This window comes from Salinimicrobium flavum, assembly GCF_042684505.1.
Lineage (GTDB): Bacteria > Bacteroidota > Bacteroidia > Flavobacteriales > Flavobacteriaceae > Salinimicrobium > Salinimicrobium flavum.
Window position 1 is genome coordinate 576,713 of sequence record NZ_JBHULT010000005.1, and the last position, 52,907, is coordinate 629,619.

Here is a 52,907-nt window from a genome sequence, read left to right on the forward strand (position 1 = left end):
CCGCACCTTTAAGCCATTCCCCTCCATCGATTGTGATCACTTCCCCATTGATGTAAGCTGAAAAATCTGAAACCAGATAAGCTGCAAGATTAGCCAGTTCCTGATGTTCTCCGACCCGCTTAAGGGGCACCTTTTTCGCCAGATCGAATTTCTCTTTCAGGTCACCCGGCAGTAGCCTGTCCCATGCTCCTTTGGTGGGGAAAGGCCCGGGGGCGATTGCGTTCATCCTTATGCCGTATTTTGCCCATTCCACGGCTAAAGATCGGGTCATGGCAAGGACCCCGGCTTTTGCCGTCGCACTGGGCACCACATAAGCAGATCCCGTCCAGGCATAAGTGGTAACAATATTTAATACTGTTTTGTTCTTTTCCCCTTTGTCGATCCAGTGCTTTCCAAAAGCGAGCGTACAGTTTTTACTGCCCTTGAGCACAATGTCGATAATAGTATCAAAAGCATTGGCGCTTAACCGTTCTGTGGGGGAAATAAAATTTCCCGCAGCGTTATTCAACAGAATATCAACTGAGCCGAATTTTTCGACGGTTTGTTGCAACATGTTTTCCACTTGATCGTAATGCCGCACGTCGCATTGGAGGGGCAGGCATGTACCACCGGTCTCACTTTCCAGTTCCTTAGCTGTATTCTCCAGTTTCTCCAGATTTCTTGAAGTAATGGCCACTTTGGCCCCAAGTTCCAGGAAATACTTTGTCATAGCTTTTCCCAGGCCGCTTCCGCCCCCGGTCACAACTATGGATTTTCCTTTTAAAGCGTCATCCCGGAGCATTTTCTGAGTATAGTCCATATAAATATGAGATATTAGATTTTAGTATTAAGATTTTGATTAAAAACTATCAAAGGTCCAGCAACCAAGATTTTTTTATTTGGATTTTGGTGCCTGGAATTTGAATTTTATTATTCAATGAGAATTTCCAGCAATTGTATGGCTGCATCACTTATTTTGGTTCCGGGGCCGAATACAGCTGCGGCACCCGCATCAAAAAGGAACTGATAATCCTGGGAAGGGATCACGCCCCCCACAATAACCATGATATCTTCCCTTCCATATTTTTTTAGTTCGTCGATCACCTGCGGCACAAGAGTTTTGTGCCCGGCCGCAAGGGACGATACCCCAAGAATATGTACGTCGTTCTCTACCGCCTGTTTTGCCGCTTCTGCCGGGGTTTGGAACAAGGGGCCTATATCTACGTCAAACCCAACATCGGCATATCCTGTTGCTACTACTTTGGCCCCACGGTCATGCCCATCCTGCCCCATCTTTGCGATCATGATACGTGGCCTGCGACCTTCTTTTTCTGCAAAAAGATCGGCCATTTCCCGGGCTTTCTTAAAGGAGGAATCGTCTTTCATTTCTTTTGAATACACACCGCTAAATGATTTTATCTGAGCTTTATATCTTCCGAAAACCTCTTCAAGAGCATCACTTATCTCACCCAAAGTGGCCCGTTCCCTGGCAGCTTCCACTGCTAAAGCTAACAAATTGTCTTTGCCCGAGCGTGCTGCCAGGGTAAGTTTTTTCAGGGCGGCAGTAACTTTCTGCCGATCCCTTTCGGCCCTAAGTTTTTCCAGCCTTTCGACCTGCTGTTTTCGAACCGTTTGGTTATCTACCTCGAGGGTCACAATTGGGTCTTCTTTATCTCTGCGATATTTGTTCACGCCCACGATAATATCCTTACCGCTGTCAATCCTAGCCTGCTTTACCGCAGCAGCTTCTTCAATTCGTAATTTAGGGATCCCTGCTTCAATAGCTTTTGTCATCCCGCCGAGTTCCTCCACCTCCTGTATAAGGTCCCAGGACTTTTGAGATATCTCGCGGGTAAGGGATTCAACGTAATAACTTCCTGCCCATGGGTCAACAGTCCTGGTGATCTGCGTTTCCTGTTGCAGGTGAAGCTGTGTGTTCCGTGCAATACGGGCAGAGAAATCTGTTGGCAGGGCTATGGCCTCATCAAGGGCATTGGTGTGCAAACTCTGAGTGCCTCCAAATGCTGCTGCCGCTGCCTCTATACAGGTGCGGGCAACATTATTAAAAGGATCCTGCTCGGTAAGGCTCCAGCCACTGGTTTGACAGTGCGTACGTAAAGCCAGCGATTTCTCATTTTTGGGATTGAATTGTTTCACCAACTTTGCCCACAGGGCCCTTGCCGCACGCATCTTGGCGATCTCGGCAAAATGATCCAGGCCAATGCCCCAGAAGAAGGAGAGACGCGGGGCAAAACTGTCAATATCCATTCCCGCTTCCAGTCCTTTGCGAATATATTCGAGTCCGTCTGCCAGGGTATAGGCGAGTTCAATTTCACTGGTGGCTCCCGCTTCCTGCATATGATATCCGGAAATACTGATGCTGTTGAATCGCGACATATTCTTCGAAGAATATTCAAAAATGTCTGATATGATCTTCATTGAAGGAGTAGGCGGGTAGATGTAGGTGTTCCTAACCATAAACTCCTTTAAAATGTCATTTTGGATGGTGCCCGAAAGTTGTTCTGGTTTCACGCCCTGCTCTTCGGCAGCAACAATATAAAAGGCCATGATGGGCAAAACCGCACCGTTCATGGTCATGGAAACAGACATCTGGTCGAGTGGGATCTGATCGAAGAGGATCTTCATATCTTCAACCGAATCTATCGCTACACCGGCTTTTCCTACGTCACCCACCACACGTTCATGGTCACTGTCGTAACCTCTGTGAGTAGGAAGGTCAAAGGCTACAGAAAGTCCTTTTTGTCCCGCAGCCAGGTTCCTGCGGTAAAAAGCATTGCTTTCTTCTGCCGTCGAGAATCCCGCGTATTGTCTTATAGTCCAGGGACGAAGTACATACATGGTGCTGTAAGGCCCCCTGAGATAAGGGGGTATACCTGCTGCAAATTTTAAATGGTGTAAGCCTTCAATGTCTTGGGAGGTATAAGTCTTTTTTTCGGCGTCCTGTCCCGGACCGTCTTCTGAAGGAATATTTTTAAGGAGTTGTATCTTTTGAAGATCTTTTCTGCTCATGATCTGGTGTGGTTCAAAGTGGTTGGTTAAATCGAGCCGGTATCTATTCTTCGTTTTCAAGGCGCTCCTGTTCCATTTTCTCCGTAAGTCGTTTTTCAAGGATAGGAGGTAACAAAGTCTTTCGCGGTTTCTGTTTGAGGAAAGGGTATAGTTCCAGTTCCTCCTTCATGCGGTCTGCGGGATTAGGGAATTTATTGGAGCCTATTAAAACGATATCTCCCGCGTCAAAAAGATCCTGTTCCTTCTGAGCACTTTGAGCGATCTTCCTTTGGATGATCCCTTCTTTTAACTGAATCAAAAATCCGCCGCCTTTTTCGATCTCCCTAAAGATATCCAGGCCTTTTTCGGCCATTTGATGGGTAAGCGTTTCAATATAATAGCTGCCTTCTGCAGGGTTTGCAACCTTTTCGAAGTAACTCTCATGTTTGAGGATCAGAAGTTGATTTCGGGCAATGCGGCTTCCAAACTTGTTGTTTTTATGATAAATGGCATCATAAGCCATATTGCAAATACTGTTGGCTCCTCCCAGTACTGCGCTCATACATTCGGTGGTGGTGCGCAACAAATTGACATTGAAATCGTACAGGGTCTTATTTCGCTTTGAGGGTTGGGCAAGAATGTGGCATTCCTGGGAGAGACCGTATTCTCCCGACAGGGTGGCAAACAACAGGCGAAGGGCTCGCAGTTTGGCGATCTCAAAAAAGTAATTAGGACCGGTCGCTGCAATAAACTGAAACCTGATATTCTTTTTTTTCTCTTCGGAAAGTTTGCTGTCCTTTATATGATTGAAATATTCATTGACATGGGCCATGGCATAGGCCAGTTGCTGCGGTATGGTAGCCCCGGCATTTTGATAGAGGCCGGTGTCTATGCTTATCACGGAAGCAAGATTTACTGAATTTTCCAGGGCTGCATCTAATGCTTCATGGTCTTTTTTAAGATCTTCATACCAGTTCCCCGTGCGGGCCAGGTTTCCAATGATATCAAGGTGGAGGTAGATCTTCGAATTACTTCCGGCGGCCTCGTTCAGTTTCTTTACAAAATCCCCCGAAAGAAACCCGGTTTTCAAATAGATAGGATACTGCTCATGGTCAATTTCTGAAAAAAGTATTTTCAGGTCAACTTCTTCCGAAGGAATAATGAACCACAGACCTTCAGCTCCTTTGAGAAGGGCTTCCCTGGCTTTTTTGTTGGCTCTTTCCGCAGAAGAAACATAGATCTGCTCCACTATATTCCAGGATGGCGGTGCTTTTAATCTGGCCGGGGCAGGGGTTTCATCTGGATGGTAAAAAGGCTTTACATCAATCCCGTCCAATGATTTCCAGACAAGGGTCTCATTATAATCGGCGCCTTTGAGGTCAACCTGTATCTTCTGTTTCCATTGTTTGGCAGATACCTCCTCAAATTCATTGAATAGATCCTTACTCATAATGTTAAGTTTTTAGCTGCAGCCAACACAGACCAAAAGGGAATCCTACTCTTCTTCCTGGAATTCTATAATAAAGATCTCTTCATTTTCCCTTTTCATGAAGTATTCGCTCCTTGCAAATTTTTCAAGTTCCAGTGAATCATTTAGGTTTTCCATGATCGCCCTGTCTTTAGCGATCTCGTGCAGGTAATATTGTTTATTCTTTTCCAGGTCATCTATTTCACTGTCAAGTTCGTGATGAATGAACCAGGAGTTACTGTCAAGGAAGAACATCCAAAATACGAAGGCTACAGTAACCAGGATATACTTGTTACTGGCAATACGGAACCACTTATTGCTGAGGAGTTCTTTCAATTTCATGGATTAAATATACAAAATTACAGTAAACGCTGCCTTATAATTGTTTGTACGATATCAATTGCTACGGTATTGTAACGGTTGGTAGGAATGATGATATCTGCAAATTCTTTTGTGGGTTCAATAAACTGCTGGTGCATGGGTTTGAGGGTGGTCTGGTAGCGGTTAAGCACCTCATCCAGGTCACGTCCTCTCTCGGCTATGTCGCGCTTTAACCTTCTAATCAGCCTTTCATCACTATCTGCATGAACATAGATCTTGATGTCAAACATTTCCCTGATATCGGGGTGGGTGAGAATAAGGATCCCTTCTACAATGATCACTTTGCGGGGTTCTATCGTGATCGTTTCCCCTGTGCGGTTGTGTTCCTTAAAAGAATATACCGGTTGCTGAATGTTTTTACCGGCCTTAAGGTCCTGCAGGTGCGAGACCAGTAGATCAAAATCTATAGATTTGGGATGGTCAAAATTGATCTTTTTTCTATCCTCAAAAGATAAATGAGTGGTATCCTGGTAATAAGAGTCCTGAGAGATGACATCAACTTCCTCGTGCTTGAGTTCTTCAATTATCTGGTTAACAACGGTGGTTTTTCCGCTACCGGTTCCCCCGGCAATTCCAATGATCAACATATTCCAAAATTTGGCGCAAAGGTAATTATTTACCTGTGGTAAAAACTACAATTATTTTTCTATAGCTGCCACTTCCTCTTTGGTAACAGGTTTTTCTACATTATTACCCCAGGAGTTATTGATGTAATTGAAAACATCTGCTATTTCTCCATTTTCAAGGCCCAGTGCAGGCATGAGGTTATCATATTTTTCCCCGTTCACTTTTATGGGGCCTTTAAGTCCATACTTAACGGCATGAATAGAGGCTTCCCTTTTTTCAGTCAACCAGTCTGAATCTTTAAGAGGCGGAAAAACCCCGGCAATCCCTTCCCCGCCTGCGAGATGGCAGGAAGCACAGAAGTTGTTGTAAATCCCGGCACCACGGGAGATACTTTCTTTAAGTTCCGGACTCTTTTCTGCGGAAATATGATCTAAAGAATTCTCTCCTTCAGAAGCATTTTTACAACCGGCAAATAAAAACAATGAAAAAATGAGGATAAGCTTATTCTGCATTCTCCTTTGGAGTTATTCTTACAATACCTTTTCCTTCTGCTGAAACGTATATATATCCATCGGGGCCTTCAACAACATCCCGTACACGGCCTACCTGCTCGAGGATCTTTTCTCTTGCCGTCACTTTCTTGCCATCAAGGCTGAGGTGTTCTACATATTGGAATTTAAGGGATCCTACAAGAAGATCACCTTTTAACTCGGGGTATTTATCTGACGTTATAAAGGCAAATCCGCTCGGCGCGATAGAAGGCACCCAGTAGAAGATTGGATCTGCAAAACCTGGTCCCGAGGTTTTGTCTGTAAAAGAAGTACCGTCGTAATTGATACCGTAGCTAACCACTGGCCACCCAAAGTTTGCACCTTTTTTGACCACATTGATCTCATCACCTCCCTGTGGGCCATGCTCATGAACCCAGATCTCACCGGTTTCAGGATTGAAAATCATTCCCTGAGGATTTCTGTGTCCGTATGAAAAAGTGGCTTCTTTTGCGTTTGCTTCTCCCACAAACGGGTTGTCCTGCGGAATGCTGCCATCAAGGTTTAGCCTGTAAACTTTTCCGCCGTCACGGGTGAGATCCTGTGGGTTCACATCTCTGTCTCCACGGTCACCAATGCTGAAATATAAATGACCTTCCCCGTCAAAATCTATACGTGATCCAAAGTGCTGCCCCCTGGTGGAATTTGGAGTGGCTTTATAAAGCACTTCTTTATTGGTGAGTTGGTTATTTTCGAGTTTTGCACGCATAAGTTCGGTATTGCCGCCTTCTCCCTCCCCTTCAGAAGAGGCATAGGTGAAATAGATCCAGCCTGTGCTGTCGTAATCAGGACTTAAAGCCACATCCAGAAATCCTCCCTGGCCGCGGTTATACACTTTTGGTGCCCCTTGCACCTGTTGTTTTTGCCCATCTCTGAAATGAATAAGTTCCCCGCTTTTTTCGGTGATCAACATACTGCCGTCTGGAAGAAAGTCCATTCCCCATGCTATCTGCAGGTCGGGTACTATCACCTCGTACTCATATTGAGCGCTGGTTAAATTTTCTTCAGGAATGGTGATGGGCTTGTTTGGTTGCTGTACAGTATCGGTAACAACAGCCTGATCTTCATCGGTGGTTTTTCCGTTTTCGCCACAGGCGATAAGACTAAGACTAAGACTAAGGCTAAGAAGAAGTAGGTTTCTCATTTTTAAATATTGAAGGTGATCATTAGATTCCGAAGGTCAAAGATAACAAGAAAATAATGAAGAATATATAAGCTGAAAAATAGGAAGCGGTACTTAGGGTTTCCTTTCTCAAATACAAAAGATAATTTCTGACTACATTAATATTTATAGAAGAATTACCTTGAATCTGGGTTGAGAATTTTAGTAATTGGAATTTTGAGCATCCCTTTTCAAAAATCAACCTTATTCCTGAAAATCCTTTGATTTACTTATTGTAGCTTCAATACTCTGCAGGAAGCTGTTAACTTCAAAGGGTTTGGCGATAAAATTATTAGCTCCGGCAGCGATACAAATTTCCCGGGCACCATCAAATCCTGACATCATGAGAATAGGTACATCTGAGACCGAGTCTGTATTCCTTATTTCTGCGCAGATCTGTGTCCCATCGATCCCACTCAGTAATTTATCCATAATTACAAGGTCAAAATTATCCTTCATTAGATTTTCGACCGTTTCACCGGGCAATCTTAAAAGGCTTACCTCATAACCATTCATTTCAAGCTGGTCTTGAAGTATAATCCCCAGGTGGTAATCGTCCTCAACTAGTAGAATTTTATTCATATTTATTTTTTATGTTGATTTGATAAATTTTGTCTTAAAAGATACTGTAAAGGATATTCGTTTATTTTACTTATCCCTTAAAAGGGGCAATAACCACTTTTTCAGGAAAAATCCTTATGGTTCAAAAACCTGATTTTCTTTTCCGTGTGCTGCTGTCACTTGCCAAAAATAGCAACCTGTCTTAATACACCAATCACTAATTATATTAAAAAAAGGTTATAATCTTCTTTTTTATTGAAAATTGATCAATAGAGGGGCATATTCCCTCACAAAGCAGGCTATTTAACACTCTGAAGGGGTCCTCACCATCGGCTTCCCATTTTTTTAATTATCCAATTTTCACATTTATTTCACACAATTTTTGGATATAAAGTTCTTTTTTTACGGTCCCGTTAAATTAAAACCCCAGAAGTTTATTTTCCATATTTACCCAGTTTAGTTGAATTAAACCCCTCAGTTAAAATGTCAAAAAAGACCAATTCCCCCAAATCAAGTAGCAAAAATCCTTCCCGGGAATTTACGCCAGCAAAACGCCCAATTGTAAAAAAGTCCAAAAGGGTAGCTGATAAGGAAATGTTTAAGGACAGCGATTACATGCATGAACAGTTGGACAGATTAATATTTGCACTGGAAGCATTTAGGGAAGGTGATATTTCTGTTCGGCTGTCAAAGGAAAGGAATGATAAGTTCGCTGATGTGGCCGAAGCATACAACACCATGGTTGAAATGATTGGGGGGGTAAGTACAGAAGTATCCCGTATATCACGTGTTGGTGGAATCGAAGGTAACCTTGATGCCAGGGCAGAATTTAGGGCCTCCACCGGGGTTTGGAAGGATATGATCGATAACATTAACATCCTTATTGAAGCAATTGCAAAACCGGTACTTGAGGTAAGCCGTATTCTTAACAGTATAGCGGCAGGAAAACTGGAAGATAAATTTAGTCTTACTGTAACCGGTGATTTCCGGGCTATGGCCGATGTAATCAACCGAACCCTGGGGAGTTTGAATATTTTTGCGGAACAGGTAACCCTGGTGGCACGTGAGGTGGGTGTAGAAGGAAAACTGGGAGGACAGGCAAGTGTACCTAACGTATCGGGAACCTGGAAGGATCTTACAGATAATGTAAACCACATGGCGAGTAACCTGACAGAGCAGGTACGGGAAATTGCCCGGGTAACCACAGCGGTGGCCGATGGGGATCTCTCCAGAAAAATTACGGAAGAAGGAAAAGGTGGGGAAGTTCTTGGGTTATCCACTACCATTAACAGAATGGTGGATTCCCTGAACATCTTTGCTGCAGAGGTAACCAACGTGGCGCGTGAAGTGGGTGTAGAAGGAAAATTGGGAGGACAGGCAGATGTGCCCGATGTTGCGGGGACCTGGAAGGATCTTACGGTGAACGTAAACACGATGGCTTCCAACCTTACAGCCCAGGTGCGGGAGATCGCCGGAGTAGCGACTTCTGTTGCAAATGGTGACCTTTCAAAGAAAATATCTATTAATGTAAAAGGAGAGATTGCAGAACTAAAGGATACCATTAACCAGATGGTGGATTCCCTGAACATTTTCTCTGACGAGGTAACCCGTGTGGCACGGGAAGTAGGTACAGAGGGAAAACTGGGAGGACAGGCTACAGTACCCGATGTGGCAGGAACCTGGAAAGATCTTACCGACAATGTAAACACAATGGCAAGCAACCTGACCAATCAGGTGCGGGAGATCGCCTCTGTAACCACAGCGGTTGCGCAGGGAGACCTTTCACAAAAAATTACAGAACAAGGAAAAGGGGGAGAGGTATTGATCCTTTCCAATACGATCAACAGCATGGTTGACTCGTTAACCTTGTTTGCTGCGGAAGTAACACGTGTTGCACGGGAAGTGGGTACCGAAGGAAAACTGGGAGGACAGGCAACTGTACCAACTGCAGCCGGAACCTGGAAAGATCTTACCGACAACGTGAATATCATGGTAAGCAACGTGACAACCCAGGTAAGGGAAATTGCGAATGTGGCAACCGCGGTAGCCGATGGGGATCTTTCACAAAAAATTACTATTGATGTGAAAGGAGAGATTGCGGAACTTAAAGACACCATCAACCAGATGGTGGACTCACTGAACATCTTCTCTGATGAGGTAACCCGGGTTGCGCGAGAGGTAGGGACAGAAGGAATTCTTGGAGGACAGGCTGAGGTACCCGACGTGGCCGGAACCTGGAAAGATCTTACAGATAATGTAAATTATATGGCCTCGAACCTTACCACACAGGTAAGGGAAATTGCGAATGTGGCAACGGCGGTGGCAAAAGGAGATCTTGCTCAAAAAATTGCCATTGAAGCGAAAGGCGAAATTGCAGAACTAAAAGAAACCATCAACACGATGGTGGATTCCCTGAATATATTTTCAGATGAGGTAACGCGTGTGGCACGCGAGGTAGGTACCGAAGGTATTCTTGGAGGTCAGGCGCAGGTTCCAAACGTTGGGGGTGCATGGTGGGAATTAACAGAGAATGTGAATACCATGGCATCTAACCTTACCACCCAGGTAAGGGAAATTGCATCGGTAACCAAGGCTGTTGCGAACGGAGATTTATCTAAAAAGATTTCCGAAGAAGAGAAAGGGGGAGAAGTACTGGAACTTTCCACGATCATCAATACGATGGTGGATTCCCTGAACATCCTTTCCAACGAGGTAACACGGGTGGCCCGTGAGGTAGGTACCGAAGGAATGCTGGGAGGTCAGGCAGAAGTGCCCAATGTTGCGGGTGCGTGGCTGGATCTTACCGGAAATGTGAATACCATGGCGAGTAACCTTACCAGTCAGGTAAGGGAGATCGCCAACGTAGCAACTGCGGTAGCAAACGGGGATCTTTCTCAAAAGATTTCCATTGATGTAAAAGGAGAAATTGCTGAACTAAAAGATACGATCAACCAGATGGTGGACTCGCTGAACGTTTTTGCTGCGGAAGTAACCCGTGTGGCACGTGAGGTGGGAACCGAAGGTATGCTGGGAGGACAGGCAAAAGTACCAAACGTTGCGGGCACCTGGAAAGGTTTGACCGATAATGTGAACACCATGGCGAGTAACCTTACCACACAGGTACGGGAGATCGCATCGGTTACAACTGCAGTTGCAAACGGGGATCTTTCACAGAAAATTTCTGAACAAGGAAAAGGAGGGGAGGTATTGGAACTTTCTACCACCATTAACATCATGGTCGACGCCCTGAACATATTTGCAGATGAGGTTACCAATGTGGCCCGTGAAGTGGGAACAGAAGGAATCCTGGGAGGACAGGCCGAAGTACCAAACGTTGCAGGATCCTGGAAAGACCTTACCGATAATGTGAACCAGATGGCGAGTAACTTAACTTCGCAGGTACGGGATATCGCAGGTGTATCTACCGCATTGGCCCGTGGAGATTTCTCCAGGAAAATTGATGTGGAAGTTAAGGGTGAGGTTCAGGAACTTAAGAATAACATCAATGCGATGGTTGACAGTTTCACCACCATTGTAAAAGCGGCAAATACTATTGCCGAAGGTAACTTTGCCATTGAGATGCCACTTCGTAGTGAGGCAGATCAACTGGGTATCGCTTTGAACACGATGACCGAGAACCTGAAGCGAATTTCTGAAGAGAATGAGAATGAAGCATGGATTAAGACAGGTCAAGCTGGACTTAACGACAGAATGCGTGGGGAACAGGACCTTTTGACCTTATCCAAAAATATTATTTCCTATCTAACTAAATACCTGGACGGTCATGTGGGAGTAATTTATCTGGCCGAAAAGAACAACGATAAAAAACAGTTGAGAATGACTGGTTCCTATGCGTTTACCAGAAGAAAATCGCTTAAAACCACATTTGATTTTGGGGAAGGTCTTGTAGGACAGGCTGCTCTCGAAAAAGAAGTGATCGTCATTTCAGGTATACCTACAGATTATATTAGTGTTTCTTCAGGTCTGGGGGAAACAAAACCACAGAATATTTTGGTCCAGCCATTTATTATAGATGGCGAAGTAAAAGGGGTGATCGAAATTGGTTCTTTTAAATCCTTTAATGACAGTCAACTGGAATTAATGCGATCAGTTGGAGAAAACATAGCTATTACCACAAACTCTTCCCTGGACAGGGAGAAAATGAAGGACCTGCTTGAAGAGTCGCAACGACAATCTGAAGAGTTGTTGAAACAACAGGAAAAACTTCAAATCCAGAGTAAGGAATTGCAGATGGCTAATGAAGATCTTGAATCCAAGACTAAAGATTTGGAAATGCAGAAAGAAGATCTGCAATTTAGCAGGGTTGAGGTTGAACGAAAAGCCAAGGAATTGGAGCTGGCCAGTAAGTACAAATCAGAATTCCTGGCCAATATGTCTCATGAATTGAGAACTCCCTTGAACAGTCTTTTGATCCTTTCTAAGGATCTTAGTGATAACAGAAAAGGGAATTTGTTGAAAGACCAGCAAAAATCTGCCAGTATTATTTATGAAGGCGGGTTAAGCCTGCTAAACCTTATTAATGATATTCTGGACCTTTCCAAAGTAGAAGCCGGGAAACTACAGATCCATCCCGAAGAAGTGCTGGTTGAGAACCTTGCAAATAACCTGCAAAACCAATTTGAGCCCCTGGCAAAATCAAAAAAGCTAAAGTTTACTATTCAATCCAGGTCTAATGCACCTGACAGGATAATAACCGACGGGCAGCGTTTGGAACAGATCATAAAAAACCTCATTTCCAACGCAATTAAATTCACACAAAAAGGCTCGGTGAACGTTTCTATCGGTAAACCTGATGAGAGGGTTAATTTCCGCGAAATTACCTTGTCAAAGTCAGAGGTTTTGGAAATATCAGTAAAAGATACCGGAATTGGAATTCCTGAAGCAAAGCGAATGATGATCTTTGAGGCATTTCAGCAGGCAGAAGGAGGTACCAGTCGTCAATATGGAGGTACAGGACTTGGATTAACTATTTCGAGGGAACTTTCAAGACTATTAGGGGGTGAAATCCATATAGAGAGCACAGAAGGAAAAGGTAGTATCTTTACGGTTTATATCCCTCTGGATCTTACCAGTGCCCCGATAAAAGAAATAGATGATGCTATGTCTGCTTACAGCAAACCAGAGTACGCCAACTCTGGAAATAGTGACGCACTGGAGTTGGCCGACAGGAAATCTGTGGATATTCCAGAAGCCTATATTCCCGATGACAGAGAAAATTTAAAAGTTTCCGAATATTCCCTTTTGATCATTGAGAATGGCAAACTTTCAGCTCAAACGGTAAAGAGAATAGTGCAGCAATATGGCTATAAGTTCCTGTTTGCACGGGATGGAAAAGAAGGAATGAAACTGGCTGTGCAATATCAACCTAATGGTATATTGCTGGATGGACAGTTACCGGATATAAAGGGACTCATCGTTCTGGAACATTTGAAATTTAATTTGAAGACCAGACATATTCCGGTGTATTTAATGGCAGCAGCAGATCAGGGTCGGGAGGCCCTTAAAAAAGGTGCATTTGGCTTTAGTCAAATGCCTGTTTCCTACAAGGATATTGAAAATGCCATTCATAAGATGGAAAAATTGCACACTTCACTTACTAAAGAGCTCCTGATTATCGAAGATGATGAGACATCTTTAAAAGCAATTAAAAGGATTCTGAATAATAAGGAGGTAAATATTTCTACTGCTGTTACCGGGAGGGACGCATTAAAAATGCTCATGTCCCAAAGATTTGATTGTATTACTCTTGACCTCAATCTACCGGACATAACCGGATTTGAGGTGTTGAAAAAGTTAAAATCCAATCAAAAGGCCAGTAATACACCGGTAGTGGTTTATACCGGGAAGGATCTAACTAAAAAAGAACTTAAAGAACTGAACAAATTTGCAGATAGTATCTTAATTAAAGGTGCTGCTTCACCAGAACTACTTTTGGATGAGGTTTCCCTGTTTTTGCATAGTGATGAAAGCAAGTTCTCGACCCGACAAAAAAAGATAATGACAGATCTGCATGACCCCAGGCATGTTCTAAAAGACAAAAAAGTACTGTTGGTAGATGATGACGGTCGCAATTCATACGCGCTTTCCAAAACCCTGAGTGACTCGGGCATGAAGGTAATTGTTGCGGAAAACGGAAAATTGGCGATTGAGAAATTAGAGCAGGAACAAGGTATTGATATTGTATTGATGGATGTAATGATGCCCGTAATGAACGGATATGAAGCCACAACCGAAATCAGGAAAAATCCAGCCTATAAAAATTTACCTATAATTTCCTTAACTGCTAAAGCTATGCCAGAAGACCAGGCCAAGTGTCTTGAGTCAGGTGCCAATGATTACCTCACCAAACCGGTCAATATTGACAAATTATTGAACATATTGCAGTTATGGCTACACCAGTAATGTAAAGGCAGGAGAATTTATTATTAGAAAAAACTTTTATAACTTCTCCTGGTACCGGGAGTAAATTTATCTCACCTTCTCTTAGGAAGAAAAGATTTTAATAGTAGCGCAGGAATAAAAAGATGTTTATATTTGCAGCCCGTTAAACAGCGGTGTATGCTTGACCTTTGTCAGGACAAAATTCCCCGGTTCCCGGTCTGCTTGTAGAAGTAGTCCTTTTGGAATTTTGAAATTGACTATTGAAATGGTCAGCGTCAGCAGAACTCGGGGTGTAGCCCTTCGTCAAATCTCATTTGGAGATTTGCTCAGGATAAACTCCGCCCGGTTCCCGGTCTACTTGTAGAAGTTGTTCTTTTGGAATTTGGGATTTGATGATTTTTTTTTACAGCGTAAGCTGTAGTCGCGGGGTGTAGCGTAGCCCGGTTATCGCGCCTGCTTTGGGAGCAGGAGGCCGCAGGTTCGAATCCTGCCACCCCGACGAAACAAAGCCTTGCACGAAAGTGTAGGGCTTTTTTGTTGGACCAAGGCGTGAGCTTGCTCACCAGCTGCAGGGCCAACAAAAAAGACCATGCAGGCGACAGCCTGCAGGCTTTGTTTTAGTTCCACCCCCTCAGGATCACCGACCGCAGGGAGGTAATCCTGAAATTAGAATTCCGATGTTAACGGTACGAATAGGCGTGAGCTTGCTCACCAGCTGCAGGGCCAACAAAAAAGACCGTGCAGGCGACAGCCTGCTGGCTTTGTTTTAGTTCCACCCCCTCAGGATCACCGACCGCAGGGAGGTAATCCTGAAACTAGAATTCTGATGTTAACGGTACGAATAGGCGTGAGCTGGCTCACAAGCCGAAGGGTCAACAAAAAAGACCGTGCAGGCGACAGCCTGCTGGCTTTGTTTTAGTTCCACCCCCTCAGGATCACCGACCGCAGGGAGGTAATCCTGAAACTAGAATTCTGATGTTAACGGTACGAATAGGCGTGAGCTTGCTCACCAGCTGCAGGGCCAACAAAAAAGACCATGCAGACGACAGCCTGCAGGCTTAGCCGTTTATGAAGTCTTTCCCTTTTTTTTATATTTTTCCTGCAAGTATGTCTTGTCTGTAAGATCAAGGATCATAGGGGTAATACTCGTTTTTCCATTCCTTACGGCCCAGCGGTCAGATCCCTCCTCTACTTCCTCTATAGGAATAACAGTAAACCAGTAATGTTGTCTGCCCATAGGATCCTTTTGTTCGATCACCCTTCCGTCATAATGCCTTACAGACTGAGATGTCCATACAATATCACCCAACGGCTGCCGGGGAAAATTCACGTTGAGCAGTTCGCGTTGAGACAGGTGCACCACCTCCTTTAAAGTACGGGTCACAAAGGGTTCCAGGGCCTCAAAATCGGGTTCACTCCCGCCAACTGAGACACTAAAGGCAATTCCCCTTATTCCAAATAACACCGCCTGCCTTGCCGCAGATAAAGTTCCCGAGTGCCATGCCGAGTTCCCAAGGTTGGAGCCAATATTGATCCCAGATATTACCAGGTCAATACCATCAAACAGATGAGCGCCAAGGGCCACACAATCTGCCGGAGTTCCGCTTACCCTGTACGCTTCGATCCCTTCAAAATGAATTGGGGAGGTCTTATAGGTAATGGGTTTGCCCGAGGTAATGGCCTGCCCCATAGAAGACTGTTCAATATCGGGGGCCATAACGATCACCTCTCCATATGCTGCTGCAGCCCTGGCCAGGCACATTAATCCCGGGCTGTAGATTCCGTCATCATTGGTCACTAATATTTTCATAGGTAAGTTTTATAGTTCCAGAAAGAATAAAATACGAAATTCTGAAGTCACTTAGGATAGTCCGGGAGGCTAAAAGAGCAATTTTATTTTACTTTTAACAACAGGAGTAAAAAATCATTTTTTCAGGAATAAATATTTCATAAGTAATTGTTAATCAATAAATGATAGCTCTTTGGGATGAGTAAATTTATGAAATGACCTTTCGGAAAATGAAAAAAGCACAGATCATCCATAATCCCACAGCAGGAAATGAAGAACACGACAGGAAGCATATAATTTCTCTCTTAGAAAAATCATTTGAGGATATAAGATATGTCTCTACGAAAACCGATAGGTGGGAGGATTTTGAAAAATACCATCCAGATGTGATTTTCGTAGTGGGTGGGGATGGTACCGTACATAAGGTGGCAGAGGTCTTAATGAAGACCGGGGTGCCTGGGGCATTGCCTCCCGTACACGTCATACCAAAGGGAACCGCCAATAATATTGCCAGAACCCTCGGAACCACCGGGGGACTGGATAATTTTCATTATGAGCCCAACATTAGTATCCAGCCCTTTAATGTGGGAAAGATCCAGGGAATGGAGGGTGAACAATACTTCTATGAAGGAGTGGGTTTTGGGATCATTCCCCGCTTGATCAGGAAAATGCAAAATTCTGAAGTAAAAAATGAATCCCCTGAGGAGGAGCTCAGGCGCAGCGTAAAGACCCTTTTAGAGATCACAAAAAAGTACAACCCAAAGACGGCCTATCTGGAGGCTGACGGTGAGATCATCAAGGGTGGTTTCCTCCTGGTAGAGCTTTTAAATATTAACTATATAGGACCCAATCTATTCCTTGCCCCAGCGGCAGAAATGGGAGATGGGCTGCTCGATCTGGTTATGATTCCGCAGGAGAACAGGGAATTACTAATCACTGCACTTGAAAATGTCTTATCAGGTACATCTTCTCCTTCAGAATTTCAAAAAGCCTCTCGTACCATGAGAGTCAAGAAGGTCAAAATGCAATGGAATGGTACCGGGGTTCATATTGATGATGACCTTGTCAAGAATTACTCCCGATATCCTTTCTCTGCCATGGTCGCTCCTGTTTCCCTTCAATTTTTCCGAAAGGATTAGATCTCTTCCTCATTTTGCTTTTAGGGAATTCCCCCAATTTTAATTCGGGTGTCGAATAAGTCCATTTATTTCATAATTTTCTAAATAATTAATAAACAATTAGTTATGAGGGGAAATATATGTTTCGAAATTGTGAAAGAAGGTTGTAAAATTTATCTCTTCCGAAGAAGATTTCTGGAAATGAGTGCTTTTGTGATTATGAGTTCTGTACTTATCACAGGTTGCCAGGAAAAGAACTATGCCCAGGTGCCCGGGGAAGGTGCTGAAGAGGAACTTCAGGAATCAAAAGTAAGTAGAGGGGAATATTTGGTGACCACCATAGGCTGTGTAGACTGTCATTCCCCAAAAAAAATGGGGCAGAGGGGACCCGAAGAGATCCCTCATCTTAAACTTTCAGGTTATCAGCAGGATCAGGAGATACCGCCTATTGACAAAGCTAATTTAAAAAATGGCTGGATGTTAATGAACGGTGATCTTACTGCAGCCGTAGGACCCTGGGGTATATCTTTTGCTGCCAATATTACCTCAGACGAAACGGGGATAGGTAACTGGAGCGTAGAGCAGTTTAAAACCGCCATGCGCAAAGGAAAGTTCAAAGGCATGGAAAATGGAAGGGATCTTTTGCCACCCATGCCTTGGCCAAATTTTGCCCATCTTACAGATGAAGACCTGGAAGCCATGTTCGCTTACCTGAAAAGCACAGATCCTGTTGAAAATATTGTTCCTGCACCAATCCCTCCAGACAAACTTGCCAAATTAAAATAGGACCAAAAAAAGCCTTGCTCAAAAAAGCAAGGCTTAACCCTGATCTCTCAGGTCCATCCTAAACTTAACTAAAATTACTCTGCTCTTTTGTTTTGCCAATATTGCGGGGCAGTACTTTCAGAAACCTGGTTCCAGTAATCTGCGGTCATTTTATGACCGTCAAAGGTCTTTAATTTCCTCTCGTATACCCAAACCACTGGATTAAAGGTAATGTCTGTGACCCCTACAGTATAAAGCTGAGGTTCTTCCTCATTCTTTCGTTTTTCTTCCTCGATGACCACCTCGAAACCATTATGCTCCAGCAGTCGCTTTAGAAATTCTTTCCGGTCTTCGCTGATCTTTTTTTCAACAAAACTTACCCGGGTATCTCCTATACTTCCAAAAGTATGTTTACCGTCCAATGCCATAATTTCTTAATTAAAAGCTGCACTTAATTTATAAATGTAATCATATAACGGGCTGTATAACCCCAGGGCCAGTATTCCCATTACCGTGATCAAAAGTCCTGCTCTCATATAAAAGTTGCTTCTGAAATAAGGGATAGGGTCTTCACCTTTCCTCACGAACATAGCCCTTACTACCAGCAGGTAATAATACAGGGAGATTGTAACGTTCACTACGGCAATAAATACCAGCAGGTAATAACCTTCACTTGCTGCTGCCGTGAACAGGAAGAATTTTCCGAAGAAACCGGCAACGGGAGGTATTCCCGCGAGGGAGAACAAAGCCAGCATCATGATAAGGCTTAGCTTAGGATTGGTCCTGTAAAGCCCTTCATAATCATCCATATTCTCTTTTCCGGTTTGGGTAGAGATGGCCTGTACCACTCCAAAGGCTGCCAGGTTTGAAAAGATATAAATCGTGACAAAATAGACGACAGTAGCGGTTCCCAATTGTGTCCCTGTCATCAATCCCAGAAGAATGAATCCCGCCTGGGCGATAGAGGAATAAGCAAGGAACCGTTTCATGTTCTGCTGGCGAAGAGCGAACAGGTTCCCGGTGAACATGGTGATAACGGCCAGCCCGTATAACAGATTTTCCCAGATATACATCAATGGTTTTAATACCGTGAACAGAAGGATCATCAAAATAAAAACGGCTGCACCCTTTGAGATCACAGACAAATAGGAAGCGATGCTGATAGGGGCACCCTGGTAAACATCGGCAGTCCAAAAGTGGAAAGGAACCAGGGAGATCTTAAAGGCAAGGCCTGCAAAGAACAAAATGAAGCCCAGGAGGGTAAGATTAGTGTTGGTAAGTACGGTGATGATATCTTCAAAATAAATGGAACCTGTAGTAGCATATAACATTGAAATCCCGAAAAGGGACACCCCTGAGGCCAGCGCAGCAGAAAGTATGAATTTTATACCCGCTTCGCCCGATTCCCGTTTCATGATCTCGAAGGCAGCAAGTGCCGCAACCGGTAAGGTTGATAATTCAAGACCAATGTAGAACATAAGGAAGTCACCGGCAGAGATCATAAAATACATTCCCAGTAGTGATGCAAAGAGAAGAATAAAGAATTCGGTTCCCCGTTCCTGCTGCACCATATTTTTCTCAAGCCAGTCGGCCGATTGAAGTAATAAAGTGAACACTCCAATATTCAGCACATTCTTAAAGAAATGGATCATATCATTACTACGGAACATTCCGCCGAACAAGCTGCTTTCACCCAGAGGGAAAAATCCAATAACGGTGTGGATCCCGAAGAATACCAGGGCCAGGTGCATGATGCTGCTCTTTTTGCTGTTGGGGATAAAAATTTCGGCTATGATCAATAGCAGGATGATCGCTAAAAGCAAGATCTCATGCCGCATCAGTAAAAAACTGTTAAGTTCCATCTTGGTACTGTTTAAATATTATAATACGCCCTGGATAAAGGGCTGAATACTTTCTAAAATTAGATTGCTGATCCAAAGTGGTGCGACCCCAATTCCCACTATGGGAATAAGCAGCAGCATGATGCCTGTTTTTTCATACCAGGTCACGCCTGCCATTTTAATGTAAGCTTCATTCTTGACCGGGCCCATTAGCATGATGCCCACCACCCTAAGAACATATACGGCAGTGACCACGATCGCAGAGATGGATATGATAGTCGCAACCCTGTAAAACATACTGTCTTGCTGGAATGCTCCCATGAAAATGTTCATTTCAGCAACAAATCCACTGAACCCTGGAAGTCCCAGCAATGCCATTCCTGCTATCACATATACCACCGAGATGAAGGGAAGCACCTTAAGGAGCCCTCCTAGTTTTGTAATGTCCCTGGTATGCGTTCTGCCATAGATCATCCCGATAAGGGCGAAGAAAAGGGCAGTCATGAATCCGTGAGACAGGGACTGTAAAATTGCCCCGTTCCAGGCGGTCTTGTTCAGCATCAATAATGCGAAGGTGACCATCCCAAGGTGGCTTACAGAAGCGTAAGCGTTTATATATTTAAGGTCTGTTTGTCTTAAGGCTGCGAAAGCCCCGTAAATAACTCCCGTAGCAGAAAGGATGATGAAGAACCAGCTCCATTCCATTGCTCCCTCCGGAAGTAAGAACATCGCAACCCTAAAAATTCCATAGCCTCCAAGTTTCATCAATACCCCGGCATGCAGCATGGAAACTGCGGTTGGAGCAGAAGCATGACCGTCCGGAGACCAGGTATGGAAAGGAAACAAAGCCCCCAGGATCGCAAAACCGATAAAAGTCAATGGGAAAAACAGGTTTTGTGCGGCAACGGGAATATTCACTTTGGCAATCTCAAGAATATTGAAGGTAAGTGCGCCCCCGTCAGCATTTGAATTAAAATAGATACCCAATATCCCTACCATCAATACTGCAGAAGCTCCCATGAGCATCAGGGTGAGTTTCATGGCAGAGTATTCCTTTGGTCCCGACCCCCAGATACCTATCAACAAGTACATTGGGATCACCGCGATCTCGTAAAATACAAACATGGTGAACAGGTCTATGGAGATAAAAAAGCCATACACCCCTGTTGATAATACAATGAGGGAGATAAAAAATTCCTTCGGAAGTTCTTCCATGGTCCAGGAAATAAAAGTCCCTGCCAGTACTATAATGGATGTAAGAAGGATCAGCGCCACAGAGATCCCGTCCACACCTATATTATAATGAATATTGAATTGCTCAAACCACACCATGTCCCTGGTAAAGAGCATGACACTATCATTTACCGCCCTTTCCCTGAAGTAGGCAAAAAGCAGGTTGATGGCCATACCCAACTGCAGCACACCACCGGCCATGGCGACCAGCCGTGCCTGTCTCAAATCTTTAGTGAATACCAGTGCTGCTATTACCAGTACCGGAGCTATGACAAAAAGTGATAGAATGTCCATATTGATCGTTAATTATTCCAAACATAAATGAATACCAGTGCCAGGATCACAACCCCGCCTATAAAGCCAAATGCATAATCCTGTATCTTACCTGACTGCAATCCTTTGATCTTTTTCGAAAAGACCATGGTTTGTGTTCCTATACCTTCCATAGTGCCATCCACAATTTTCTTGTCGAATTTCGCTATAGGTGCAGCTACATTTTGAAAAAAGATATTACGGGCCACGAATAGGTAGATCTCGTCAAAATAGAATTTATGACTTGTCCACTTGTAGAACACTCCAAAGGCATTGGCAAACCTGAACGCGAGGTCATTTTCTTTTTTGTAGAAGATCCAGGCCAGCAGGATCCCTAATGCTCCAACACCCACAGCGATAGCTGCAAGAGGATAATTAAGATGTGCTTCAAATCCCATCCTGTCTGCAGAAACAAATTCGCTGAAAGGAATAAAACCCGCACCTACACTCAGGAATGCCAGGATGATCAAGGGGAGCGTCATCGAAACCGGGGATTCATGTGGGGTATGTTCGTATTTTGTTTCTTTTCCCCAGAAAATCCCGAAGTAGAGCCTGAACATATAGAAGGCAGTAAGACCTGCAACGAAAACCCCTATCCAATAGATGAATTGACTGTTTTCATAAGCTGCTACCAGGATCTCATCCTTACTCCAGAAACCGGCTAATGGCGGTACACCCGCAATGGCCAGAGCGGCGATCAAAAAAGTGATATTCGTGACCGGCATATATTTTCGCAACCCGCCCATATCCCCAAGGAGGTTGCTGTGAACCGCGTGTATCACAGAACCTGCACCCAGGAAGAGTAATGCCTTGAACATGGCGTGGGTGAACAGGTGGAACATGGAAGCCATATAACCAACGCCTTCGTGCCCGTCAAAACCTGATACTCCAAGAGCCATCATCATGTATCCCAGCTGGGACATGGTGGAAAAGGCCAGCACCCTTTTGATATCGGTCTGGGTGATGGCAATGATCGCGGCAAAGAGTGCAGAGAAGGCACCAACATAGGTGACTATCTGCAGCGCAAAGCCGTCTTCAACCATATAGAACATGGGGAACAGCCTGGCCACCAGGTAGACCCCCGCAACCACCATAGTAGCGGCATGAATAAGCGCCGAAACCGGGGTAGGACCTTCCATGGCATCGGGAAGCCAGATGTGTAAGGGGAACATGGCAGATTTACCCGCACCTCCCATAAAGATCAGTATAAGAGCCCAGGTGATCACCGACAGTCCCATAAAGGAAGAGGATGCCCAGGTTGAGATCGCCGGTCCTTCAGGGTTGTTTAACAATTCGAAATCGAAGGTATTTGTATAGAAGCCTATAATAAAGATCCCTATCAGGAATCCGAAATCGGCAAAACGGGTTACAATAAAGGCTTTTTTGGCTGCCGCCACGGCAGCAGGTTTGGTGTAGTAATATCCTATCAACAGGAAGGAGGAAACCCCAACCAGTTCCCAAAAAATGTAGATCTGGAACAGGTTTGTTGACAAAACCAGGCCGTACATAGAGAAAGTGAACAGCGAGAGGTAGGCAAAGAATCGGGTAAATCCACCGTCTCCTTTCATGTAACCCCGGCTGTAGATGTGTACCATAAGTGAAACTGTTGAAACCACGATCAACATCATGACAGAAATGGGATCGATAAGCACGCCCATATCGATATGCAGGGTATCTGTAAAATTGATCCAAACGGTTTTTTCGACGAAGGTTTGATAAACTCCATTGGTCTTACCAAGGACGAAGAAATATTGAAATGCTGTATAATAGGACAGGAGGGTAGAGGTGGCAAGTCCCGCTACACCTACAACTCCAGATACAGCTGGTTTGATTTTATGACTCCAGATACCCAGTACCAAAAAAACTACCAGGGGAATAGCGGGAATTAAAAGAAGGTTAATTAGGTTCATCTCTTCTATGGATTAATATTTCATAGTTTCAGTTTCCTTGACTTCCACAGAGCTAAGGCGTCTGTAGATATTTATTATGATGGCGACGGCCAGTGCGGTCTCTGCAGCGGCAACCGCGATGATGAAGATCGAATACACCATTCCCTGAAGAACATCAGGATAGAGGTATTTATTGATCACCACAAAATTTATGACTGCCGCATTCAGGATCAATTCTACAGAGATCAGAATGGAGATCAGATTTTTTCGCGTAAGAAATCCATATATTCCAATAAAGAAAAGTATTGAAGTGAGGGTGAGAATTTCGGTTATGCTTACTCCCGGGATCATATGCAAGGGTTATTTGGTGTGGCTGCAGGCAGCCGTTAATTAATTATTTAAACTGAAGTTTCTTTTTCCAGTACTTTTTGTTCCGGTACCTTTATTTCGGCATTTTCCAGGATCTTGTCCAGGTCGACCTTTGCTTCAGGCTCCCTGGGAATCATATTGCCGCCTTTGGCAATGATTATGGCCCCTATCATCGCTGAAAGCAGCAGAATACTTATTACTTCAAAAGGCAGAATAAAACCTCCTTTTTCAAAACTCAGCAAGGCATGTCCAATCTCTGCAGTGGTTGTGGTCACAGAGGTTTCCGCAGCAATGAACGGGTGGGAGTAAATGGTTCCCAGGAAAACACTTAGCCCAAGGAGGCAGATGAAGGCAGTGAACAGTTTCCTTGACCTGGTTGCCATCTCCAGTTCCATTTCTATATGCTGAATTAGCAATACCGAAAAGATGATCAAAACCACGATCCCTCCTGCGTAAACCGTAAGCTGAATGGCCGCCAGAAAATTATAATCCGCCATAAAATAGATCCCGGCGGCACCAATCAGAACAAATAACAGATACACAACAGAACGCAACATTTTGCGGCTGGTCACTGAGGCGATGGCCGAAGCGACCATTATGATTGCCACTATGTAAAAAATTATCTTTTCCATGATTTATTCTTCTACTCCGTCTCTAACTTTAGATCCGGGTTTGTTCAACACTCTTGTAAGCTGTGTCCTGTCATATACAGAATTCTCGAAATTCTGAGCCCACTTAATGGCATCTGAAGGACATGCGTCAACACATAATCCACACTGGGTACACATCCCCAAATGGTAAATGTGCTTATCAATAGCTTTTTTCTTTTTGCCGGTCTCTTCATCGATCACCCTGTCCCAGATGATCTCTATACTGCCGTTAGGACAGGCTATTTCACATTTTTGGCACCCGGTACAACTATGCTCGTTATTCTCGTCATGAGGCATTACCACCTCCCCGCGAAAACGTTCGAACATTTGCAGGGTTTCCCTGTTATCGGGATATTGCTGGGTGATCGCACCTTTACGGGCATTGAGAAAATACTTCCCGGTAACCTTCATGCCATTGAGTAAAGTGCCTATCCCGTTGTATATATCTGAAAAGTAGCTCATGATCTTTAGAATTGAATTATCAGGTTAAGCCATACCACGATCGCCATTAGCACCAGGTTAACCAGGTTTATGGGAAGCAGGTATTTCCATTCAAGTGTCAGCAGTTGATCTACTCTTAATCTGGGGAAGGTCCATCTAAACCACATCATTAAGAACACCAGGACAAAAGCCTTGGCGAGGAACCAGAAGACTCCCAATACCGGGATAGACTCGGTGATCCCGAAAGGGGATAACCACCCGCCGAAGAATACTGTGGTACCTATAGCCGCGATGATGAACATGTTGATGAATTCTGCCAGGAAGAAGTAGGCGAATTTCATTCCCGAATATTCAGTGTGAAATCCGGCTCCCAGTTCAGATTCTGCTTCTACCATGTCAAAGGGCGCACGGTTGGTTTCGGCCGTTCCGGCGATCATATAGATCATAAAAGCGATCACAGCGGGAATATGCCCCTGTACAATAAGCCATCCGTTCCTTTGTACTTCAATTATCTCTGAAAGCTGTAAACTGCCGGTGAGGATCACCATAGTGAGAAGCGAAAGCCCTACGGAAAGTTCATAGCTAATTGTTTGCACCCCACTCCTCATCGCACCTATCAGGGCAAATTTATTGTTACTGCTCCAGCCTCCCAGGAGGATGCCTATCACTCCTACAGAAGAAATTCCTATAAGAAAGAACAGACCAATATTTATATCAAACGCCTGAAGGCCTTGTGCAAAAGGAAGAACGGCCAGGGCCATTAAAGCAGTGATAATGACAAAATAAGGAGCCAGGTTGTAAAGGAATTTATCTGCCTTTACCGTGCCGGTTAGTTCCTTGGAAACCAGTTTGAGTGCATCGGCTACTGTTTGGAAAAGACCCAGGTATCCCACCCGGTTTGGACCAATTCGTAACTGGAACCATGCGGCTACCTTTCTTTCCATTAAGACCAGGAATAACCCCAGCACAGCGAAGATGGTAAGGTAGATAACTGCAATGGAAATCATTTCTGCGATGCCGGCTGCACCGGCAGGCATAAAGGTTAGAAACCATTCGTTTATGCTCAACATGCTATTCATTCTTTGCTATTTATCGGTCAATATCAGGTACTACAATATCTATGGTCGCCATGGTAGCTACAAGATCTCCTATCTTGCCACCTACAGCGATGTGGTTGAGCAAAGAGAGATTGGAAAGACCCGGAGATCTGAACTTCACTCTGTACGGGTTTTTGGCCCCGGTGCTTATAACATATACTCCCAGTTCTCCTCTGGCAGTTTCCACCTTCTGGTAAAAATCCCCTTTCGGAAGTTTGATGACCGCATTGGTAGCCACTTTATGTTCTCCCTCAGGAATATTATCGATCAACTGTTCAATAATCGAAAGTGATTCCCACATTTCCTGGATCCTCACTTTATAGCGTGCATAAGAATCTCCTTTGGTGTCAAGAGCTTCATTAAAAGTGACCCTTTCCAACGCGCTGTAAGGGTGATATTTTCTAACATCACAGGAGTAGCCTGAGGCGCGGGCAACAGGCCCCGAGGCACCAAAGTTGATTGCGTCTTCTTTTGAAAGGATACCGACTCCCTGAGTCCTTTTTTGAAAGATGATATTATTGGTTAGCAGCTGGTCGTATTCCGGAAGTTTGGTTTTGAAATGAGTTACAAATTCCTTTACCCTTTTGACGAAGTTAGGGTGAATGTCGTGCATTAGTCCGCCGGGAATATTGTAGTTCATGGTAAGCCGGGCACCACAGGTCTCTTCAAAAATGTCATTTAACAACTCCCTGTCCCTAAACCCGTAAAAATAACTTGAGAGAGCACCTACGTCCATTCCCATAACTCCCCACCAAAGGGTGTGGGAGGCAATACGGGTAAGCTCTCCAAGCAGGGTCCTTATCACTTTCACACGATCTGGAACTTCCAGTTCCAGGGCATTTTCTACGAGAAGGCATACAGCTTCGTTATTGATATGTGAGGAAAGATAATCCATCCTGTCAGTAAGGTGAACGATCTGCTGGTAGCTGTTGCTCTCACACATTTTTTCTATAGAACGGTGAATGTATCCCAGGTCAGGGTCTACTTTTTTAATGATCTCCCCATCAATTGTCAGCAAAAGTCTCAAAACACCGTGCGTGGCAGGGTGCTGAGGCCCCATGTTTATAAAATACTCTTCAGATTTGAAGTTTGACTTAACTGTGGTTGTATTTAAAGTAGCTGTTTCCATTTGTTATTATTTAACCACCATATTGATCTCATCCACGTAATCTTTCCGAAGGGGAAATCCTTCCCAGTCCTCGGTCAAAAAGAGCCTTTTAAGGTTGGGATGGTTCCTGAATTTTATTCCGAAGAAATCGTATACCTCCCGCTCATGAAAATTTGCGGTGGCCCAGATATCCTGAACAGAGTCCAGAACAGGGTTTTCACGATCTGGCGTCTGCACCTTCACCACCAGGATATGGCGGTGCCGGGTAGATTCCAGGTGATACACCACTCCCAGTTCCTTACCGTAATCAACTCCCGTGAGGCAGAAGAGATAATCAAATGCCATTGTTGGATTGTTCTTTAGGTGAAGCATGAGTTCATGCAGGTGTTCAGGTTCAATGGTTACGTTAAGGAACTGCGATCCCTCCTCTGAAAATTGAGGTTGGGGATACTCAGGCTCAGGAAACCAGCTTTCAATTGTTTTTTGTAGTGTCTCGTTTGTCATGGCTTCCTGTTTTTATAAACCTTCATCAAAACCTTCAATGGGGTTCTTCTTTTGAAGTCTGCTCTCTGTCATGATCTTCTTCTGAAGCATGATCATTCCTTCAAGTAATGCCTCCGGTCTGGGTGGACATCCGGGAACATACACGTCAACGGGGATCACGTGATCTGCTCCTTTTACTACCGAATAGGAGTTGTAAAAGAAAGGACCTCCCGAAATCGCACAGGCTCCCATAGCAATTACATACTTAGGCTCGGCCATCTGGTCGTAAAGACGACGAAGTACAGGCGCCATTTTTGTAGTGATTGTTCCCGCGATAATGATAAGATCGGCTTGCCTGGGGGATGGCCGCGCTACCTCAAAACCAAAGCGGGAATAATCATGACGGGCAGCTCCTGTCTGCATCATCTCAATTGCACAACAACTGGTACCAAAATATAAAGACCATAAAGAGTTGGCACGGCCCCAGTTGATGATAGTATCAAGGGAGGTAACTACTATGTTGGCACCATTTCCTGCCGGAATTACTTTTCCGGGAAAATCTTCTGGTATCTTTCCTGCCTCTGCAGGTACTTTATTTTCTATTCCCATTTTAATGCTCCTTTTTTCCATGCATACCCAAGTCCTAATCCCAGGATCGCAAGGAAGATGATGATCTCAGCCAGCGCAACCGTTCCGAGGTCGCCAAAAACCACAGCCCATGGCACAAGAAAGGCTACCTCCACATCAAAAATGAGGAACAGGATGGCAAAGAGGTAATACCCGACTTTGAACTGAACCCAGGTGGGGCCTATGGTGGTCATACCACTTTCGTAAGGCTCCCTTTTCTGAAGGTTATCTGACTTTGGTGAGATTAAATTCGATAGAAAATTGGCGCCGGCAACTAAAACTATTCCGGCAAGAAAAAAGACTATGATTGCTTCTGAACCCATATTTTCCAGGCTTTATTTGTTAATAAAATTAACAGTTTTTGAGCAGGCAGGAACTGATCGAGATCAGTTCTGCCGTTATTTTACCTGATAAGTTTCCCCGGAAAAGAAGAGATCATTGGTCACCTTGAACTCAGATCTTGATTTGATCTGTTCGGTAAGTGCATTTTCTCTTTCTTCAAGAGTAACATCATCAAAACTTCTAATAATTCCGGTCACTAAGGGATATTCAAGGCGAACCAGCATCTGGTGCATTGTGGGATCCTTTTCTTTGGCGTCATGAATGAGAATATCTTCTTCGGTAATTCCATTTTCGCCTATGGTCACTACTTCCAGTTTCACTCCCTTCAGAACAAGACCTTTATTTCGCTCTTTTCCGAAGATCATTGGCTTACCATGTACTACAAAAAGCTGTTTGTCTTCACGAACAGATTTGTCTGTATATTTTACATAACAGCCATCATTGAAGATCACACAGTTCTGCAGTACCTCTACCAAAGATGTACCCTTGAATTTCTGGGCTTCAATAAAGATATCGGTCATCTCTTTGGGAGCATTACCACCTATTCTGGCAAAAAAGCGGGCTTGCGCACCGAGTGCCAGTTCCCCGGGAGAGAAGGGTGGTTGTGTATTACCAAAAGGTGAGGATTTGGTTTTTTGACCCACCAGCGAAGTTGGTGAAAATTGTCCCTTTGTTAATCCGTAGATCTCGTTGTTGAAAAGGATGATGTTGAGGTCAATATTTCTTCTCAGCACATGAATAAAGTGGTTCCCCCCAATAGCCATACTATCGCCGTCACCGGTGATCACCCATACACTTAGGTCTGGATTGGCCAGTTTCACTCCGGAAGCAATGGCAGGAGCCCTACCATGTATCCCGTGCATACCATAAGTTCCCATGTAGTAAGGAAACCGGGAAGAACACCCTATTCCTGAAATAAATACCACATCTTCCTTTTTCACGTTCATTTCGGGAAGTGCCTTTTGTACAGACCGTAAAATAACGTAGTCATCACAACCGGGACACCATCTTACTTCCTGGTCATTACCAAAATCTTTGTACGTGTACTTTTGTTGAGTTGTTGCTTCCATAATTATTTTACCAGTTGTTTGAATTTTTCGATCAATTCAGAATTTGCGAAGGGCAAGCCCTGAATTTTATTGTACTGCAGGAATTCGATGTTGAAATTCATTCGCAGAATGTTCACGAACTGGCCGTTATTGAGTTCGCAAACCAGGATCTTTTTAAATCTTTTGAAAACCTCTTCTGTATTCTTTGGAAGGGGATTGATGTAATTGAAGTGGGCCAGTCCAATATTTTTATGTCCTTCGCGGTTCATTTGTTTTACTGCAGAATAAAGTGAACCGTAGGTTCCTCCCCAACCAACGATCAACAGATCGCCTTCTTCTGCGAATTTTGGAGCCAGTTCAGGAATATAGTTCTGCACGCGCTTCACCTTTTCTGCACGGGTAAAGGTCATGATCTCATGGTTCTCGGGTACATGCGAAACATCTCCCGTGATCCTGTCTTTTTCCAGACCGCCTACACGATGTTCAAGTCCCGGGGTACCCGGTAAGGCCCAATTCCTTGCCAGGGTATTTTCGTCACGATTGTAAGGATGCCAGTCTTCCCCTCCCTCTTTTACGATATGGTTCTTAATTTCAGGAAGCTCATCTACTGTAGTGATCTTCCAGGGCGCGGAACCATTTGCGATATAGCCGTCTGTCAACAAGACTACAGGGGTCATATGTTCTAAAGCAAGTTTTGAGGCCTGGTAAGCATAGTTAAAGCAGTTGGCAGGGGTACTGGCTGCGATCACGATCACAGGGCTTTCCCCATTACGGCCATACATAGCCTGCATAAGGTCAGATTGCTCGGTTTTTGTGGGTAATCCTGTAGAAGGTCCCCCTCGTTGAACATTCACCACTACCAGTGGTAATTCAATCATCATGGCTAGTCCTAAAGCCTCTCCTTTTAAAGCGAGCCCCGGTCCTGATGTTGTGGTGATAGCAAGATCTCCGGCAAAGGAGGCACCAATGGCCGAACTAATTCCGGCGATCTCATCCTCGGCCTGGAAAGCCTTGACCCCGAAGTGTTTGTGTTTTACCAGTTCATGCAGTATATCTGTAGCGGGAGTAATAGGGTAGGAGCCGAGAAAAAGTTCGCGCCCCGATTTTTCAGCAGCAGCAAGGAATCCCCAGGCGGTAGCCGTGTTCCCCATGATGATCCTGTAAGTTCCTCCTGCCATTTTTGCGGGAGAAATACTATAGGAGTTGGGGATCAATTCAATGGTTTCGGCATAAAAATATCCGGCATTCAAAACCCGGGTATTTGCTTCTATGAGTTCGGGTTTATTTTTAAATTTCTTGTTGAAGAAATCAATGGTATGTTCAGGAGAGCGGTCATACAACCAATACACCATCCCCAGGGCGAACATGTTCTTGCTGCGGGTGATACTTTTATTGTCAAGTCCTTCTATATCTTTCAGGGCTTCCTTTGTAAGGGAAGACATGCCTACCTCAATGATGCGGTAATTTTCAAGGCTGCCGTCATGTAGAGGATTGGTGGTGTACTGTGCCTTCTCAAGATTTTTCTTGGTAAATGAATCAACATCCACGATAATGGTCTGCCCCGGTTTGACCGCGTAAAGGTTGGTCTTAAGTCCGGCTGGATTCATGGCAACCAGGAGGTCCACGCTGTCACCGGGTGTTGAGATCTCTACACTTCCTATATGCACCTGGAATCCCGACACCCCGTAAAGGCTGCCTTGAGGAGCACGTATTTCCGAGGGGTAGTTCGGGAAGGTTGCCACGTCATTTCCAAACATGGCAGAGGTATCAGAAAACTGAGTTCCCGTTAGCTGCATCCCGTCACCCGAGTCGCCCACAAAGCGAATTACAACTGCATCAAGGGCTTCGGCCTGAGGATTGATTTTTTCAGTGATCATATTTTATCTTTTTAAGACTATCAGTTTCAAACCGACAGTAATTGGATCTTGTGGTAAATGTAAAAGGACCTTGAGGTATTAAATATGATGCAGGTCATGTAGAATTCAAAATCAGCTTATTAAGAATAATTCTTCATAAAATAAAACATGATTACCGTCATATCGAAGCAGATAGAGGTGCAATACTTTTAATAAAAAATTTTAGTAATAATTTAAATTATAAGGTTATGGCTCTTTTTATAACAGATGAGTGTATCAATTGCGACGCATGTATTTCGGAATGTCCGAACAATGCGATCTACGAACCAGATCAGGAGTGGTCATATTCAGATGAAACCAAATTAAGTGGTACAGTGACTACCCCAAGAGGAAAAGAAGTGGATGCAGACTCAGAAAATGAACCACTTTCTGATGAATTCTATTTCATAGTTGCTGATAAGTGTACTGAATGTAAAGGCTTCCACGACGAACCTCAGTGTGTAAATGTCTGCCCTGTAGACTGTATACATCCAAATGAGGACTACCTGGAAACTGAAGAAGAACTACTTGAGAAAAAGGTATGGCTTCACGGTGCATAAAATGTAAACAATTCAAAATGTAAATTAAAATGGCAGAGAAATTCCCTAAACTCATTTGTGACGCCAATGAAGCTGTGGCTAAGGTGGCGCATAAAACAAATGAGGTGTGTGCTATTTATCCTATAACGCCTGCGTCTCCCATGGGAGAACATGTGGATGTCTATAGTTCAAAAGGCAAAAAAAATATCTGGAACAATATTCCCAGGATCGTAGAAATGCAAAGTGAAGGCGGGGCGGCAGGTGCCGTACATGGTTCGTTGCAGGCCGGTGCCCTTACCACCACTTTCACGGCCTCCCAGGGCTTGTTACTTATGATCCCCAATATGTATAAAATTGCGGGGGAGTTGTTGCCCAATGTGATCCATGTGGCGGCCCGTACAATCGCAACCCACGCTCTTTCCATTTTTGGAGATCATTCAGATGTGATGGCCGCAAGACAAACAGGATTTTCCATGCTTTTTGGAGGATCAGTGCAGGAGGCAATGGATTTTGCACTTATCTCGCAGGTGGCGACCCTGAGGTCAAGAGTACCTTTCATGAACATCTTTGACGGCTTCAGGACCTCTCATGAGATCTCTAAAATTGATGCTATCCCCGATGATATTATCAAAGCGATGATGCCCGAAGATAAGATCATGGAGCACAAGAAGCGGTCTCTGGACCCCGACAGTCCTGTAATTCGCGGAACTTCTCAAAACCCCGATGTTTTCTTCCAGGCACGGGAAGCGGCAAACCTTCATTATGAAAAGGTACCACAAATAGTGCAGGAGGTGATGGATGAATTCTATGAGCACACAGGCCGCAAGTACAATCTGTTTGATTATGAAGGACATCCTGAAGCCGAACGTGTGATAGTGATAATGGGATCTGGGGAAGGAGCCGTAAGAGAAACGGTGGATACTCTTTTAAATTCCGAAGAAAAAGTGGGTGTTCTTATCGTGCGCTTGTATCGTCCTTTCTCTGTAGAGGACTTTATAAATATGGTGCCAAAAACAGTAAAAAAGATCGCTGTTCTTGACAGGACCAAGGAACCGGGAAGCACCGGAGAGCCTCTGTACCTGGATGTGATCACCAGCTTTGCTGAAAGTGATCGTGACATGCCTCAGATCATAGGTGGACGTTACGGACTTTCTTCCAAAGAATTCAATCCGGCCATGGTCAAGGGTATTTTTGACGAAATGTTGAAACCACAGCCAAAGAACCATTTTACCATAGGTATCAATGATGACGTGAGTTTCAAAAGTTTGCTCTACAATCCGGTTTTCAAGACCAGGAAAACCACTTTCAACTGCATGTTCTACGGACTGGGATCTGATGGTACGGTTGGAGCGAACAAGAACTCTATCAAGATAATTGGGGAAACCACAGATAATTATGTACAGGGGTATTTTGTATACGACTCCAAAAAAGCCGGTTCTCAAACCATTTCCCACCTAAGGTTCGGGCCACAGCCCATTTATTCAAGTTACCTTATTAATACAGCCGATTTTATTGCTTGCCACCAATTCAATTTCATAGAGAAATATGACATCCTGAAAAAGATCAAAAAAGGAGGAACTTTCCTTCTGAATTCACCTTTTTCAAATGAGGAGGTATGGGATATGCTGCCTCAGAAAATGCAGGAAGAGATCGTGGAAAATGAACTTTCTTTCTACGTGGTTGATGCCACCAAAGTGGCTCAGGATGCTAACCTTGGTAAGAGGACCAACACTGTGCTCCAAACCTGTTTCTTTGCCATTTCGGGAGTACTACCTAAAGAAGAAGCCATTCAGAAGATCAAGGATGCTATTGTAAAATCCTATTCCCACAAAGGAGAAAGGATCGTGCAAATGAACTTCAACGCCGTTGATCAATCCCTAGCGAACCTTCAGAAGGTGGATTATCCAAAACAGATCACCAGTAGCCGCAGACTCAAACCTATGATGACCGGGGATGCAGATCCATTCGTAAAAGAGGTATTAGGAAAGATACTTGCCGGCGAAGGAGATGAGCTTCCGGTTAGCGCATTTCCAATAGACGGAACGTTCCCCACAGGAACCACCCAATATGAAAAACGCGGAATAGCCGATTTCATCCCCGTATGGGAAGACAAAGATCTTTGTACCCAATGTAACAAATGTGTTGCCATCTGTCCGCATGCTGCTATCAGGGCAAAAGTAGTTCCTACAGAAGACCTTGCCGGTGCACCGGGAGATTTCAAGGCTGTACCTGCCAAAGGACGTCCTTTTACAGGAACAGATTCCTATATCCTGCAGATCTCACCTGAAGATTGTACCGGTTGTGACCTTTGCGTAGCTGTATGCCCTGCTGAAAGCAAGACCATTGAAAATTTCAAAGCGATCAATATGCGGTCAAAACTGGAAGTTGCAGAGACCGAAGTCAAAAACTGGGATTACTTTACTCAACTTCCCTATTATGATCGTACAGAGCTGCAGATCACTAATGTCAAAGGTTCTCAGTTCCTTGAACCCTTGTTTGAGTTCTCGGGTGCATGTTCGGGTTGTGGGGAAACCCCCTATATCAAGATGCTTACCCAACTATATGGAGACAGCATTTTAATAGCTAACGCTACCGGATGTTCTTCCATTTACGGAGGAAACCTACCTACCACTCCTTATAAGAAAAATGAATTCGGAAGAGGACCTGCATGGGCAAACTCTCTCTTCGAAGACAACGCCGAATTTGGTTTGGGTATGAAACTGGCACTTTCCAAAAAACAGGAAATCGCAGTAGATCTTTTAAAACAGGTGGAACCCCTGGTAGGTTCAGAAATTGTAAATGCTATTCTGAACAATCCGGAAGAAAATGAGGCTCAAAAGAAAGAGAAACATGCGCAGATCGATGAGCTCAAAAAGATCCTTTCAACCATTGATAATCCTGAGGCCGTAAAATTGAACCAGTTGACAGAGTACCTGCGCAAAAAAGCAGTCTGGATACTTGGAGGAGACGGCTGGGCCTATGATATTGGGTACGGCGGAGTTGACCATGTGCTGTCTTCAGGAGAAGATATCAATATCCTGGTGATGGATACCGAGGTATATTCCAATACCGGCGGACAAATGTCTAAAGCTACTCCTTTGGGAGCAAGTGCCAAGTTCGCGGTTTCCGGCAAGAAAACTTCTAAAAAGAGTCTTGCCCTGCAGGCCGTTTCTTATCAGAACGTGTATGTAGCACAGGTAGCGATTGGTGCTAAAGACCTGCAAACCCTGAAGGCAATTGAAGAGGCTGCAGCCTATCCCGGACCTTCTATCATCATAGCGTACTCACACTGTGGCGAACATGGTTATGACCTTAAGCATGGTCCAAAACAGCAGGAGAAAGCGGTAGAGACCGGCTACTGGCCATTATTCAGATTTGATCCTTCCAAGGAGAAGGGGAAACGTTTTAAACTGGATTCCAAAGCACCGCAGGCTCCATTGGAAGAGTTCATGTATAACGAGACCCGTTTTACCAGAGTAGCCAAGGAAAATGCAGAACTAGGTTCGGCATTGTTGAAACAGGCGCAGGAAGAAGTTGGATCCAAATGGGAAAGACTGGAACTCTTCAGGGATATGTAAATAAAAATTTCCTTTCCGGCTATACATGGATGAGGTTGTATGGCCGGGGAGGATCCTGTTAAACTCAAAACTTACCATTATGGAAAACAAAGCAATTGGTTTATTCGATGAAGCTGTTAGAAAGCTTCAGGATGCAAACACAGAACTTTGCAGACCCGAGGAGGATGTTGTTTCCTTTCTCGTCTGCAAGAATTCCCAGTATGCCATAGAGAATTTCCTTAAAGGATTTCTTTTAAGTAAAGGGATCGACCCTCAGGAATATGACAACATCAATGATCTTTATGAACAATGTGTAGCCATAAACCCAAAATTCAAACAGCTGGACCTTTCAGGCTTTACCTGTAAATCCCATAAAACAGATTCCCGCTCCTGCAGTGGGGCAGAGAAGGTGAGTAAATGCTATGAAATAGCCGGAAACCTTGATCTGTTTCTTAGAAAAGAAAAGTTGTTGAACTGATAAATTTCCGGAGTAAACCCGCGCTTTTGACCATTAAGGTATAGACTGTTTTAATTTCAAATTCATCCCGCAGAAACTGCGGGATTTTTTGTTTAATAAGATTATGATGTTTTAACAGTTACAAATTTTTCTATAACATAATTTTAATAGTTTTGTAAGAAGCTATTTCTGAGACATTCAGGCCCCGGCTTAATGAAGAGGAACCCCTACAAGTTGGAAAAAAAGTGACCCGAACTGCCTTAATTATTCAGGAAGATATTATTCTGCTCAGGATCCTTGAGCGGTTAATGATGGTGAATGATTACGGCTGTAAAGCAATCAGATCCCTGAGTGATCTGAATATTGAAGACCAGGAGGTAGATTTTGATGTTATTATATCTGATATCCTGTTTGACGGAATCGCCCCCCTTGATTTTGTTTTCCAGATAAAGGAGATCATTCCTCACAAATCCCTCATGATCGTTACCAATATGGGGCAGAGAAAAGTGCAGCAGGAGATCATGAGTTCCAATAATGTCACCGGATTCTTTGCTGTTCCGTTTGATATGGATGATATTCAAAAACTCCTTATCTGATGATGACAGCTGGTTTTTTATTTTTCGTCATCCAGCTCCTACTCCTGATTTTAGTCGCCCTTTGGGGTACTCTTGCCGCAAGTCTTTATTACCGAAAAAGACGTACCGCAAAGTTGAGGGAGATTGAAAGGACCTTTGCTGAAGTCACTTCACAACACTTATATCCACTCCCCAATGAAGTACCTGATCTTATAAGGGTTCAGAGAGCGTTCCGGGATGCCGGGGTGGTAAGGTCACAGCCTAAGAATGTACAGTACCTTATTGATCTTATGATAAGGACCCAGCGCTCCATTCTTGGGGAAAACTATTTAAAACTTGAAACCCTTTTTAAACAGATCCCTCCTTTTCGTGCTTCTGTAAGGAAGCTTGAGAGTAAAAAGTGGTATGTAAAGGCCCGCGGAATCAGAGAAATCTATGAGATGGATCAAAAACAGCATTTACGGGAGTTGATCAGGGAAAGAAATAACAGGAATATCTATGTTCGTCGTGAAGCGCAGATCGCGATTGTTGTTTTTCTTGGATGGGATAGTCTGCGATTCCTGCCTTATCTTAAGCGGGAAATGACCTTGTGGCAACAGATAAAGGTAGTGGAAAAACTTCATGACCTTTACCCTGAACCCCGTTTAAAGTATCTTCGGAAGGCCTATAAGGTGAAAAAACCCTATGCGCAGGAATTGATCATGAGGATCATCAGAAAATTTAATCTGGAAACCGAAGTGGATTATATTCTGCAATTTCTCGATCATGAGAATTTTGACCGAAGGGAAGCGGCTATCTATTGTATTTCCTCCTTTCAGCTAAAGGAAGAGAAACTCATTGAAGTAAAAAGGAAATTTTTCAAAATTCCCAATACCGAACAGCAGGTACATTTGCTGAAGTTCCTTCAGAATGTATCCGGCTCTCCAGACCTGCAGTTCTTCCGGAGGGTGCTTAAAGAAGGTAATGATGTTCTAAAGCTTAGTACAGCAGAGATCCTCTGGAACAGTGGCCATAAAAAAGAGGTTCAGGAATTTTATTACAGGCAGTACACAGATCAATCTCTTGAAGTTATCGCAGAATGACAAACACCGGCTACCTGTATTATTTCTACCAAAGTATAAGCTGGTTTTTCCTGGTCTATGGTCTGGCACTGGTTTCGATCTATTTTGGAGGAGTGTTTTTGTCTCATAGGGCGGTCACGAGAAATAAAAGACGGTCCCGTTTCCTGCAGGTCAATGATATCGTGAGCGCTACAGATATACCCTCTGTGACCCTTATCGCACCTGCGTATAATGAAGGCAAGACCATAGTAGAAAACGTAAGATCACTGCTTTCAATCCAGTACCCTTTTTATGAACTTATTGTAGTGAATGACGGGAGTACAGATAATTCAATGGAACTCCTTATTGATAAATATGATCTGGAGCCTTTTGATGCAACGTTCATTACCCAGCCAATTCCTACCGCGACCGTTAATACTATTTACAAAAGCAGGAAAACCCAATTCCGCCACCTTACCGTAATTCACAAAAACAACGGGGGTAGGGCAGATGCTCTGAATGCCGGGATCAATTTTGCAGGCACAGAACTGGTCCTGTGTACAGATGCCGATTGTATCATTGAACAGAATGCGATCCTGAAAATGGTGAGGCCTTACCTTGAAGAGGGGGATAAGGAGATCATCGCCTGTGGTGGAGGCATTGGGATAGCCAACGATTCACATATCCAGAATGGGATTCTTAAAAAACTCATGGTGCCCCGTGACTTTGTGCCCACTGTACAGGTCGTTGAATATATAAGAGCCTTCCTGATTGGGAGGATGGGCTGGAGCGAGGTGAACGGATTAATGCTGGTTTCAGGCGCCTTTGGAATGTACCCAAGAACCAGGCTTATTCAGGTAGGAGGTTTCAATGTAAAGACTGTGGGAGAAGACCTGGAACTTTGTATAAGGTTGCGGGTACATATGGAAAAATTAAAGAAGCCGTACAAGGTGGTATATGTTCCCGAAACCCTTTGCTGGACAGAAGCACCGCATGATTATAATATTTTCGTAAAGCAACGGGACCGCTGGGCACGTGGACTATGGGAAACCCTTAAACTACACCGTTATCTCTTTTTTAACCCGAAGTACGGTAATATGGGTAAATTCTTTTTCCCCTACTGGTGTTTCTTTGAATTTGGGGCTCCTATAGTTGAATTCCTGGGGCTTATCTGTATAATTCTGTTCGGTTACCTGGGATTCATAAACTGGACCATGGCGATCCTTTTATTTACAGTCGTTTACCTGTTGGGGTGTATCTTTTCGACCGTATCTATCTTTTTCTATGTAAAGAATTTCAAACATTATACCAGTGGAAAACAGCTGGCAGAACTACTATTGGCTGCTTATCTCGAACCTTTCTTATTCCACCCTGTCCTGGTCTATGGCCAAATGAAAGGATATTATAAGAAGATATTCAGGATAAAATCAGGGTGGGGGACAATGACCCGGAAAGGTTTTAAAACTACTGAAGTCTGACTTTAGAACCGGTATCGGTAACCGGCGGTTCCAATAAATTGGGTTCCTTTCTTATCTTTAGTGATCTCTTCGTGAAGTACGCCGCCTCCAACCTGGAAAATATGGTGAATCCCAAAAGATTTGTTTATGCCTGTACTTCCATACCAGGCATCCAGTAAGGGGTCTTCCTCAAGGGAATACAAAGCAGATTCTTCAGGAGAGATCCCGTTGCCAAGGCGCAGGAAAAGATAGTTATCAGGGTCTCCAAAATAGTATCTTACATTAAACTGATAATTCTGAACCAAATGATCTCTTCGTTCGGGTCCCACAAATATACGGGAGTTAAGATAAAACTTTCCACTGTAAGCTGTGAGTCCCAGTATGCCTGTGAAGAAGGAAGTATTATCATAAATCAATGCCCTGGCGCCAACCTCGGCTTCGAATGTTTTCGCAAAATTAAAATACAGGGAAGCACTGCTGCGGAAATCTGGAAATATGTCTCCCTTTGAGAATCCAAAGTTTGTAAAAGCATATAACCTTTCACTAAAGACCGGGTAAGCTTCAAGTTCATAGAGCATGCCCTGGTCGTACTGCCGGTCTGAATAGGTGACCCTTCCCAATACAACTGTTCGGTTAAAACTGTGCTGGTATTCCCCGCTCATGTTATTCCAGGAATTACTTCGGGAATATTCCTGACTGAAATCAATGTACTGGTAGTTGATCCCGATCTCATTAGAAATCGTTTGTTTCAGGATATTTTGCAGTATATATCTTTCTTTTCCCGGAAGGTTTTTTCTTGTGATAAGGTTTTTAGCAAGAGCCCGGGCTTCATGGGTTTTATGATTTTCAATCAGCAGGCTTGCCTTTTTTACCTGAAAGGAAAGATCGTCAGGGTAAATTCCAAGTATTCTGTCTAAAAGGTCCAGAGCTTCTTCAGCCGACCGGCTTCGGTCAAACCGTTGTTTGGCCAAAGGTTTCAGATCGGGATAATGTGGTGCGTGTTCCAGGAGGTATTCAAAGTCTGCGTTTGCTTCAACCATTCTCTCCAACGCCCACAAGTTCCTTACCTGAAGGATCCTTATGTCATGGTATTCTGGTGCCAATTCCAGGCCTCGTTGGGTGAGTGCAAGAGAGTTTTTGTATTTCCCATCCCGGTATTCCTGCTGTGCTCTTTGAAGGAGAATATCGGTATTGGTTTCAGAAATTACCTGTCCAGATGCTGTTACAGAAATCAATAGGGAAAACAGGAGCAGTAAAAAAGATCTTTTCATAAGTAGGAGGCAAGGGTAGTCAAATTTAAAATAAAAAATAGGAACCACCGTCCAATTCTTATATAACAGCACCATTACCTCTATATGAGGCAGGTCATAATACATTTTTATTATTTTAGCTTTTTTTACCCCTCATTTAAACAGGTTATCAAACATGAAAAAAATTACCCTCCTACTACTTTTGTTTTTAATGGCCATCCCTCTTTTTGCACAGACCTTTGAGGCAGGACTCCAGTTACGGCCAAGATTTGAATACCGGGACGGTTACAAAACATTATTAACCGGGGAGCAGGAGGCAGCAACTTTTATCTCCCAACGTTCCAGAATCATCCTGGGTTACTCTCAGGATAGGCTACGGGTCAAATTTTCTGGTCAGAATATAAGAACCTGGGGAGATGTGCTTCCTATGGCTACCGCAGATAAGAACGGATTTTCCATTTTTGAAGCTTACGGAGAGTACGCTTTTAATGAAAGTTTTAAGTTCAGGCTGGGCAGGCAGGTGCTGTCTTATGATAACCAGCGTATCATGGGCGAGGTGAACTGGGCACAGCAGGGGCAGAGTCATGATGCTGCACTTTTTACCTGGAATCCGGCAACAAATCAGCGACTGGATGTAGGGGCAGCCTACAATGCCGAGGGAGAAAGCCTTGTGGAGCTGCCATACCGTCTAAATACCTACCAGAACATGCAGTTCGCCTGGTATCACCTTGATTTTAATAAGTCCGGACTTAGTTTTCTATTTCTGAACACGGGTTACGAGCAAAACTCCACCGTACAGTCACAGGAAATTGAATATATCCAGACTTTTGGGTCCTTTTATGGTTTTAAAAGCGGGGAATGGACTGGTGACCTTGCTGTGTATGGGCAAACTGGAAAGAAACTAGGCCGGGATCTTTCAGCCTGGTATGCCGGAGCAAATCTTACCTATTCTGTTTCTGAAAGCTGGAAGACCGGATTAGGAGCCGAATATTTATCGGGAACAGATATGGAGGAAACTTCAGGAGAGATCAATTCGTTTACTCCTTTGTTCGGTACGAACCACGGCTTCAACGGTCATATGGATTATTTTTTTGCAGGGAACCATCAAAACACCGTCGGTTTAGTTGATCTCTATGGAAAGATCGCCTGGGCAACCCCAAAGTTGGAAATTTCTGTAATGCCTCATTACTTTTCTTCTGCAGCAAACATGATTAATAGCAGCAATAATTCCGGGGAAAAATATCTTGGGACAGAAATAGATGTGGCTGCAGCTTATAAGATCGCGGGAGATCTGTCTGTAAGCCTTGGTTATTCTCAAATGTTCGGCAGTAGTTCCCTTGAGGTTCTGAAAGGGGGAGATAAGGATAAAACCCAAAACTGGGCCTGGGTAATGGTCAACTTCAGCCCTACCTTGTTTTCATTTACCCCAGGTAATTAAGTGGAGATCTGGATCATAACCGGGTTTGACAAATAGGGGATTATTCTCTAAATTATCGGTTCAAAAATCTTTCAAATGATTTGCACGCTTTGTGATGGTCATTTACCGAAAAAGATAGACCCGGAATATTATGAATGCCTTACATGTGGGGCCCTGGTAAAAGATAGACTATTACATCCCGGCCAGGAAGAAGAAAAAGGCAGATATCTCGAGCATCGAAATGATGTAAATGATCCCCGGTACCGGGAATTCACTTCGCCTATATGGCGATATGTTCTGGATAATTTCAGGCCGGAGGATAGGGGGCTTGATTTTGGTAGCGGAACAGGGCCTGTAATTTCAAAGGTGCTGAGCGAGCATGGATATAAGGTTGAAAAGTATGACCCTTATTTCGCCCCTCATCCGCACCTGCTGGAACAAAAGTATAATTACATTGTTTCCTGTGAGGTGATAGAACATTTTTACAACCCCAAAAAGGAATTCTCACTTCTTAAAAAGATGTTGAAACCTAATGGTCAGTTGATCTGTATGACCTTATTATTTCCTCCGGAAAAAGATTTTGGCTCCTGGATCTATCGAAAAGATCCAACCCATGTATTTATCTACCGTGAGAAAACCATGAAGCATATCACCAGGCAGTTCAACTTTAACTCTTGTGAGATCAGCAATGGCAGGCTCATCATCTGGAAATAAGCTGACCATTTCGCAACATGCAGCTCTGTTCAACATTCATTTGGAATTTGGTGCTTGAAATTTTGAAGTTTGCCCGGGAGGGTTCAGGATTTGTAGAATCCTAATTACATCCGTCGCTGGAAATATAAAAGTTCTGCCGGCTGTCGCCTTTTCTTGTTTAAAGCCTGCACTGCAAAGCCAGCTTTGCGTGCTGCTTTAAACAAGAAAAGTGATGCTCTCGCATCACTTTTATGCTTGTCGGGATGACAGGATTTGAACCTGCGACCCTACGCCCCCCAGACGTATACGCTACCGGACTGCGCCACATCCCGAAATCATGGTTTTGGAAAGAAAGCAGCCGTATTTGCTACTCCAGGTTCCAGGGACCACTTCCCGATTGAGGGTGCAAATTAAACTTCTTATTTATAATTTTCAAAGGAAACTTCTTCTTTTTTCAAAGGAAAAGCCCATCTTCACTATTCCCAGATAGAATCTGTGAATTCCTTCCATTCCGTTTGATTGGAGGTTAGGAGGAGCGTTTGCAGATCAACTATTTGGAAGATAAGGTCTTCATCAAATTCATAGGTATGTTCATGTGCCTTTACGGTAAGTATATCGCCTTCGATCTCGTAATTTACATTATACAGGATATCTGTCAACATAAGGACTGCGTTTTCCTTATCGAGGATCTCAAGAGTCTGGGCACAGTTGGTAAAATAAGTTTCATTTGCTTCTTCGCACGCCTCCTGGCTTTCAAAAAGCAAATGGGCAAAATTCTTTCCGCTGAGATCTACAGGCTCAGGTTCAGGATTGTCATCATCTTTCGAACAAGCTGTGAAAACGGCAGATCCTAATAATAATAAAAGGAGTAATTTCTTTTTCATTACACCTAATTAAATGGTTATCAATGAGAAAAGAGTTTAAAGCAGCCTTAAATTTTTGCCAAACTTATTCTATTGGGAACTTCAGGTAAGGGAAATTCCATTTTTGATGACGATTTAAAGGGAAAAAAAATTTAGTGATTCTAAAGGATCAAATTAATTTTTTACTCTCAAAAGTTTTTTGGTGATAAGATTAGTCCTTCCGAAATAAGCACTGTGAGCAGAACCAAGGTTTAGAACCGTTGAGAAAAGTCCGGTGAAAATGAAAAGCAGTTGGAAAGGAGTAGAGGAATAAAATGTATTCAGCAAATGAACTCCCACACCAACCGTAAGAACCGTTAGCAGAAAGGATAACCAAATATTGTTATCAACTCCTAATGCCGAAAGAATTCTGCGGTATACAGGATTTCTTTCCTCATGGTTGCTTTCGAACCGATTGGATTTGATATAACAGTCAAGGAATTTTGACATGATGATATCGACAGAAATAAGAGCGATTATAATATCCATCACTGCTCGTAGGTTAAAGTTTGGAGGGCTAAGATATATTATTATTTCTTAAGTTTTTCTTTTTTTCCTGAAAATAAGCATTTTATCGATGAAATTTGCTTTTTATCTTCTTTGATCAGGATCCTTTTGCCACATCTTTTACCCTTTCAGCAGAGTCAGATTTAGATAAAGAGAGTCTGATTATACTATCTTCTTCAGCTTTTAGGTCGTGAGGTATATCTCCATCCAAAGAAGCCAAATCCCCTTTTTCCAACGAATGAGTATTGCCTTCGACTCCAAAAGTTATTTTTCCCTGAAAGATTTCTACTACAATAGGGTAGGGAGTTTTATGTTCCTTCATTATCTGACCCTTTTTCATGGCAATTCGTATCTCTTTACTATTTGGAGTATCAAACAAGACCTGTACCGCCGCCTTATCTTCATTATAGACAATGTCTTTATTTAGTGAGGCTGTTTTCATGTGATTTAAAATTGTGGTTTTCCTGAAATTACAAAAATATACCGGAAAGGATATTAAAGAAATCTAAAAAGGTTTGACAGTCAATAACGGGGAATAAAAAAAGCAGGCTTCAGGGCCTGCTTTTTTTACTGCTGTTATTGTAATCATTCTTTGATCTTTGCCTCTTCGGGTATATTCCACATTTCTTCCAGCTCTTCCAGGGTCTTTCCCTTTGTTTCAGGAATGTATTTCATGGTGAAAAAGATGATTCCCAGGATAAATGCCGAGAATATAAAGTAGGGCAGGGACCCATTCCAGAATTCACTACTGTTTACCTCACTTTCCGCAACCATAGGGAAGGTTTGAGTAACCAGATAATTTGCTGCCCATTGAGCTGCAACGGCGATAGACATGGCCGCACTTCTCATATTATTAGGAAACATTTCAGAAAGTACAACCCACACAACCGGGCCCATAGACATTGCGAATGAGGCGATGAAAAGTAATACGCCTATAAGGGAAAGAATACCAACACTATTGGTCATCAAAGTACTTCCCAACAAAACAAATCCTGTGATCATTCCTACAGAACCAATGTAAATTAATGGCTTTCTTCCCACACGATCTACCGTTGCCATGGCAACAAAAGTGAAGACCAGGTTTACGGCTGCCAGAAGCACCTGTTGTTGTAGAATGTCCTCTTTACCAAATCCCAGGGCACGTTCAAAAATATCTGCTCCATAATACAGTACGGCATTAATTCCCGTAAACTGCTGTAGCGCAGATAACACGGTTCCAATTACCAGGATCGAAAAAACTCCTTTTGCAAACAGGTTCAATTTGACCTTTTTCTTATCTTTTTCTATGGAATGTTCAATTTCCCTGAATTCGATCTCGGCTATCTCGTCACCGTGAATTTTTTTCAGTACCGCCAGGGCTTCAGATTTCATGCCTTTTAAAGCTAACCACCTCGGACTTTTTGGAACGAAGAGTAAAAGAATCAGGAAGGAAAGACTGGGTATTAATTCAGACCATAACATATATCTCCAGCCGTTCTGGATATTCTCGGCCTCAGTGGCAGTGCTCCCAATGAAGTAGGTCGCAAGGAATACAACGAAGAACCCCACTACAATGGCCAGCTGATAATAGCTCACAAGGGTACCCCTTATCTTTGCCGGGGCAATTTCAGCAATATAGGTTGGAGCGTTCATTGAAGCGATCCCAATTCCCAGACCTCCAATGATCCTGAACATTACCAAAAGGGAAACAGATTGAGGTAAGAAATCCGGAAGACCCGACCCCCAGGCCGACATGGTAAATAGTATGGAGGAAATAATAAGAGAATATTTACGCCCTATTGCCGAGCTTAAGGGGCCTGAAATGATGGCACCCACAAAACAACCAAGTAGTGCACTTCCAACAACCCAGCCTTTCATACCTGCATCCAGGTCGAAATACTGGCTGAAAAAATACTGGGATCCGTTGATCACTCCTGTATCATATCCAAAAAGAAGTCCCCCAAGGGCAGAAACAATGGTGATGAGAATAAGGTAAGTCTTGTTTTTCATAAAGTTTTCTTAAGGTTTTAAAAGTACTATTTTTTTAGAGTATCCCCAATAGCATTATAAAAAAGAATGGCAGATGTTTTATCATCTGCCATTCCTGTTATACCGGCTATTTTACAGCTTTTTTAAACCTTTGGTTTCAGCTTTGTCTGCCTCCATAATACTGATGGCGAAACCACCGCCGGGTGCAGATCTTTGTGATAATTTGGAACGATGGTTCACCACCGCTTTTCTAATCTCATATGCCTGTGGATTATCCCTGTAGTGTGCATCTTTTGCATCTGAATAGATCGTGGCTATATATGTTTTTCCTTTATCCAGGAAGTCGAATTTTATGTTTGCAGTCCGTGGATCATCTCCGTTCACGTTACCTACAAACCAGTTATTACTGTCTTTTTCTTTTCGGGCAATAGTAAGATAATATCCCGGTTCGGCTTCCAGGTACTTGGTCTCATCCCAGTCAATTGCAACATCTTTGATGAACTGAAAGGCATCCATGAATCTCTCGTAGTTCTCCGGCAAGTCAGCAGCCATTTGCAGCGGAGAATACATGGTAACATAAAGGGCCAGCTGATTGGCGATCGTACTGTTTACCCATGAATCATTGTCGGGGCTGAAGGTGCTTATATCCATTTCAAAGATTCCCGGAGTGTAATCCATTGGTCCGCCAATAAGACGTGTAAAAGGTATCACCGTCACATGGTTGGGTTTAGACCCTCCAAATGCCTGGTACTCCTGCCCGCGGGCAGATTCATTAGCGATAAGGTTTGGCCAGGTACGGGCAATCCCGGTTGGGCGAACTGCTTCATGGGCATTGACCATTACCTCGTATTCAGCAGCTTTTTCGATGGCATACTGGTAATGGTTTACCAGCCACTGGCTGTAATGATTTTCCCCCCGAGGAAGAATATCCCCCACATAACCACTCTTTACGGCATTGTAACCATTGTCTTTCATGAACTGGTAAGCCTGGTCCATATGACGCTCATAATTTCTTACGGAAGAAGAGGTTTCATGATGCATGATCATTTCCACACCTTTTGACTTCGCGTAGTCCCGCACTTCTTCAAGGTCAAAATCCGGGTAAGGGGTCATGAAGTCAAAAACATAGTCTTTGGAATTCCCGAACCAGTCTTCCCATCCAATGTTCCATCCTTCTACCAGTACTCCGTCAAAACCATGCTCGGCGGCAAAATCTATATATCTTTTTACGTTTTCGGTTGTGGCACCATGAGTGTCATTGGGTTCTGCCGCTTCAAAATCTGTTTCTCCCAATTTTACAGCAGCAAATTCATCGGTATAATGCCAGGAACTTTTCCCGGTGATCATTTCCCACCAGACTCCCACATACTTCATTGGTTTGATCCAGGAAGTGTCATCAAAAGCCACAGGATCATTCAGATTATAGGTAATCCTGGAGGCAAGAATGTCCCTCGCGTCGTCACTAACCAGGATGGTTCTCCACGGGGATTTCCCGGGAGCGATCATGTAAACCTTATTTCCTGTGACATCCGGGGTTAACCAGGATTCAAAGGTCAGGTTTTCATCATCCAGTTCCAGGTGCATGGCAGAATAATCTATAAGTGCTGCTTCATGCAGGTTAATGTAGATCCCATCATCGGTCTTCATCATTAATGACGTCTGTACACCCGTGGGAGAAAAGGAAGTTTGAGAAAGGTTCTCGGTAATTGAGCTATTTAATAGTTCCCTTATTTCTGTTAAACGTGACTCGGTATAATCATATTCCTGGGTGTCATAGTCTCCCGGGATCCAAAAAGCGGTATGGTCACCAGTCATGGCAAATTGTGTTCTTTCCTCCTGGATAATGAAGTGGCCCAGGTTCTTTTGCTGCGGAAATTCATAACGAAAACCAAGGCCGGAATCAAACAGGCGGAACCTGATGATCATTTCCCGTTCTGTTCCTTCCTGAAGCAGGTTAACCTCCATTTCATTGTAGTGGTTTCTGATCTCCTTTTCTTCCCCCCATACGGGTTCCCAGGTCTCGTCAAAGGTAGAGGTCTGGATATCTTCAACCACAAAGTTATCCATGAGGTTTTGATCATCGTCTTTTAATTCCAGTCCCAGGGTACTGGTCCCGATCACCGGTTGACCTTTATAAGAAAGGCTATAGGCAGGCGTACCATCCTCCAGTAATTCAAACTGCATTCGCATCTCCCCGTTAGGAGAGTCAACTTGTTGAGCTACGACCAGCCCGGAAAAGCTCACCCAAAGGCATGCTGTCATTAATAGATTCTTCATCTTCATTTTTTTCATAGGGTTATTTATGTATACTTATTAATTGTTTCTGTTTGTTATCCGGCAGCCTGATGAACAGCCGGGATGCCTCGGCATCGTAATGGTAGCCTGAAACATCAAAGATAGTATTCCATTTTTTCTTTAGCTCCCTGAAAGAAGTTTCGGAGAGAACTTTATCATCGAATTTCACTTCTGTTGGTTTCTCCTCCAGGAAGATCTCCAGCCAAAAATTTCTTTTTTCATCATTGTTGAAGTTATTGACCTGCGGCTCGTTTATGGTAACTAATACTTCGGAAGAAGTAGTTTTACTTTCAATCTTCGTTTTTGCGAAATGGTCTTTTTGGTAATCATTTGTTGTGCCCTCATCTTCATAAAGAGTAAATTCTGAAGGTTTTGCTGCCGGAAAGATCTCCAGGATCATAGGCGCATTATTCATGGCACCTATGTAAGGCATTATCGGCATTTTTGGAATGATCGCCCCTTCTTTTACAAACATTGGGATCACGTTTAAAGGAGTATCATAATCTATCGTCTGTCTGCCTTTAAAACTTTTTGCGGGATCATTGTAGTCCCTCCAGTTTCCTTTTGGCAAGTATACCTGCCGATAGGTTACACCTTCTTCAACCACAGGAGCTATTAATAATTCTTCACCAAACAGGAATTGATCATTGAGCTCATAAGTCTCTTCATCTGAAGCATATTCCAGCAATAAAGGCCGCATGATTGGTAATCCCGTATCATATGCTTCCCTGGCATAAGTGTAAATATATGGGTGTAATTGATATTTTAATTCAATCGCTGCCTTAGAGATCTTTTCTGCCTCCTCTCCAAATAACCAGGGTTCTACTGCATTGTTTCCTTCGTGGTGCACCCGACTCAATGGATTGAATATTCCAAACTGCAACCAGCGCACGTATAATTCTGAAAATTCTTCATAATCTGTGATCTCCCCGCAATAACCTGAAATATCTGTAGTCCAAAATGGAATTAATCCGAGGCCTGCAGACATTCCCATTGGAACCTGATCGGCAAGATTTTCCCAGCCATCGGTTACGTCCCTTCCGTTTCCGCTATCTCCACTCCAGCCAAAGGTGTAACGCTGCATTCCTGCATAAGCCGCTCTGGTCATCTGGAATACCCGCTGATTGGGATTTCGCTTCTCAAACTGCTCGGTTACCACGCGATCCCATTCCAGTCCGTAAACATTGTGGATCTCTGCATGCATTCCTTTATGATGCTTCATGAAAAGCCTGTCTGTGCTTTCTTCGTTGGTCCAGGCAGGTTCGCCCATATCTGTCCAGAAACCTTTCACCCCGTCATCCAGAGGTTTTTGCTGAAGCTCTCCCCACCAGTCGGCCACCTCGGGATTTGTGAAATCCACTACTCCGGCGTTCCCGCCCCAGGGCCATGGCATGTCATAGGGTTTTCCGGTGCGGACATCGTTCACCAAATATCCATTTTTTGCTGCTTCTTGCCACTGGTCTTCAACAGCCTGGGAAATAACCGGATCCTGGGAGATAATCACTTTAATTCCATCTTCAGCTAAATCTGAAAGCATTTTTTTAGGATCGTCATACCTGTCTTCTCTCCACTCAAAATTCTGCAGTCCTTCAACCCAGCCGATATCCTGGTAAATAATATCAATAGGAATTTCCCTTTTTCGATACTCTGCTGCTATCCCTCTTGTAAGATCTTCAGTGACCAGCATTCCGCGGCTCTGTGACCAGCCTAATGCCCAATTGGGCGGCATGATAGGCTGTCCGGTCAATTTTGTGTAGCTTTTGATCACTTCTTTCAGATCTTTGCCGTACATGAAGTAATAGATGAACGCACCGTCGGGTGCCGAAAATGAGAAATATTCATCAGATTTTTTCCCGAAGTCAAATTCGGTCTTATAGGTGTTGTCGAAGAAGATTCCGTAGTTATAGGTACTCATAAAGAAGGGAATACTCTTGTACAACGGATCCTCAGTATCTGAATAACAGGGTTTGTCGCTGTTCCACATCGTAAAAGAGCGGCCCCTGCGGTTAAGCGGACCTGTTTTTTCTCCCAGGCCAAAGAATTGCTCTTCATCTCTAAGCACTTTTCGGGTTTCAGTCTTGGCACCTTCAGTGACGTAAGCTTCCCCATCCATGTCTCCGATCACCAGGCGTTGATACCTGTCAAAAATTTGAATTTTGAAGGGCTTTTTATGGACCATCACCCGAAGATCTCCCGTAAAAATTTCAAAATTTGAAGGATTCTCTTTTACATCAACGCTGAATTCCGGATCAAATTCTTCATTAACAACCGCAAATGATTCATTGTTCCGGGTAAATTCCCCATTAGGAGCATACCAGAATTTAATATTTTGCGAGTCGAGGAATTCCAGGGAAAGTTTTGCCTCATTCTCACAGCCGAACACCACATTTCTCCCATTCAATTCATAGGAACTGCAGGAAAGTGGAGACGTTTGAGCAAATACATTCAACGAAAGAAAAATGCTCAGAATAGGTATTATGGCGATTTTAATAGGCTTTAGCATTTACTACGTTTTAAAATAATGTACAGGGCTGTAACTACTATTCTGTCCGTCAGAGGATTTAATCCTCCAGAAATAAGTTTCATTTTCATCTAATTCAATCTCTACAGATGTCCCGGTGATATTTTGTAAATCTTCCGGTGGTTCCTGCGCTCCATCAACTTTATCGATATAAACTGTGTAGATCAATTCATTTCCATCAGGATCTGCGCCTTGCCATTCCAGCACAGCCTTGCCATCTGAAAGTTCTACTGAGGCAGATTGTTCGGGTTTTAAAATTTCCGCAGGAAAAGGAGCGTAGTTGCTCTGAGGATCACCTACCAGGTAAAAGTTCCAGGACTCACTCGCACCAGTCTCAGTAGCTTCAGAATTTTTTGAAATCACCTCCCATGTGTAAGACTTATCTTTAACCAGGTCCACCTTTCGTGTAGGGGAGGTTAGATTAAGAAAAGAGACTACCTCATTACCGCTTTCAGGATCTGTAATAATAAGATCATAAGTTTCGGTATTTTCAGAGTCATTCCATTCAAAGGTAATTTTGCTCAGCTCATCAGATACATCAAGACCTTCTTCACAGGTTTGATTCTTCAAAGGAGCAATAAGGAGCACATCTCCCGGAAGCTTCGCTTCTTCTTCAATTATGTTATCATCATCCTTATCACATCCTATGAATGCGATAAGAAATAAAACGCCCAGAATAATTTTTAAGTTTTTCATTTTATAATGACTTTTAGTGTATCATTTGTTTGATTTCCATTAATCTTGAGGATGTAAGTTCCGGCTTCAAGATTTCCAAGGTTAATTTCTACCACTCTGGAATCATTCACCTGAACTTTATCCATCCAAACCTGAGCGCCATGAAGGCTTAAGACACTTATATCAATAAGGTTATCACCACCCGGGATGTATATTTGAACAGGCCCGGAAGCTGGATTAGGATATAGCCTCACATCTTCAGAAACAAAGATCCTTTCAAAATATTCACCCTGGCATTCCTGCTCACCCTTTATACTTATTTCATTCACTCCGTTTTTAAGGTCTATGTGGTGTGTACCTGCAGTTAATATCTGGACTTTATTGTTTACAGACACATAAAATTTATCGGGTCCTTCTAATCTTATTTTCATACTTGAAAAATTATGGTTAACCTGAGTAAACGCGACTACGGCCTCAGGTTCTTCAATTTTCACCTCGAAGCACTGTTGGTAGTCCTCCTGTCCTTCAATGGTAAAGCAAACCGGATATACGCCGGGAGCTAGTCCGGTAAAGGTATAATCAAGAGAATAACCTTCGGGCAATGCTACAGGATCGTGATCTGGAATGCTTACCATGTAGTTGTATCCCGGTGCGGCCACACTGACACGGATTTTTCCATTTGTCACACCATAACAACTTGTATTTGTTGATTCAACACTAAAATTATCGGCAGGTAAAGAGAAAATGCTGCAACCATCTAAGTTTACCGGCTTATTAGGATCTGAATTAGGACAGTCATCCTCAGAATCCTCTACTCCGTCGCCATCATCATCCACATCCACACAATCAGGAATCTTATCTCCATCAAAATCTGAAGAGGTGGAGGCTGCATTCAAGGGATCTGAACCGCAGGCATTTTCATGTTCATCAGATTGTCCATCCCCGTCATCATCGGTATCGGTATTGTTACCTATCCCATCAATGTCGGTATCAGTATCTTCTGTTGGATCAAGTGGAAATGCATCTTCTTCATCGATCACTCCATCACCGTCGTCATCAGGATCCGCACAGTCCGGTATGCCGTTGTCATCAGTATCAACAGACATAGAAGAAGCATCTAAAGGATCTGAACCACAGGCCAGCTCATCTTCATCGGTTTGCCCGTCCCCGTCATCATCAGGATCGACATTATTACCTATCCCGTCCTTATCGGAATCAGTATCTTCAGTTGGATCTAGAGGAAATGCATCTTCTTCATCTAAAACTCCGTCCCCATCATCATCTGGATCAGCATTGTTTCCTATACCATCGTTATCGGTATCAGTATCTTCGGTCGGATCCAGAGGGAATGCATCTTCCTCATCGGAAACCCCATCATTGTCATCGTCTGGATCTGTTACATCAGGGATCCCATCAGAATCAGTATCTGTACTATCATCGGGATCTACACAATTGGGCATTCCATCGTTATCGGTATCTGCAGAAGTGGAAGAAGCATCTAAAGGATCTGAACCACATGCAAGCTCATGTTCGTCGGTTTGCCCGTCACCATCATCATCAGGATCTGCGTTATTACCTATCCCATCATTGTCGGTGTCTGTATCTTCATCAGGATCTTCAGGAAAAGCATCTTCATTGTCTTTAGTGCCATCTCCATCTGTATCCAGAATGATATTGATTGTGTTTGAAGCCTGATCTAAAGTGATGGTATACATTCCTTCTTCTGAAATAGTCCATTTATAGTCATTGCCCTGGCCCTGTCGGTTTATTTCGTAATCGGTGGCTGAAATGTCCTGATCTGCTTCGGTTGGCACAATGTAGGCTCCCCAATTCCAATCCCCAACATAGGTGTGGATCTTAAAGTTTCCCGGTACAAAGTTCCCTCTAAAGCTAAAAAGTTCGGGATTTGTCTCGTCCTGAGTGAATTTCAGGTCTTCAGACCATGGGTTCCAGCCTTTAGCTGTAGCAT

The 52,907-nt window shown here is 43.6% G+C and carries 42 protein-coding genes, 2 tRNA genes and 1 pseudogene (1 of these 45 cut by a window edge); 12 read left to right on the forward strand and 33 right to left on the reverse strand.

Features of this window, described 5'->3' with window-relative positions; genetic code table 11:
* The 8 genes and pseudogenes from ACFSTG_RS03070 to ACFSTG_RS03105 form a co-directional block, all read right to left on the reverse strand.
* Nucleotides 1-799, reverse strand: partial view of an SDR family oxidoreductase gene (locus ACFSTG_RS03070; protein ID WP_380748330.1) — the 5' portion only. Its footprint begins 83 nt before the window's first position; 799 of the gene's 882 nt are visible here — the first part of the coding sequence; the start codon lies at nucleotides 797-799; the stop codon falls past the left edge of the window.
* A 110-nt stretch (nucleotides 800-909) separates the two neighbouring features.
* The gene (gene scpA / locus ACFSTG_RS03075) at nucleotides 910-3,009 is read right to left on the reverse strand and encodes a methylmalonyl-CoA mutase (protein ID WP_380748434.1); all 2,100 of its coding nucleotides are present in this window, start codon (nucleotides 3,007-3,009) and stop codon (nucleotides 910-912) included.
* 43 nt (nucleotides 3,010-3,052) lie between these two features.
* The gene (locus tag ACFSTG_RS03080) at nucleotides 3,053-4,438 is read right to left on the reverse strand and encodes a methylmalonyl-CoA mutase subunit beta (protein ID WP_380748332.1); all 1,386 of its coding nucleotides are present in this window, start codon (nucleotides 4,436-4,438) and stop codon (nucleotides 3,053-3,055) included.
* Nucleotides 4,439-4,483: 45 nt separating this feature from the next.
* On the reverse strand, nucleotides 4,484-4,798 hold the full coding sequence (locus ACFSTG_RS03085; RefSeq protein WP_380748334.1) for an FtsB family cell division protein: 315 nt from the start codon (nucleotides 4,796-4,798) through the stop codon (nucleotides 4,484-4,486).
* Between the two features lie 17 nt (nucleotides 4,799-4,815).
* Nucleotides 4,816-5,448 (reverse strand): annotated as a pseudogene (gene udk, locus ACFSTG_RS03090) (uridine kinase); the annotation flags it as partial.
* Between the two features lie 27 nt (nucleotides 5,449-5,475).
* A complete protein-coding gene (locus ACFSTG_RS03095; RefSeq protein ID WP_380748336.1) occupies nucleotides 5,476-5,916 on the reverse strand; it encodes a c-type cytochrome in 441 nt (146 codons plus the stop codon).
* Nucleotides 5,906-7,096, reverse strand: coding sequence for a PQQ-dependent sugar dehydrogenase (locus tag ACFSTG_RS03100; RefSeq protein ID WP_380748338.1), 1,191 nt, complete (start codon nucleotides 7,094-7,096; stop codon nucleotides 5,906-5,908). Before ACFSTG_RS03100 ends, ACFSTG_RS03095 begins: the two co-directional genes overlap by 11 nt.
* A 222-nt stretch (nucleotides 7,097-7,318) precedes the next feature.
* Entirely contained in the window at nucleotides 7,319-7,696 is a 378-nt protein-coding gene (locus tag ACFSTG_RS03105; protein ID WP_380748340.1) for a response regulator, read from the reverse strand.
* A gap of 462 nt (nucleotides 7,697-8,158) precedes the next feature.
* On the opposite strand from ACFSTG_RS03105, the gene ACFSTG_RS03110 reads away from it, so the two are divergent.
* Nucleotides 8,159-14,098, forward strand: coding sequence for a HAMP domain-containing protein (locus ACFSTG_RS03110; RefSeq protein ID WP_380748342.1), 5,940 nt, complete (start codon nucleotides 8,159-8,161; stop codon nucleotides 14,096-14,098).
* Nucleotides 14,099-14,501: 403 nt separating this feature from the next.
* Nucleotides 14,502-14,576, forward strand: a tRNA-Pro gene (locus tag ACFSTG_RS03115).
* 567 nt (nucleotides 14,577-15,143) lie between these two features.
* Here ACFSTG_RS03115 and surE read toward each other — a convergent pair.
* Nucleotides 15,144-15,887, reverse strand: a complete 744-nt coding sequence (surE, locus tag ACFSTG_RS03120) for a 5'/3'-nucleotidase SurE (protein WP_380748344.1) — start codon at nucleotides 15,885-15,887, stop codon at nucleotides 15,144-15,146.
* Nucleotides 15,888-16,081: 194 nt separating this feature from the next.
* On the opposite strand from surE, the gene ACFSTG_RS03125 reads away from it, so the two are divergent.
* Nucleotides 16,082-17,005, forward strand: a complete 924-nt coding sequence (locus ACFSTG_RS03125; protein WP_380748346.1) for a diacylglycerol/lipid kinase family protein — start codon at nucleotides 16,082-16,084, stop codon at nucleotides 17,003-17,005.
* Nucleotides 17,006-17,185: 180 nt separating this feature from the next.
* A complete protein-coding gene (locus ACFSTG_RS03130) occupies nucleotides 17,186-17,770 on the forward strand; it encodes a c-type cytochrome (RefSeq protein ID WP_380748348.1) in 585 nt (194 codons plus the stop codon).
* A gap of 74 nt (nucleotides 17,771-17,844) precedes the next feature.
* Here the strand turns inward: ACFSTG_RS03130 and ACFSTG_RS03135 are convergent, their stop codons facing one another.
* The 14 genes from ACFSTG_RS03135 to ACFSTG_RS03200 all read right to left on the reverse strand — a co-directional run bounded on the left by ACFSTG_RS03135 (nucleotide 17,845) and on the right by ACFSTG_RS03200 (nucleotide 31,067).
* The gene (locus ACFSTG_RS03135; protein WP_380748350.1) at nucleotides 17,845-18,177 is read right to left on the reverse strand and encodes a hypothetical protein; all 333 of its coding nucleotides are present in this window, start codon (nucleotides 18,175-18,177) and stop codon (nucleotides 17,845-17,847) included.
* Between the two features lie 6 nt (nucleotides 18,178-18,183).
* Nucleotides 18,184-19,611, reverse strand: coding sequence for an NADH-quinone oxidoreductase subunit N (locus tag ACFSTG_RS03140; protein WP_380748352.1), 1,428 nt, complete (start codon nucleotides 19,609-19,611; stop codon nucleotides 18,184-18,186).
* An 18-nt stretch (nucleotides 19,612-19,629) separates the two neighbouring features.
* Nucleotides 19,630-21,117, reverse strand: a complete 1,488-nt coding sequence (locus tag ACFSTG_RS03145; protein ID WP_380748354.1) for a complex I subunit 4 family protein — start codon at nucleotides 21,115-21,117, stop codon at nucleotides 19,630-19,632.
* Between the two features lie 8 nt (nucleotides 21,118-21,125).
* Nucleotides 21,126-23,045: an NADH-quinone oxidoreductase subunit L gene (gene nuoL, locus ACFSTG_RS03150; RefSeq protein WP_380748356.1), complete on the reverse strand. Its 1,920-nt coding sequence runs from the start codon at nucleotides 23,043-23,045 to the stop codon at nucleotides 21,126-21,128.
* Nucleotides 23,046-23,057: 12 nt separating this feature from the next.
* Complete coding sequence (gene nuoK / locus ACFSTG_RS03155) at nucleotides 23,058-23,375, reverse strand: NADH-quinone oxidoreductase subunit NuoK (RefSeq protein WP_380748358.1); 318 nt, start codon at nucleotides 23,373-23,375, stop codon at nucleotides 23,058-23,060.
* A gap of 47 nt (nucleotides 23,376-23,422) precedes the next feature.
* Entirely contained in the window at nucleotides 23,423-24,025 is a 603-nt protein-coding gene (locus ACFSTG_RS03160; RefSeq protein ID WP_380748360.1) for an NADH-quinone oxidoreductase subunit J family protein, read from the reverse strand.
* 3 nt (nucleotides 24,026-24,028) lie between these two features.
* Nucleotides 24,029-24,505, reverse strand: coding sequence for a 4Fe-4S binding protein (locus tag ACFSTG_RS03165; RefSeq protein WP_380748362.1), 477 nt, complete (start codon nucleotides 24,503-24,505; stop codon nucleotides 24,029-24,031).
* A 5-nt stretch (nucleotides 24,506-24,510) separates the two neighbouring features.
* Nucleotides 24,511-25,563 carry an NADH-quinone oxidoreductase subunit NuoH gene (gene nuoH / locus ACFSTG_RS03170; protein ID WP_380748364.1) on the reverse strand — a complete coding sequence of 351 codons (1,053 nt, stop codon included), beginning with the start codon at nucleotides 25,561-25,563 and terminating at the stop codon, nucleotides 24,511-24,513.
* A 10-nt stretch (nucleotides 25,564-25,573) separates the two neighbouring features.
* Nucleotides 25,574-26,710: an NADH-quinone oxidoreductase subunit D gene (locus tag ACFSTG_RS03175; RefSeq protein ID WP_380748366.1), complete on the reverse strand. Its 1,137-nt coding sequence runs from the start codon at nucleotides 26,708-26,710 to the stop codon at nucleotides 25,574-25,576.
* 6 nt (nucleotides 26,711-26,716) lie between these two features.
* Complete coding sequence (locus ACFSTG_RS03180) at nucleotides 26,717-27,193, reverse strand: NADH-quinone oxidoreductase subunit C (protein ID WP_380748368.1); 477 nt, start codon at nucleotides 27,191-27,193, stop codon at nucleotides 26,717-26,719.
* Between the two features lie 12 nt (nucleotides 27,194-27,205).
* Nucleotides 27,206-27,781: an NADH-quinone oxidoreductase subunit B gene (locus tag ACFSTG_RS03185; RefSeq protein ID WP_380748370.1), complete on the reverse strand. Its 576-nt coding sequence runs from the start codon at nucleotides 27,779-27,781 to the stop codon at nucleotides 27,206-27,208.
* The gene (locus tag ACFSTG_RS03190; RefSeq protein WP_380748372.1) at nucleotides 27,772-28,122 is read right to left on the reverse strand and encodes an NADH-quinone oxidoreductase subunit A; all 351 of its coding nucleotides are present in this window, start codon (nucleotides 28,120-28,122) and stop codon (nucleotides 27,772-27,774) included. The genes ACFSTG_RS03185 and ACFSTG_RS03190 overlap by 10 nt, the downstream gene beginning before the upstream one ends.
* A gap of 75 nt (nucleotides 28,123-28,197) precedes the next feature.
* Nucleotides 28,198-29,211 (reverse strand): 2-oxoacid:ferredoxin oxidoreductase subunit beta, encoded by a 1,014-nt coding sequence (locus ACFSTG_RS03195; protein WP_380748374.1) that lies wholly within the window; start codon nucleotides 29,209-29,211, stop codon nucleotides 28,198-28,200.
* Nucleotides 29,212-29,213: 2 nt separating this feature from the next.
* Nucleotides 29,214-31,067: a 2-oxoacid:acceptor oxidoreductase subunit alpha gene (locus ACFSTG_RS03200; protein ID WP_380748376.1), complete on the reverse strand. Its 1,854-nt coding sequence runs from the start codon at nucleotides 31,065-31,067 to the stop codon at nucleotides 29,214-29,216.
* Nucleotides 31,068-31,294: 227 nt separating this feature from the next.
* Here ACFSTG_RS03200 and ACFSTG_RS03205 point away from each other — a divergent pair, with 227 nt between their 5' ends.
* The 6 genes from ACFSTG_RS03205 to ACFSTG_RS03230 all read left to right on the forward strand — a co-directional run bounded on the left by ACFSTG_RS03205 (nucleotide 31,295) and on the right by ACFSTG_RS03230 (nucleotide 38,731).
* Nucleotides 31,295-31,645, forward strand: a complete 351-nt coding sequence (locus tag ACFSTG_RS03205) for a 4Fe-4S binding protein (protein ID WP_380748378.1) — start codon at nucleotides 31,295-31,297, stop codon at nucleotides 31,643-31,645.
* Nucleotides 31,646-31,674: 29 nt separating this feature from the next.
* Nucleotides 31,675-35,202, forward strand: coding sequence for a pyruvate:ferredoxin (flavodoxin) oxidoreductase (gene nifJ / locus ACFSTG_RS03210; protein WP_380748380.1), 3,528 nt, complete (start codon nucleotides 31,675-31,677; stop codon nucleotides 35,200-35,202).
* A 79-nt stretch (nucleotides 35,203-35,281) separates the two neighbouring features.
* Entirely contained in the window at nucleotides 35,282-35,659 is a 378-nt protein-coding gene (locus ACFSTG_RS03215) for a HEPN domain-containing protein (protein ID WP_380748382.1), read from the forward strand.
* Nucleotides 35,660-35,883: 224 nt separating this feature from the next.
* Nucleotides 35,884-36,234, forward strand: a complete 351-nt coding sequence (locus tag ACFSTG_RS03220; RefSeq protein WP_380748384.1) for a response regulator — start codon at nucleotides 35,884-35,886, stop codon at nucleotides 36,232-36,234.
* On the forward strand, nucleotides 36,234-37,295 hold the full coding sequence (locus ACFSTG_RS03225; RefSeq protein WP_380748386.1) for a hypothetical protein: 1,062 nt from the start codon (nucleotides 36,234-36,236) through the stop codon (nucleotides 37,293-37,295). The genes ACFSTG_RS03220 and ACFSTG_RS03225 overlap by 1 nt, the downstream gene beginning before the upstream one ends.
* Entirely contained in the window at nucleotides 37,292-38,731 is a 1,440-nt protein-coding gene (locus ACFSTG_RS03230; protein ID WP_380748388.1) for a glycosyltransferase family 2 protein, read from the forward strand. Before ACFSTG_RS03225 ends, ACFSTG_RS03230 begins: the two co-directional genes overlap by 4 nt.
* A 2-nt stretch (nucleotides 38,732-38,733) precedes the next feature.
* On the opposite strand, the gene ACFSTG_RS03235 is transcribed toward ACFSTG_RS03230, so the two are convergent.
* A complete protein-coding gene (locus ACFSTG_RS03235; RefSeq protein WP_380748390.1) occupies nucleotides 38,734-39,981 on the reverse strand; it encodes a YaiO family outer membrane beta-barrel protein in 1,248 nt (415 codons plus the stop codon).
* A 154-nt stretch (nucleotides 39,982-40,135) separates the two neighbouring features.
* On the opposite strand from ACFSTG_RS03235, the gene ACFSTG_RS03240 reads away from it, so the two are divergent.
* Both ACFSTG_RS03240 and ACFSTG_RS03245 read left to right on the forward strand, forming a co-directional pair.
* Nucleotides 40,136-41,398, forward strand: a complete 1,263-nt coding sequence (locus tag ACFSTG_RS03240) for an alginate export family protein (RefSeq protein ID WP_380748392.1) — start codon at nucleotides 40,136-40,138, stop codon at nucleotides 41,396-41,398.
* Between the two features lie 75 nt (nucleotides 41,399-41,473).
* Entirely contained in the window at nucleotides 41,474-42,091 is a 618-nt protein-coding gene (locus ACFSTG_RS03245) for a class I SAM-dependent methyltransferase (protein WP_380748394.1), read from the forward strand.
* Nucleotides 42,092-42,328: 237 nt separating this feature from the next.
* On the opposite strand, the gene ACFSTG_RS03250 is transcribed toward ACFSTG_RS03245, so the two are convergent.
* From ACFSTG_RS03250 to ACFSTG_RS03290, 9 genes are all read right to left on the reverse strand, one after another.
* Nucleotides 42,329-42,402, reverse strand: a tRNA-Pro gene (locus tag ACFSTG_RS03250).
* Between the two features lie 144 nt (nucleotides 42,403-42,546).
* Nucleotides 42,547-42,954, reverse strand: a complete 408-nt coding sequence (locus tag ACFSTG_RS03255) for a hypothetical protein (RefSeq protein WP_380748396.1) — start codon at nucleotides 42,952-42,954, stop codon at nucleotides 42,547-42,549.
* A 153-nt stretch (nucleotides 42,955-43,107) separates the two neighbouring features.
* Complete coding sequence (locus tag ACFSTG_RS03260; RefSeq protein ID WP_380748398.1) at nucleotides 43,108-43,464, reverse strand: hypothetical protein; 357 nt, start codon at nucleotides 43,462-43,464, stop codon at nucleotides 43,108-43,110.
* A gap of 112 nt (nucleotides 43,465-43,576) precedes the next feature.
* The gene (locus tag ACFSTG_RS03265; RefSeq protein ID WP_380748400.1) at nucleotides 43,577-43,921 is read right to left on the reverse strand and encodes a cupin domain-containing protein; all 345 of its coding nucleotides are present in this window, start codon (nucleotides 43,919-43,921) and stop codon (nucleotides 43,577-43,579) included.
* 143 nt (nucleotides 43,922-44,064) lie between these two features.
* Nucleotides 44,065-45,468 (reverse strand): sugar porter family MFS transporter, encoded by a 1,404-nt coding sequence (locus ACFSTG_RS03270; RefSeq protein ID WP_380748402.1) that lies wholly within the window; start codon nucleotides 45,466-45,468, stop codon nucleotides 44,065-44,067.
* Nucleotides 45,469-45,579: 111 nt separating this feature from the next.
* Nucleotides 45,580-47,724, reverse strand: coding sequence for a glycoside hydrolase family 97 protein (locus ACFSTG_RS03275; protein ID WP_380748404.1), 2,145 nt, complete (start codon nucleotides 47,722-47,724; stop codon nucleotides 45,580-45,582).
* Nucleotides 47,725-47,743: 19 nt separating this feature from the next.
* Nucleotides 47,744-50,245, reverse strand: coding sequence for a glycoside hydrolase family 31 protein (locus ACFSTG_RS03280; protein WP_380748406.1), 2,502 nt, complete (start codon nucleotides 50,243-50,245; stop codon nucleotides 47,744-47,746).
* Nucleotides 50,246-50,248: 3 nt separating this feature from the next.
* The gene (locus ACFSTG_RS03285) at nucleotides 50,249-50,959 is read right to left on the reverse strand and encodes a hypothetical protein (protein WP_380748408.1); all 711 of its coding nucleotides are present in this window, start codon (nucleotides 50,957-50,959) and stop codon (nucleotides 50,249-50,251) included.
* A partial coding sequence (locus ACFSTG_RS03290) for a T9SS type A sorting domain-containing protein (protein WP_380748410.1) occupies nucleotides 50,956-52,907 on the reverse strand: 1,952 nt, incomplete at its 5' end. The genes ACFSTG_RS03290 and ACFSTG_RS03285, both read right to left, overlap by 4 nt.

Bases quoted from the DNA above. Each gene is read 5' to 3' on its own strand.
- scpA (WP_380748434.1), bottom strand. From the start codon at position 3,009: ATGAGCAGAAAAGATCTTCAAAAGATACAACTCCTTAAAAATATTCCT.
- ACFSTG_RS03080 (WP_380748332.1), bottom strand. From the start codon at position 4,438: ATGAGTAAGGATCTATTCAATGAATTTGAGGAGGTATCTGCCAAACAA.
- ACFSTG_RS03085 (WP_380748334.1), bottom strand. From the start codon at position 4,798: ATGAAATTGAAAGAACTCCTCAGCAATAAGTGGTTCCGTATTGCCAGT.
- ACFSTG_RS03095 (WP_380748336.1), bottom strand. From the start codon at position 5,916: ATGCAGAATAAGCTTATCCTCATTTTTTCATTGTTTTTATTTGCCGGT.
- ACFSTG_RS03100 (WP_380748338.1), bottom strand. From the start codon at position 7,096: ATGAGAAACCTACTTCTTCTTAGCCTTAGTCTTAGTCTTAGTCTTATC.
- ACFSTG_RS03105 (WP_380748340.1), bottom strand. From the start codon at position 7,696: ATGAATAAAATTCTACTAGTTGAGGACGATTACCACCTGGGGATTATA.
- ACFSTG_RS03110 (WP_380748342.1), top strand. From the start codon at position 8,159: ATGTCAAAAAAGACCAATTCCCCCAAATCAAGTAGCAAAAATCCTTCC.
- surE (WP_380748344.1), bottom strand. From the start codon at position 15,887: ATGAAAATATTAGTGACCAATGATGACGGAATCTACAGCCCGGGATTA.
- ACFSTG_RS03125 (WP_380748346.1), top strand. From the start codon at position 16,082: ATGACCTTTCGGAAAATGAAAAAAGCACAGATCATCCATAATCCCACA.
- ACFSTG_RS03130 (WP_380748348.1), top strand. From the start codon at position 17,186: ATGAGTGCTTTTGTGATTATGAGTTCTGTACTTATCACAGGTTGCCAG.
- ACFSTG_RS03135 (WP_380748350.1), bottom strand. From the start codon at position 18,177: ATGGCATTGGACGGTAAACATACTTTTGGAAGTATAGGAGATACCCGG.
- ACFSTG_RS03140 (WP_380748352.1), bottom strand. From the start codon at position 19,611: ATGGAACTTAACAGTTTTTTACTGATGCGGCATGAGATCTTGCTTTTA.
- ACFSTG_RS03145 (WP_380748354.1), bottom strand. From the start codon at position 21,117: ATGGACATTCTATCACTTTTTGTCATAGCTCCGGTACTGGTAATAGCA.
- nuoL (WP_380748356.1), bottom strand. From the start codon at position 23,045: ATGAACCTAATTAACCTTCTTTTAATTCCCGCTATTCCCCTGGTAGTT.
- nuoK (WP_380748358.1), bottom strand. From the start codon at position 23,375: ATGATCCCGGGAGTAAGCATAACCGAAATTCTCACCCTCACTTCAATA.
- ACFSTG_RS03160 (WP_380748360.1), bottom strand. From the start codon at position 24,025: ATGGAAAAGATAATTTTTTACATAGTGGCAATCATAATGGTCGCTTCG.
- ACFSTG_RS03165 (WP_380748362.1), bottom strand. From the start codon at position 24,505: ATGAGCTACTTTTCAGATATATACAACGGGATAGGCACTTTACTCAAT.
- nuoH (WP_380748364.1), bottom strand. From the start codon at position 25,563: ATGAATAGCATGTTGAGCATAAACGAATGGTTTCTAACCTTTATGCCT.
- ACFSTG_RS03175 (WP_380748366.1), bottom strand. From the start codon at position 26,710: ATGGAAACAGCTACTTTAAATACAACCACAGTTAAGTCAAACTTCAAA.
- ACFSTG_RS03180 (WP_380748368.1), bottom strand. From the start codon at position 27,193: ATGACAAACGAGACACTACAAAAAACAATTGAAAGCTGGTTTCCTGAG.
- ACFSTG_RS03185 (WP_380748370.1), bottom strand. From the start codon at position 27,781: ATGGGAATAGAAAATAAAGTACCTGCAGAGGCAGGAAAGATACCAGAA.
- ACFSTG_RS03190 (WP_380748372.1), bottom strand. From the start codon at position 28,122: ATGGGTTCAGAAGCAATCATAGTCTTTTTTCTTGCCGGAATAGTTTTA.
- ACFSTG_RS03195 (WP_380748374.1), bottom strand. From the start codon at position 29,211: ATGGAAGCAACAACTCAACAAAAGTACACGTACAAAGATTTTGGTAAT.
- ACFSTG_RS03200 (WP_380748376.1), bottom strand. From the start codon at position 31,067: ATGATCACTGAAAAAATCAATCCTCAGGCCGAAGCCCTTGATGCAGTT.
- ACFSTG_RS03205 (WP_380748378.1), top strand. From the start codon at position 31,295: ATGGCTCTTTTTATAACAGATGAGTGTATCAATTGCGACGCATGTATT.
- nifJ (WP_380748380.1), top strand. From the start codon at position 31,675: ATGGCAGAGAAATTCCCTAAACTCATTTGTGACGCCAATGAAGCTGTG.
- ACFSTG_RS03215 (WP_380748382.1), top strand. From the start codon at position 35,282: ATGGAAAACAAAGCAATTGGTTTATTCGATGAAGCTGTTAGAAAGCTT.
- ACFSTG_RS03225 (WP_380748386.1), top strand. From the start codon at position 36,234: ATGATGACAGCTGGTTTTTTATTTTTCGTCATCCAGCTCCTACTCCTG.
- ACFSTG_RS03230 (WP_380748388.1), top strand. From the start codon at position 37,292: ATGACAAACACCGGCTACCTGTATTATTTCTACCAAAGTATAAGCTGG.
- ACFSTG_RS03235 (WP_380748390.1), bottom strand. From the start codon at position 39,981: ATGAAAAGATCTTTTTTACTGCTCCTGTTTTCCCTATTGATTTCTGTA.
- ACFSTG_RS03240 (WP_380748392.1), top strand. From the start codon at position 40,136: ATGAAAAAAATTACCCTCCTACTACTTTTGTTTTTAATGGCCATCCCT.
- ACFSTG_RS03245 (WP_380748394.1), top strand. From the start codon at position 41,474: ATGATTTGCACGCTTTGTGATGGTCATTTACCGAAAAAGATAGACCCG.
- ACFSTG_RS03255 (WP_380748396.1), bottom strand. From the start codon at position 42,954: ATGAAAAAGAAATTACTCCTTTTATTATTATTAGGATCTGCCGTTTTC.
- ACFSTG_RS03265 (WP_380748400.1), bottom strand. From the start codon at position 43,921: ATGAAAACAGCCTCACTAAATAAAGACATTGTCTATAATGAAGATAAG.
- ACFSTG_RS03270 (WP_380748402.1), bottom strand. From the start codon at position 45,468: ATGAAAAACAAGACTTACCTTATTCTCATCACCATTGTTTCTGCCCTT.
- ACFSTG_RS03275 (WP_380748404.1), bottom strand. From the start codon at position 47,724: ATGAAGAATCTATTAATGACAGCATGCCTTTGGGTGAGCTTTTCCGGG.
- ACFSTG_RS03280 (WP_380748406.1), bottom strand. From the start codon at position 50,245: ATGCTAAAGCCTATTAAAATCGCCATAATACCTATTCTGAGCATTTTT.
- ACFSTG_RS03285 (WP_380748408.1), bottom strand. From the start codon at position 50,959: ATGAAAAACTTAAAAATTATTCTGGGCGTTTTATTTCTTATCGCATTC.